At 49.5% G+C, this 48,812-nt stretch carries 44 protein-coding genes; 25 read left to right on the top strand and 19 right to left on the bottom strand.

Annotated elements, in window-relative coordinates; genetic code table 11:
• Positions 1–1,105 (top strand): group II intron reverse transcriptase/maturase (gene ltrA / locus AC6ESP_RS27625; protein ID WP_497099975.1); only part of this gene is annotated, 1,105 nt, incomplete at its 5' end.
• 372 nt (positions 1,106–1,477) lie between these two features.
• On the opposite strand, the gene AC6ESP_RS27620 is transcribed toward ltrA, so the two are convergent.
• Both AC6ESP_RS27620 and AC6ESP_RS27615 read right to left on the bottom strand, forming a co-directional pair.
• Positions 1,478–2,314, bottom strand: a complete 837-nt coding sequence (locus AC6ESP_RS27620) for a carbohydrate ABC transporter permease (protein ID WP_497099974.1) — start codon at positions 2,312–2,314, stop codon at positions 1,478–1,480.
• On the bottom strand, positions 2,314–3,204 hold the full coding sequence (locus tag AC6ESP_RS27615) for a carbohydrate ABC transporter permease (protein ID WP_497099973.1): 891 nt from the start codon (positions 3,202–3,204) through the stop codon (positions 2,314–2,316). Before AC6ESP_RS27615 ends, AC6ESP_RS27620 begins: the two co-directional genes overlap by 1 nt.
• 180 nt (positions 3,205–3,384) lie before the next feature.
• Between AC6ESP_RS27615 and AC6ESP_RS27610 the strand changes: the two genes are divergently transcribed.
• The 8 genes from AC6ESP_RS27610 to AC6ESP_RS27575 all read left to right on the top strand — a co-directional run bounded on the left by AC6ESP_RS27610 (position 3,385) and on the right by AC6ESP_RS27575 (position 13,600).
• Complete coding sequence (locus AC6ESP_RS27610; RefSeq protein ID WP_497099972.1) at positions 3,385–5,208, top strand: sensor histidine kinase; 1,824 nt, start codon at positions 3,385–3,387, stop codon at positions 5,206–5,208.
• Positions 5,201–6,847 (top strand): response regulator, encoded by a 1,647-nt coding sequence (locus AC6ESP_RS27605; protein WP_497099971.1) that lies wholly within the window; start codon positions 5,201–5,203, stop codon positions 6,845–6,847. The genes AC6ESP_RS27610 and AC6ESP_RS27605 overlap by 8 nt, the downstream gene beginning before the upstream one ends.
• 136 nt (positions 6,848–6,983) lie before the next feature.
• Positions 6,984–8,294, top strand: coding sequence for an extracellular solute-binding protein (locus AC6ESP_RS27600; protein ID WP_497099970.1), 1,311 nt, complete (start codon positions 6,984–6,986; stop codon positions 8,292–8,294).
• A 124-nt stretch (positions 8,295–8,418) separates the two neighbouring features.
• On the top strand, positions 8,419–10,518 hold the full coding sequence (locus AC6ESP_RS27595; protein ID WP_497099969.1) for a glycoside hydrolase family 36 protein: 2,100 nt from the start codon (positions 8,419–8,421) through the stop codon (positions 10,516–10,518).
• A gap of 366 nt (positions 10,519–10,884) precedes the next feature.
• The gene (locus tag AC6ESP_RS27590; protein ID WP_497099967.1) at positions 10,885–11,331 is read left to right on the top strand and encodes a MarR family winged helix-turn-helix transcriptional regulator; all 447 of its coding nucleotides are present in this window, start codon (positions 10,885–10,887) and stop codon (positions 11,329–11,331) included.
• Between the two features lie 77 nt (positions 11,332–11,408).
• Positions 11,409–12,368, top strand: coding sequence for a ring-cleaving dioxygenase (locus AC6ESP_RS27585; RefSeq protein WP_497099966.1), 960 nt, complete (start codon positions 11,409–11,411; stop codon positions 12,366–12,368).
• Positions 12,365–12,973, top strand: a complete 609-nt coding sequence (locus AC6ESP_RS27580; protein WP_497099965.1) for an alpha/beta hydrolase — start codon at positions 12,365–12,367, stop codon at positions 12,971–12,973. Before AC6ESP_RS27585 ends, AC6ESP_RS27580 begins: the two co-directional genes overlap by 4 nt.
• Before the next feature lie 12 nt (positions 12,974–12,985).
• Entirely contained in the window at positions 12,986–13,600 is a 615-nt protein-coding gene (locus AC6ESP_RS27575) for a flavin reductase family protein (RefSeq protein WP_497099964.1), read from the top strand.
• Between the two features lie 86 nt (positions 13,601–13,686).
• On the opposite strand, the gene pepT is transcribed toward AC6ESP_RS27575, so the two are convergent.
• Positions 13,687–14,922, bottom strand: coding sequence for a peptidase T (gene pepT / locus AC6ESP_RS27570; RefSeq protein WP_497099963.1), 1,236 nt, complete (start codon positions 14,920–14,922; stop codon positions 13,687–13,689).
• A 103-nt stretch (positions 14,923–15,025) separates the two neighbouring features.
• On the opposite strand from pepT, the gene AC6ESP_RS27565 reads away from it, so the two are divergent.
• From AC6ESP_RS27565 to AC6ESP_RS27535, 7 genes are all read left to right on the top strand, one after another.
• Complete coding sequence (locus AC6ESP_RS27565; RefSeq protein ID WP_497099962.1) at positions 15,026–15,574, top strand: DUF1697 domain-containing protein; 549 nt, start codon at positions 15,026–15,028, stop codon at positions 15,572–15,574.
• 170 nt (positions 15,575–15,744) lie between these two features.
• A complete protein-coding gene (locus tag AC6ESP_RS27560; protein WP_497099961.1) occupies positions 15,745–16,272 on the top strand; it encodes a DUF2179 domain-containing protein in 528 nt (175 codons plus the stop codon).
• A 74-nt stretch (positions 16,273–16,346) separates the two neighbouring features.
• Entirely contained in the window at positions 16,347–17,570 is a 1,224-nt protein-coding gene (locus tag AC6ESP_RS27555) for an ABC transporter ATP-binding protein (protein WP_497099960.1), read from the top strand.
• Positions 17,567–18,241 (top strand): ABC transporter permease, encoded by a 675-nt coding sequence (locus AC6ESP_RS27550; RefSeq protein ID WP_497099959.1) that lies wholly within the window; start codon positions 17,567–17,569, stop codon positions 18,239–18,241. The genes AC6ESP_RS27555 and AC6ESP_RS27550 overlap by 4 nt, the downstream gene beginning before the upstream one ends.
• A 68-nt stretch (positions 18,242–18,309) precedes the next feature.
• Positions 18,310–19,200, top strand: a complete 891-nt coding sequence (locus AC6ESP_RS27545; RefSeq protein WP_497099976.1) for a glycine betaine ABC transporter substrate-binding protein — start codon at positions 18,310–18,312, stop codon at positions 19,198–19,200.
• A 14-nt stretch (positions 19,201–19,214) separates the two neighbouring features.
• On the top strand, positions 19,215–19,847 hold the full coding sequence (locus AC6ESP_RS27540) for an ABC transporter permease (protein ID WP_497099958.1): 633 nt from the start codon (positions 19,215–19,217) through the stop codon (positions 19,845–19,847).
• 224 nt (positions 19,848–20,071) lie between these two features.
• Positions 20,072–22,846 carry an endonuclease gene (locus AC6ESP_RS27535; protein ID WP_497099957.1) on the top strand — a complete coding sequence of 925 codons (2,775 nt, stop codon included), beginning with the start codon at positions 20,072–20,074 and terminating at the stop codon, positions 22,844–22,846.
• Positions 22,847–23,112: 266 nt separating this feature from the next.
• On the opposite strand, the gene AC6ESP_RS27530 is transcribed toward AC6ESP_RS27535, so the two are convergent.
• The 13 genes from AC6ESP_RS27530 to AC6ESP_RS27470 form a co-directional block, all read right to left on the bottom strand.
• Positions 23,113–24,825, bottom strand: a complete 1,713-nt coding sequence (locus tag AC6ESP_RS27530; protein ID WP_497099956.1) for an alpha/beta fold hydrolase — start codon at positions 24,823–24,825, stop codon at positions 23,113–23,115.
• A gap of 136 nt (positions 24,826–24,961) precedes the next feature.
• The gene (locus tag AC6ESP_RS27525; protein ID WP_497099955.1) at positions 24,962–25,348 is read right to left on the bottom strand and encodes a RidA family protein; all 387 of its coding nucleotides are present in this window, start codon (positions 25,346–25,348) and stop codon (positions 24,962–24,964) included.
• Positions 25,349–25,367: 19 nt separating this feature from the next.
• On the bottom strand, positions 25,368–26,744 hold the full coding sequence (locus AC6ESP_RS27520) for an amidase (RefSeq protein ID WP_497099953.1): 1,377 nt from the start codon (positions 26,742–26,744) through the stop codon (positions 25,368–25,370).
• On the bottom strand, positions 26,741–26,935 hold the full coding sequence (locus AC6ESP_RS27515) for a hypothetical protein (protein WP_497099952.1): 195 nt from the start codon (positions 26,933–26,935) through the stop codon (positions 26,741–26,743). The genes AC6ESP_RS27520 and AC6ESP_RS27515 overlap by 4 nt, the downstream gene beginning before the upstream one ends.
• 11 nt (positions 26,936–26,946) lie before the next feature.
• Positions 26,947–27,975 (bottom strand): ABC transporter substrate-binding protein, encoded by a 1,029-nt coding sequence (locus AC6ESP_RS27510; protein ID WP_497099951.1) that lies wholly within the window; start codon positions 27,973–27,975, stop codon positions 26,947–26,949.
• A gap of 35 nt (positions 27,976–28,010) precedes the next feature.
• Entirely contained in the window at positions 28,011–28,883 is an 873-nt protein-coding gene (locus AC6ESP_RS27505) for an ABC transporter permease (RefSeq protein WP_497099949.1), read from the bottom strand.
• Positions 28,883–29,659, bottom strand: a complete 777-nt coding sequence (locus AC6ESP_RS27500; RefSeq protein WP_497099948.1) for an ABC transporter ATP-binding protein — start codon at positions 29,657–29,659, stop codon at positions 28,883–28,885. Before AC6ESP_RS27500 ends, AC6ESP_RS27505 begins: the two co-directional genes overlap by 1 nt.
• A gap of 714 nt (positions 29,660–30,373) precedes the next feature.
• Positions 30,374–32,053 (bottom strand): PucR family transcriptional regulator, encoded by a 1,680-nt coding sequence (locus tag AC6ESP_RS27495; RefSeq protein ID WP_497099947.1) that lies wholly within the window; start codon positions 32,051–32,053, stop codon positions 30,374–30,376.
• 187 nt (positions 32,054–32,240) lie between these two features.
• Positions 32,241–33,284 carry a Glu/Leu/Phe/Val dehydrogenase dimerization domain-containing protein gene (locus AC6ESP_RS27490; RefSeq protein ID WP_497099946.1) on the bottom strand — a complete coding sequence of 348 codons (1,044 nt, stop codon included), beginning with the start codon at positions 33,282–33,284 and terminating at the stop codon, positions 32,241–32,243.
• Positions 33,285–33,397: 113 nt separating this feature from the next.
• Positions 33,398–34,081, bottom strand: a complete 684-nt coding sequence (locus AC6ESP_RS27485) for a hypothetical protein (RefSeq protein ID WP_497099945.1) — start codon at positions 34,079–34,081, stop codon at positions 33,398–33,400.
• A complete protein-coding gene (locus AC6ESP_RS27480) occupies positions 34,081–34,974 on the bottom strand; it encodes an ABC transporter ATP-binding protein (RefSeq protein WP_497099944.1) in 894 nt (297 codons plus the stop codon). The genes AC6ESP_RS27485 and AC6ESP_RS27480 overlap by 1 nt, the downstream gene beginning before the upstream one ends.
• Entirely contained in the window at positions 34,974–35,342 is a 369-nt protein-coding gene (locus AC6ESP_RS27475) for a GntR family transcriptional regulator (RefSeq protein WP_497099943.1), read from the bottom strand. The genes AC6ESP_RS27480 and AC6ESP_RS27475 overlap by 1 nt, the downstream gene beginning before the upstream one ends.
• Before the next feature lie 149 nt (positions 35,343–35,491).
• Positions 35,492–35,953 (bottom strand): MarR family winged helix-turn-helix transcriptional regulator, encoded by a 462-nt coding sequence (locus AC6ESP_RS27470; RefSeq protein ID WP_497099942.1) that lies wholly within the window; start codon positions 35,951–35,953, stop codon positions 35,492–35,494.
• Positions 35,954–36,158: 205 nt separating this feature from the next.
• On the opposite strand from AC6ESP_RS27470, the gene AC6ESP_RS27465 reads away from it, so the two are divergent.
• On the top strand, positions 36,159–36,653 hold the full coding sequence (locus AC6ESP_RS27465; RefSeq protein ID WP_497099941.1) for a glutathione peroxidase: 495 nt from the start codon (positions 36,159–36,161) through the stop codon (positions 36,651–36,653).
• Between the two features lie 93 nt (positions 36,654–36,746).
• Here AC6ESP_RS27465 and AC6ESP_RS27460 read toward each other — a convergent pair whose 3' ends face one another.
• Together AC6ESP_RS27460 and AC6ESP_RS27455 are read right to left on the bottom strand one after the other, a co-directional pair.
• Positions 36,747–37,370, bottom strand: coding sequence for an NAD(P)-dependent oxidoreductase (locus tag AC6ESP_RS27460; protein WP_497099940.1), 624 nt, complete (start codon positions 37,368–37,370; stop codon positions 36,747–36,749).
• Between the two features lie 17 nt (positions 37,371–37,387).
• Positions 37,388–39,016, bottom strand: a complete 1,629-nt coding sequence (locus AC6ESP_RS27455; protein WP_497099939.1) for a histidine kinase N-terminal 7TM domain-containing diguanylate cyclase — start codon at positions 39,014–39,016, stop codon at positions 37,388–37,390.
• A 103-nt stretch (positions 39,017–39,119) separates the two neighbouring features.
• Between AC6ESP_RS27455 and AC6ESP_RS27450 the strand changes: the two genes are divergently transcribed.
• Positions 39,120–40,319: a polysaccharide deacetylase family protein gene (locus AC6ESP_RS27450; RefSeq protein ID WP_497099938.1), complete on the top strand. Its 1,200-nt coding sequence runs from the start codon at positions 39,120–39,122 to the stop codon at positions 40,317–40,319.
• A gap of 432 nt (positions 40,320–40,751) precedes the next feature.
• Positions 40,752–41,957: an acyltransferase gene (locus AC6ESP_RS27445; protein WP_497099937.1), complete on the top strand. Its 1,206-nt coding sequence runs from the start codon at positions 40,752–40,754 to the stop codon at positions 41,955–41,957.
• A gap of 91 nt (positions 41,958–42,048) precedes the next feature.
• Here the strand turns inward: AC6ESP_RS27445 and AC6ESP_RS27440 are convergent, their stop codons facing one another.
• Complete coding sequence (locus AC6ESP_RS27440) at positions 42,049–42,867, bottom strand: DUF6492 family protein (protein WP_497099936.1); 819 nt, start codon at positions 42,865–42,867, stop codon at positions 42,049–42,051.
• Positions 42,868–43,014: 147 nt separating this feature from the next.
• On the opposite strand from AC6ESP_RS27440, the gene AC6ESP_RS27435 reads away from it, so the two are divergent.
• From AC6ESP_RS27435 to AC6ESP_RS27410, 6 genes are all read left to right on the top strand, one after another.
• On the top strand, positions 43,015–44,214 hold the full coding sequence (locus AC6ESP_RS27435) for an ROK family protein (protein ID WP_497099935.1): 1,200 nt from the start codon (positions 43,015–43,017) through the stop codon (positions 44,212–44,214).
• Positions 44,215–44,269: 55 nt separating this feature from the next.
• Positions 44,270–44,722 (top strand): GNAT family N-acetyltransferase, encoded by a 453-nt coding sequence (locus tag AC6ESP_RS27430; protein ID WP_497099934.1) that lies wholly within the window; start codon positions 44,270–44,272, stop codon positions 44,720–44,722.
• A 231-nt stretch (positions 44,723–44,953) separates the two neighbouring features.
• Positions 44,954–46,342 (top strand): MATE family efflux transporter, encoded by a 1,389-nt coding sequence (locus AC6ESP_RS27425; RefSeq protein WP_497099933.1) that lies wholly within the window; start codon positions 44,954–44,956, stop codon positions 46,340–46,342.
• 24 nt (positions 46,343–46,366) lie between these two features.
• Positions 46,367–47,128, top strand: a complete 762-nt coding sequence (locus tag AC6ESP_RS27420; RefSeq protein ID WP_497099932.1) for a threonine/serine exporter family protein — start codon at positions 46,367–46,369, stop codon at positions 47,126–47,128.
• A 15-nt stretch (positions 47,129–47,143) separates the two neighbouring features.
• Positions 47,144–47,581, top strand: a complete 438-nt coding sequence (locus AC6ESP_RS27415) for a threonine/serine exporter family protein (protein WP_497099931.1) — start codon at positions 47,144–47,146, stop codon at positions 47,579–47,581.
• A gap of 101 nt (positions 47,582–47,682) precedes the next feature.
• Positions 47,683–48,129 carry a tellurite resistance TerB family protein gene (locus tag AC6ESP_RS27410; protein ID WP_497099930.1) on the top strand — a complete coding sequence of 149 codons (447 nt, stop codon included), beginning with the start codon at positions 47,683–47,685 and terminating at the stop codon, positions 48,127–48,129.
• Positions 48,130–48,812 lie beyond the last annotated feature (683 nt).

Raw genomic sequence — 48,812 nt, 5'->3', positions numbered from 1 at the left:
AACCTATGAACCAAGTCCAGTCCGTCGGGTCGAAATCCCGAAACCGAATGGCGGAACGAGGTTATTAGGAATACCTACCGTGACAGATCGACTCATTCAGCAAGCGATTACCCAAATACTCACCCCTGTATTTGACCCTACGTTTTCCGAACATAGCTACGGATTTCGTCCGCAAAGACGAGGTCATGATGCGGTAAGGAAAGCAAGAACATTCATGCAAGAGGGCTACCGAATCGTGGTAGACATCGACTTGGAGAAATTCTTCGATCGTGTGCACCACGACCGTCTAATGGTGCGTCTTGCGGAAGAAGTAACGGATAAAACGTTACTGAAACTCATCCGAAAGTACCTCCAATCCGGCGTGATGGTAGAAGGTCTAGTAAAGCCAACCCTTGAAGGGGCGCCGCAAGGGGGTCCATTAAGTCCAGTCCTGTCGAACATCGTCCTAGATGAACTGGATAAGGAGCTGGAGGAACGCAACCTGCGATTTGTCCGTTATGCGGACGACTGTAACATCTATGTGAGAACATGGAAAGCAGGCAAGCGCGTGAAGGATTCCGTCACGCAATTCATTGAGAAGAAGCTAAAACTAAAAGTGAACCAAGCGAAAAGCGCGGTTGACCGACCTTGGAAACGAAAGTTTCTAGGGTTCACGCTTAGCTGGGATAAAGCTAATCCAAAGGTGAAAATCTCAAAAACATCCTTGCAACGCGTAAAAGCAAAGATTAAAGAGATCACATCGAGGAAAAGCCCCATCCCTATGGATTTGCGGATCAAGAAACTGAATCAGTATCTGACAGGATGGTGCGGATATTATGCACTAGTGGATACACCTAGGATTTTTAAGGATCTAGATGAGTGGACGAGAAGAAGGCTGCGCATGTGCGTGTGGAAACAGTGGAAGCTTCCTCGAACGAAAGTGAGGAAGCTAATGGCACTTGGCGTCTCCAAGGTGAAAGCTAATGAGTGGGGAAATACAAGGAAGAAATATTGGAGAGTTGCAGGTAGTCCAGTTCTTCAAACCACGCTAAACAACAAATTTTGGTTAAACAACGGCTTGAAGAGTTTAACGGACAGATACAAATCTCTGCGGAATATGACATGAACCGCCGTATACCGAACGGTACGTACGGTGGTGTGAGAGGTCGGGGGCTAACCGCCCCCTCCTACTCGATTCTGAGGCACAGCTTTAGCAATAACTGCACATTTGCATTCTTTTAGTGCTACGATGCATTCATCTAATCCGAAAGTGGAAGGCGACAAGATATGCGAGCATGCACGGTGTACTTGATATTAAAAAGGCGTTGCAGGAAATCCCTGCAACGCCTTTGTGTGTAGTTGAATGTGTATAAACCTGGTAAACGGAGAAAGTGGATGGATTCTGGAGAAGCGATAGCGTTCGCCTTTGCCCCCGAGGCAACAGCGATCGTAAGAACCATCCACTTTCGAAGTAGCCAGCAGGTGTACTCATTTCCATTTAACCCTTAACAGCACCAGCAACTACACCTTTAACAATATACTTCTGCAGGAAGATGAACACGATGATCGATGGCAGCACAGCCATCACCATAGCCGTCATTGCATATTGCCAATCGGATGTGTATTGGCCGACGAATGTGTATGCCGCAAGCGTCAGCGTCTTCGTGTCCGGCGAGCCGTTCACCATGAGGAGCGGGAGCAGGAAGTCGTTCCAGATCCACATAACATCAATGATGATGATCGTCGTTGTTACCGACTTGAGCAGCGGGAAGATGACGCTGAAGAATAATCGGAAGCCCGATGCTCCATCAATCGTAGCGCTCTCGTCAATTTCCTTCGGAATGCCCTTCACGAAGCCGTGGTAGATGAACATAGCGAGTGGAGCGCCGAAGCCCCAGTACAGAACGCCAAGTCCCCATGTGCTCTCCGATAGATGAAGATCTTTGGCGAGCTGAAGCACGGTCAGCATGATGGATTGGAAAGGCACAAGCATAGGCATAATACAGAGCAAGTAAATGAATCCGCTTAGGCGTGTCTTGGTTCTTGCCAGCTTATAAGCCGCAATCGAAGACACCAGAATAATGCCTGCCAAGCCTACAGATGTAATGATGAAGTTGTTCAGGAACAGCTTCGGATAGTTAATGAAGTTCCATACATAAGAGTAGTTCTCGAATACGAGCTGCTTCGGAAGGGCGATGACATCGGTCATGACCTCGCGGAAGCTTTTGAACGAGTTAATGATGGTCAGAATGATCGGGTAGAGAAAGAGCAGAGAGAGAATAACCATAACGATCTCAAGGACGAAGCGTCCACTCTTGCCAGTTATCGTTCTCATTATGCCTCGACCTCCCTGCGTTTGAAGACTGCTAATTGAATGATAGTAATGATCAGTACAGCGACGAACAGAATGAGCGCTTTGGCTGTGCCGTAGCCGTATAAGTTGTTCTGGAACGTGTCTCTGTAGATATCATAAGCGATACTGTAGGTTGTGCCGCCAGGTCCACCGCCAGTGAGCGATAGAATAACATCGAACACTTTGATGGAGTTGGTCAAGGCCATGAATACAGCAATTGTAATGGATGGTGCAAGCAGCGGCAGTGTAATGCTGAAAAATCTCCGCAATGGTCCAGCGCCATCTACGGTTGCTGCTTCCTTCAAATCCTCCGGCACGGATTGCAGACCGGCAATATAGATCACCATGTAGAAGCCGACTGATTGCCAGATGGATACGGCCAGTATGGATACGAAGGCAAGTCCCGGTGTACCGAGCCAGCTTAGGCCGAACAGACTCCAGCCCGTGCTTTCTCCAAGCGATTCAAACCCCTGCATGAAAATAAACTTCCAGATAAAGCCGACAATAACGAGGCTTAGAATATAAGGGATGAAGAATGCCGTTCTGAGCCAAGTGGAGGTCTTAAGCTTCATATCCAGAATAACGGCCAGCAGAATGGCAAGCACGTTAACCAGTATGATGTAGAGAACCGCATATTTCAGTGTGAACCAGGATGCGCTGGCGAAGTTGGCATCGCCGGTAAGAATTTGCTTGAAATTATCGAGCCCAACGAACGTTGGGTACTTAGAAATGCCGTTCCACTTAGTCATGGAATAGCGAATAGTCATTGCGAATGGAATGTAGAACGCTACAGCGATACAGATGAGGACCGGCAGCGTAAAGATGCCGAACTCCAGCTTCTCGCTCCATTTTCTCCCTAGTGATTTAAACATCATTACACCTCTCTTCATGACATTGGATGCGGGGGCCGCTGATGCAACAGCCCTTCACAACGTTTCCGTATTCGTTATAATGTGTATTATAAAACAGCCGATCCCCCTCAAAAATGGATTTATGATAACAGTTAGGGGTAAAAAGGTGAACGGAATTTAAGGCAAGGGGGAAACAGGGCAATGGTAAGGTGGATAAATAAAGTCATCTCAGATATGCTTGAGCGCATATCCAGAAGGCTGGTGAATAAGCTTGTCCTGTTATTTACGACGATTATTATTCTGGTTGTTACGGCACTTACGATTATCTCTTATCAGATGCTTCAGAAGGAATCCATCAATAACAGCATTACGAGCACGTCTAACAATCTACTGCTGGTCAATCAGAATATGGAGGATTACCTGAGCGATATGGAAAAGCTCTCGCTGCCGCAGAATCGGTATGACGAGATTACCTATGCGATTATGCATGAATCGAGCGATTATGCTTCACGCATGTATTTGGAGAATTACCTTCGCGAGCTGTACTATTCACGCAATGATTTGGAAGCGATTTATATGTACGTGGTTGACCAGAACAAATATTATTCGATCACAAGGGAAGGCTTCGATCTTAAGGTCAGATCGGTATCCGATTGGACGATGCCACAGACATCCTGGTACACCCAAGCGCTGGATAGTCCGCAGAATCGCACGTACCAATCCTTCGCTCTCTCTGATGAAGATGCTGTGTACCCGATCGATACGGAGATGAGCTTCATGGCTTATCACAGAGTGCTGCGTTCGATCGTGACCCGGAAGCCGCAGGCTGTCCTGTCCTTCTATTTCAATTCCTCTATCCGGGACAATATTATCAAGGACATACCGCTAAGCGAGGGACAGCATCTCATGATGCTCGGCCCCGACCATACGCCCTTCTATACAGATGATGCTTCGTTCTATAAGGAGGCAGCGAAGGCCGAGCTGAATAGTCATCTGGCCAATGCGGCTAGCGGGAAGTTCACTTGGGTTGCAGGTGCTCAGAAATACTTGGTGGTCTATGACAAGGGGGATAAGGAGGGCTGGAGCTTGGTGAAGCCCATTCCTTACAAACAGATTTACGAAGCAGCAACGAGAACCCGGAATTTGAGCTTCTTGATCGGGTTCGCGTTCCTTATTCTTTCCCTTGTCCTTGTCACTATTCTCTCTAATGCGATAACGAGACCGCTCAGGAAGCTGTCTCATCAGATGAGCCGGTTCAGCAGCGGTGACTTCGATGCTGAGGCTGAAGTCATCGGAAGGGATGAGATTTCCTATTTATCCCATCATTTCAACCTGATGGTCAGAAGGACGAATGAGCTGATTAATGAGCGGTACAAAATGAAGCTGGTGGAGAAGAACGCGATTCTAAAAGCGCTGGAGGCGGAGATCAATCCGCATTTCTTATACAACGCCCTACAGGCGATCTCTACCAAAGCTTTGCGCCATGAGCGCTATGACATTGCTGATATGGTCGATGCGCTGGCAATGACCTTCCGTTACTGTATTAGCGGGAAGGATATCGTGTTCGCCAGAGAAGAGCTGAAGCACATTGAGCGATACATGGCGCTGCAGAAGGCGCGGTTCGGCAGCAGGCTGCAGGTGACCTACGCGTGGGATGAGTCGCTGATGGAGCTGGAAATTCCAAAGCTGTCGATTCAGACGCTTGCTGAGAATGCGATCAAGCATGCAGTTGAGCATGTATCAAGCACAATCACCATAGCTATAGGGGCTTATGTGACAGAGAGCCACACCGTAATCTCGGTGAAGGATGATGGTCCAGGATTTACTCAAGACAGGCTGGAGCAGGTACGGCAGTCTTTCGCCAAAAGCTGGGAGGACCGCGAGGGAGACAGCATCGGACTCCTGAATCTACATACTCGCCTGAAGCTTCTGTATGGGGATGGTGCGGAGCTAGTGATTCTGACGAATAAAGCAGGTACAGAAATGCAAATGTTACTACCTCGGGGAGGATTAAGCTATGTATAGGGTTCTTATTATCGATGATGAGGAGCCGCTTCGCGAGGCGATTCGCTTGTTAGGCGACTGGAAGGGTCTCGGCATTAGCGAGGTGCTGGAAGCGACGAATGGGCATGAAGGGCTGGCGATGCTGAAGGAGCACAAAATCGATATCGTGATGGTCGACATGAAGATGCCGGAGATGAATGGCATGGAGTTCCTGCAAGTCGTGGAGCGGGACTACTCCGAGCTGCTGACGATTGTCATTAGCGGCTTCAATGATTTCGAATATACCCGTCAGGCGATCCGCTCCAAGGTCGTCGATTATTTGCTCAAGCCTATTAACCGGGGTGATCTCAATCAGGCGCTGCACAAAGCGATTGATATACTGGATGCGAAGCGCAAGCGAGAGAGTGATTTCATTAACAAGAATATTACGCTGAACATGTCATTGCCGAAGCTGAAGGAGAAGATGTATGTCTCGATTATCGAGCGAAGCTTCAAGCAGCAGAGCAACGAGGCGTTCCTGCCGCTTATTGGCGCAGACAATCCAGCGAACCATTTCATAGCCATCGTGCTGCGGGTGCTAAATCTGTATGAAATAACGGACAGCCGGTTTCACAAGGATACGAATCTGCTGTATTTTGCCATGGGGAATGTTATGAATGAGGTTGCGGGCAATCACTTCCAAGCGTTCAGCTTCGCAAGCCCAAGGCAGGAGGGGGAAGTGATCTCGATTCTGACGATGACAGGCGGCTATCGGGAGGAGATTGCTTATCATGCCATCCATCAGATGAACAAGGCGTCTCTAGCGCTGCAAGATTTGTTCGGCATTGTAGTAGCAGCTGGAATTGGGGAGCCCTGCAAGGAGCCTCTGAGGATTGCAGATTCGTATGACATGGCGAAGGCGGCTGTCCAAAGCGTTGATCTGATGAAGGTCAAAGGTGCTGCTGTGGTGGTGACAGCAGCCGATATGCAGGAGAGAGGCTCGGTGAAGGAGAGCTATTCCCTGACGAGCAGGATGCAGGCGATACGCGGAGCTCTGGAAGCTGGCAATGTGAATCATGCGAAAACGATCGTGAGCGAATATATGAAGCAGGTGAGAGCAGGTCAAGCGTTCGGCATTGGCGAAGCGGACCGAATCGTGCATGAATTTATTATTCTGCTCAATGACCTGGCACTGGAGCACGGGGTTGCCGCTGCTCAGCTGCCGCTTGGGGGCTATCATGCGCTGAGGCAGGTCGGGATATCGACGGATTACGCCTCCATTGAGCCGTATGAAGCGCTGCTAAGCAGCATTGTGGACTATTATGGCGATCAGCTGCGGAGAGCTTTGTCAGCTAATAAACCGTTCGAGGCAGCAGACATTAAGAAGTACATCGACAGCCATTATTTTGAGGATATTAAAATCTCGATGTTCACCGATAAGTATTTCTTAAGCAGAGAATATCTGATGAAGCTGTTCAAGCAGCAGTTCGGATTCGGCATCCATGAATATGTGCAGAAGGTTAGAATGGAGAAGGCGAAGGAGCTCCTCGACGATTCGGACTTGAAGATTCAAGATATCTCCGAGATGCTGGGCTATAAGGATAAGAATTATTTCAGCAAAGCTTTCCGCAATTACTATGACGTATCTCCATCGGAATATCGGTCGGTCAGCAAGAAATAGGGATAAAAAGTGGACTAGCTGCAGAACATCACTTTTTTACCCTTAACTATTCACTTAAGTGCATTCTTATCGGATTTCATTCCCTTTAGAATAGGCAACGTAGACGAAAATCAACGAGTGAAACGGGGGCATTAGCATGGTAAAAAGAATGGTATCGCTATCTGTCAGTCTAGTATTGATTATCGGAATATTGGCGGCATGCGGCGGCAATAACGCTAACAACACAACAGGTACGGACACTGGGAACGCCGAGGGTGACGCTTCCAAGCCGGTTACAATTAATATGTTCACTGCTTCACCGGAATACACGGATGCATTCAATGCATACATTGCTGAGTACAAAAAGGTTAAACCGAACGTAACGATCAATCTGGAAATTATGCAGGCCGACTACAACACGATTCTGAAGTCAAGAATCGCTGCAGGCAGCACGCCGGATGTGTTCCAGACGACAGCAGGCGGCGACATCGATACATTCGCTGAGTACAGTGCGGATCTGACGAATGAGCCTCTTGCAGCAGCTATGACGGACGCAGTCAAGATCAACATGAGCTCTTCGGACGGCAAGGTGCTAGGCTTCCCGATCAAAGGAAACCTGATGATGATGATCTACAATAAGAAGCTGCTGGCAGACGCTGGTATTACAGAAGTACCTAAGACGACTTCGCAGATGCAAGATGCGATTACGAAGCTTGAAGCCAAAGGCATCACGCCATTCGCGAATGCTTATAAAGAGTGGTGGGTGTGGAAGCATATCTTCCAGAACTTCGTGAATGCGGCAGCTGACGATGCAGGCACAACACCGAAGGAGCTTGTGAACAAGTTCATCGCTGGCGAGACGACAATCAAAGAATATCCAGCTCTATACGATAACTTCTTCAACTTCATTGATCTGACTGTTAAGCACGGTACGGATAAGCCGCTTGAGCGCGACAGCAACGCAGAGGTAAGTGATTTTGCTTCTGGCAAAGCAGCTTTCATGACGGGTAAAGGCGCATGGGACGAAGAAGCGATTAAGAAGATCAACCCAGATATCGAGATTGGTATCGTAGGTTACCCCGTAAGTGAAAAGCCAGAGCAAAGCTTGCTTGTTACAGGCGCAGACCAAGCGCTTCGTATTAATAAAGACTCTGCAGTAGCGGCAGAGACGATTGAATTCTTCAACTGGCTGTACACTTCGGATTACGGTAAGAACTGGTTCTCCAGCGTAGCGAAGGTTATTCCTCCAATCAAGGATGCTCCGCTTCCTGATCTGGATATGCCGAAGCAAATGGAGGAAATGCTAAAAACAGAGAAATCCGGTGATCTGACGGTTAACTACTCGCTGGATACGTTCCACCAGAAGTTCGGTGAGCTGATGCAGGCTTATATCGGCGGCAGCAAATCGAAGGATCAAACGATTGACGAGGTTCAGAAGGCTTGGATTCAATTCGGTTCAGCTGAATAATTAAGCTTCGTATAGGCTGTGTTACAGTAAGCCGATTAGTAGCGGTAACAGGGCTCAGCACCTCACAGTGCTGAGCCCTGTTGTATAGAGGAGCGTAATAACGGAAGGTGTTGGGGGAGCAGCGATGAGACAACGGATAGACGTAGCGGAGAATGGGCTGTATCTGGTATTTGAAGTAACGGATAGTGGTGATGTACAGTTCCTGCATTATGGGGCACAGCCGCTGGAAGAGAATGCGATCACAGAGAAGCAGAAGCCAGGGTTCCGCTTAATGGAGCTGCAGCTGACGGGCGAGGACCGCGAGGAGTATCACGGAAGGACGCATCGGGCGTCCTATCCGGGGCTTCGGATGGTGTACCAAGGGATGAGTGATGCCCACAATGCAACAGGCCGTAAGCTGGAGCTGACACTTGAGGACCCTGTTACAGGCTTGCAGGCGATTGCTCATTATCAATTCTATGCGGGTGTTCAGATTGTTCGCAGCTGGACTGTGCTGCGCAATAGGGGGCAAGCTCAAGTGGAGGTTGAGTATGTCTCGTCCTTCGCGCTTACGGGTCTTGATAAAGAAGGTGTGCAGGATCGTGATCATAAAATGGAGCTGTCCATCGCTCATAACGGCTGGCAGAGCGAGCTGCAATGGCGAACGTACAAGCTTCCTGAGCTTGGCTTGTCTCACTTGATTGATCGGGGCTCCAAGCGTGTAGCTTGCAGCAATACTGGCTCATGGTCAGCTGCGGAGCATATTCCAATGGCTGTGCTGGAGAATACAGAGGCAGGCTCAAGCTTGTTCTGGCAGATTGAGCATAATGGCTCCTGGCACTGGGAGATTATCGACCAGGTCGATTTGTTGACCGTGCTCATTAGCGGTCCTACCGAGCATGATAATCATTGGTGGCTTAAGCTTGCGCCTGGTGAGGCGTTCAGCTCTGTACCCGTTGCTGTCGGGGCAGTACAAGGCGGCTTCGAGCAGGCGATAGGGGAATTGACGACCTATCGGAGACAAATTCGCAGGCCGAATGAGGATAATCGGCTGCTTCGGGTTATTTTCAACGATTATATGAACTGCTTGTGGGGTGCTCCTACGACGGGCAAGCTTCTGCCCTTGATCGATGCAGCTGCGGAAGTGGGCTGTGAGTACTTCTGTATCGATGCCGGCTGGTATGCACCTGGCGAGTGGTGGGACGGTGTTGGTGAATGGTTGCCTTCGGAGGAGCGGTTCCCTGAGGGGATCAAGTACGTCCTCGATTACATTCGCGGCAAAGGGATGATACCGGGCTTATGGCTGGAGCTGGAGGTGATGGGAATCAACAGTCCGAAGCTTGCAGAGACAGATGACAGCTGGTTCTTCATGCGGCATGGCAAGCGTGTGAAGGATCGGAGCCGTTATCAGCTCGATTATCGCAGCCCTAAGGTTATTGCTCATGCCAATGAGGTTATTCGCCGCCTAGTCGAGGACTACGGGGTTGGTTATATCAAGATGGACTATAACATTAATGCCGGAATTGGAACGGAGACAGCTGCCGACAGCGTCGGAGACGGCTTGCTGCAGCATAATCGGGCCTATCTGGCTTGGCTTGATAGCGTATTTGCCCGATATCCCGAGCTTGTCATCGAGAACTGCTCGAGCGGCGGCATGCGGATGGACTATGCGATGCTAAGCAGGCACAGCATTCAGTCCACTAGCGATCAAGAGAACTATGTGAGCTACGCAGCGATAGCGGCGGGCTCGCCAGCAGCGCTCACGCCAGAGCAATCGGCGATCTGGTCCTACCCGCTGCGTGAAGGCGACGATGAAGAAGTGATATTCAATATGGTGAATGCGCTATTGCTTCGAGTTCATCAGAGCGGTCATCTGGCAGAGCTAAGTCCTCGGCGCAGAGAGCTGGTCAAGGAGGCACTCGATTATTATAAAAGCATTCGCGCGGACATTCCCGAAGCGCTGCCGTTCTGGCCGCTGGGTCTGCCTAGTCAGCAGGAGAACTGGGTCAGCTTCGGGCTTCGTCGTGAAGACCGCCTGTACTTGGCTGTCTGGCGTATTGCGGGAGACGAACCGTCAGTGGAGCTTCCGCTTCCGCAGCTGGCTGGCGCTTCACTTGCTATTCGCTGTGCTTATCCGGCAGAGCATGGCAGCGACTGGAGCTTCAATGAGCTCGCCAGCTCGCTTCGTGTGAGCTTGCCCGCTGGGCAAGTTGCTCGGCTGTTCGAGCTGCAGATCAAACGGTAAGCCCCGTTGTATTGGAGAATAAGGAATGACCTTTCACGAGTGGTGAGGGGAAGTTCCTTATTCTCTTTTTTTATAAGTCTGCTGTGTATAATTGAGGAGGAAGCGGATTTCTTGTGGCTCCAAGAGAGGGGCTACCGTCTATTCCAAGGGTATTTGTTCGGTAAGCCTGCTCCTGTTGCAGCTGTCTGAGCGAAGAAGAGGCAGGGCGTAAGCCCTAGCCAGCTCCTTCTTGCTCGTTCTTGCTTCATCTGAGCAAGGCTTCAAGCATTTTATTGAAAAAGAATAGTTGACAAACGGTCGCAAATCATATATCTTAAATTTAAGATAATACAAATTGAGATAACAAACAGAGAGAAGTGATGAGTCATGAAGGAAACATCAGCGGAAGATTCTCTACATTTATATATTGCCCTCTCAAGGGCGAGTCAGTGGGTGAATGCTCATGCCGATCAGGATATTAGGCAGCATGGCCTCAACCGGACGGAATTCGGCGTTCTGGAGCTGCTCTACCACAAAGGGCCGCAGCCCTTGCAGCAGATTGGCGGGAAGGTGCTCATGAGCAGCGGCAACATTACTTATGTGGTCGATAAGCTGGAGAAGAAGCAATATGTGTGCCGCAGAGGCTCAACCTCAGATAGAAGACTTATCTATGCGGAGATCACGGAGCTGGGTAAACAATTCATGGCAGACATATTCCCTAAGCATACGGATGTCATTACTCAGGCTGTTGCAGGATTAACGGCAGAGGAGAAGAGAGTGGCGAGCCAGCTTCTCAAGAAACTCGGCAAGCATGCGCAGGACAGCTTCAAATAGTTCAATGTAGAAATGCTATATCGTTCCTATCGCATTAATGCAATGAAATACAACCATATTAAGGGAGAGTGGATATAATGACACCATTCAAACAATCAACTGCAGGTATTCATCACATTACAGCTTTCGTACGGAGCGCACAGGCTACGGTTGACTTTTACTCAGGCCTTCTTGGTCTGCGGATGATCAAAAAGACGATTAACTTCGATGCGCCAGAGGTCTATCATCTCTACTTCGGTAATGAAGGCGGCGCTCCGGGCACGATTATTACTTTCTTCCCTTGGGTGAATTCTCGTAAAGGCCGTGTCGGCGGCGGTCAAGTGGGCGTGACGACTTATGTTGTACCTCAAGGTACGCTGCCATTCTGGCAGGAGCGTCTGGCGAAGTTCCAAATACCAGTGACGCAAGGAACAAGATTCGGCGAGGATTATCTGGCGTTCAATGATCCGGATGGCTTGCAGCTTGAGCTTGTAGCCCGTGAGGCAGGAGCGCGGAGCGAGTGGTCCTTCGGCGGTGTTCCAGCGGACCATGCGATTAAAGGCTTCGGAGGAGCAACTCTGTACAGCACGGCACCGAAGGAGACAGCACTGCTGCTGGAGAATGTAATGGGTCTAGTGAAGGTCGGTGAAGAAGCGGGCTATGCTCGTTACCAATCCTTCGGAGATATTGGCAATATCATTGATGTGAATACAGAGAAGATGGAAGCAGGCGCTGGCGGCTCAGGTACTGTCCATCATATCGCATGGCGTGCCAAAGACGATGAAGAGCATGCACAGTGGAGATCCCATGTAGAAGCAAGCGGGTTCCAGCCAACGCCAATCGTTGACCGTCAATACTTCAACGCGATCTACTTCCGTGAGACTGGCGGGATATTGTTCGAGATCGCGACAGATCCTCCGGGCTTTGCCCGTGATGAAGAGCCGGATAAGCTAGGGGAGCAATTGATGCTGCCGGAGTGGTATGAACCAAGCCGTGAGCAGATTGAGAAGCTGCTGCCGCCTATTGAAGTAAGAGTATTGGAGGCTGATCAAGGATGAGACATATTTATAAGCAAGGAACAGATGCATCGGCGCCAGTGCTGGTTCTCTTCCATGGAACGGGAGGGACGGAGAATGATCTGCTGCCGCTAGCGGAGCGAATTTCACCAGCTTCCTCGGTACTAAGTATTAGAGGCAACGTGCTGGAGAATGGGATGCCGCGGTTTTTCCGCAGACTAGCGGAAGGAATATTCGATCTGGAGGATCTGGCATTCCGTACGAAGGAGCTGAATGAGTTCCTGAATGAAGCCGCTGAGCAATACGGGTTCGACCGGGGCAACCTCGTGGCTGTCGGTTATTCTAATGGTGCTAATATTGCCGCCAGCTTATTGTTCCACTACAAGGATGCGCTTCGCGGAGCCATTCTGCATCACCCAATGGTACCCATTCGCGGACTAGAGATTCCTGATCTGGCTGCTGTGCCTTGCTTCATCGGGGCAGGGGCAAATGATCCGATCTGCCCTCCGCAGGAGACGGAGGAATTGAAAGAACTGCTCAGCGGTGCTGGCTCTGCTGTAACGCTGCATTGGGAGCGCTTCGGGCATCAATTGACGGGTACTGAGGTTGCTGCTGCGAGTATTTGGTATAACGAGAACTTTCAATAAGGAGCTGCTGCCGTGATTTCCATTGATCCTATTGCCTTAAGTGAGCGGGATAATTATAAGCTGTTGATTGGCAGCATTATTCCCCGGCCGATTGCTTTTGTCACGACACTGTCGGAGGATGGTACGCTTAATGCGGCACCTTATAGCTACTTCAACATCGTGGCAGCTAATCCCCCGCTCCTATCCATATCGGTTCAGCGGAAGAATGGGGCCCTGAAGGACACCTCGCGTAATGCAATTGCCACAGGAGCCTTCGTCGTTCATATCGCTGATGAATCCTATGTGGAGCAGCTTAATGTTACGGCTGCTGGGCTTCCTCCAGACGAGAGCGAGGTAGCCTTGGCGGGATTGACGGCAGTGCCGAGCGAGAAGATTGCCGTCCCCGGCGTGGCCGAAGCCAAGATCCGCATGGAATGCCTGCTCGAGAGGGTTATCCCGCTTGGCGGCACAGAGGCTGCGCCTGCATGTGACCTAATAATTGGACGAATCGTATGCTACCATATCGACGAGTCGCTGTACGATGAGAGAGGACATATCGATGCGGCGAAGCTTGGGCCTGTCAGCCGATTGGCTGGTATCAGCTATGCGAAGCTGGGTGAGCAATTCGCCATCGAGCGCCCGGAATAATAATCATACAAGTAAAGGCATCCTGCCAAAAGAGGAAGATAATCTCCTCTTGGCAGGATGCCTTTTTGGTAGCTGTACAATTATGCTTATTTCCCTTGCTGCTCGAAGCGCTTGACGATCTCGATAATCACCTGTACCGCTTTCACCATGTTATCGACGGATACGTACTCGTACTTGCCATGGTAATTCTCGCCACCTGTAAATAGATTTGGTGTAGGCAAGCCCATATAAGACAGCTGGGAGCCATCGGTGCCGCCGCGAATCGGCTCAATGATCGGAACGATATCAAGAGCTTCCATCGCCTGCTGGGCAATATCGACGATATGCTTCACAGGCTCGATTTTATCACGCATATTGTAGTATTGATCCTTCAGCTCAAGCGTGATGCTTGCTTCGCCGTATTGGGCCTTCAGCTCATTCACGATGCTCGTGAGGTTGGCTTTTCTTGCTTCAAGCTGATCACGGTCGAAGTCGCGAATTATATAATGAAGCTTGGTCTGCTCGACGTCCCCATTAATGGACAGCAGATGATAGAAGCCCTCGTATTTCTCCGTATATTCTGGCGCTTCCTCCGCAGGCAGGCGAAGCTGAAGCTCCATCGCAATCTTGGAGGAGTGGACCATCTTATCCTTAGCTGTTCCAGGATGAACGTTCGTGCCGTTGACTGTGATTTTGGCTGCAGCTGCATTGAAGCTCTCGTATTGTAGCTCGCCAAGCGGTCCGCCATCGACCGTATAGGCGTAAGCGGCATCGAATGCAGCTACATCGAATCGATGGGGTCCGCGGCCAATCTCTTCATCTGGTGTGAAGGCAATGCGGACTCTGCCGTGCTTAATCTCTGGATGCTGAATCAGGTAAGCCATTGCGGTCATTATCTCAGCAATACCGGCTTTGTTATCCGCTCCGAGCAGTGTGGTGCCGTCCGTCGTAATGAGGGTGTGTCCCACATATTTAGCCAGCTCAGGAGAGTCCTTAGGAGATAGAATGACCCCTAGCGCTTCGTTAAGTACAATATCGCCGCCATCGTAGCTGTTCACAAGCTGAGGCTTAACGTTCGTGCCTGTGAAATCAGTCGCTGTATCTATATGGGCGAGGAAGCCGATCGTCTCGACAGCTTTATCCGTATTGGAAGGAAGCGTGGCCATCACGTAGCCGTTAGCATCAATCGTAACCTCCTCCATCCCTATAGCCTGCAGCTCCTCGACGAGCTGATTCGCAAGAGTCAGCTGACCCGGCGTTGTGGGGCAGGTATCGCTCTCCTCATTGGATTGCGTATCTACGATAACATATGAAGTAAATCTTGTGATAATCTCTTTATTCACGGGTATACCGTCTCCTTTCATAGGTCCTATCTCTATATTATAGACGAGGAACGTCGTGAAAACGAATATGCTATACTGGATAACAATAGGGGGCGGAACTTACATGACGATCTATATCGCACTATTGCGCGGCATTAATGTGGGCGGGCATAAGGTGATTAAGATGAATGAGCTGAAGGCGATGTTCGAGGCTCTTGGGCTTGCGAAGGTGCAGACATACATTCAGAGCGGCAACGTCCTATTCGAGTCGGATGAGACGGCAGCTGACTTACGCGCTCGGATCGAGCAGCAGATAAGGAGCGTGTTCGGCTTCGAGGTGCCGGTCGTGCTGAGAACGACGGATGAGCTGAAGAAGATTATTGCTTCATCTGACTTCAACGGTGATCAGCTCCAAGATGGAGAAACCTTATATGTGGCGCTGCTTGCAGACAAGCCAGCAGATGAGGGCAGAGAGCGGCTGCTTGCCTGCAGCAGCGAGGTGGATGATTATCGGATGGCGGAGGCCGAGGTATACATACTCTGCCGCCAGAGTATTCGGAAATCGATGTTCTCCAACAACTTTCTGGAGAAGCAGCTGAAGGTTTCGGCGACGACTCGGAATTGGAACACGATGAATAAGCTCGTCGCTATGGGAGAGCAGCTGCAAGACTAACGCCGCGACATACAACTTTTCACAGAATATAGATAATAAATGATAACTCGTATGAAGCCATGAAAAGGCTGATACGAGTTTTTTGTTTTGTTTTTGAGAACAATGGTTATTAAGTAAAGTGGCATTGGCGCAAGCATCAAGGTTAGACAGTCAGGAAGGGGCAATCTAGTGTGAACGGAATAGAGACCATTGTGACCATCGTGGTCATGAATCTGATTTATGTTTCTTTGTTTACGATTCGTATCATTCTCGTGATGAAGGCGAGACGGGTACTGGCTTCTTTAATCAGTATGTTCGAGGTATTCGCTTACTTAATGGGGCTTAACATCGTCCTGAACAACATTGACAATCCGGTCAACCTTGCTGCCTATTGCATAGGGTGGGGAGGAGGCGTATGGCTCGGCATTAAGATTGAGGAATGGCTGGCTCTTGGCTACATAACCTTGCAGATCGTAGTAGAATCCAGCTCGAATCAGCTGCCTGTGATGATCAGGGAGAAGGGCTTCGGGGTAACCAACTGGTTAGCAGAGGGGAAAGACGGGCCAAGGCTCATCATGGAGGTTCTGACCAAGCGGAATCAGGAGAAGCATTTGATGCGCATTATTCAAGAGGTGGCACCCAAAGCCTTCGTGATTTCCTATGAGCCGAGGGCTTTTCGCGGAGGCTTCTGGACGAAGCGGCTTCGAGGTGAGCCTTGATCCTCTCGATTGGGCATTATATCAGTAGTAATCGGAAAGTCTAAACATAAGAAAATTCGGAGGTTGAACAATAGATGATCCGATTCGAGAATCTCAAAAAAACATACGACGACGGCTTTGAAGCATTAAAGACAATTAATCTGGAATTCAAAGAAGGGGAACTGACGGTGTTGATAGGCCCCAGCGGCTGCGGCAAGTCTACCCTGATGAAGCACATTAACCGTTTGAACAACCCGACTGGCGGCGCCATCTATATTCGGGACAAGGACATCTCGACTATTGATCCGGTTGAGCTGCGCAGAAGCATTGGCTATGTCATTCAGAATGTCGGCTTATTCCCGCATATGGATATTGCGAAGAATGTAGCGGTCGTGCCGAGACTGCTGAAGTGGGACAAAGAGGTGACCGCCAAGAAGGTCGATGAGCTTCTCAGCATGGTGAATCTGGACCCTGATGTCTACCGGAACCGGTATCCGTCAGAGCTCAGTGGTGGACAGCAGCAGCGGATTGGCGTTATTCGCGCGCTTGCCGCAGATCCTGATGTGATTCTGCTGGATGAGCCGTTCAGTGCGCTTGATCCTATCAGTCGGGAGCAGCTGCAGGATGAGCTGATTCGCCTTCAGCAGGAGCTGAAGAAAACGATTGTATTCGTTACGCATGATATGGATGAAGCAGTCAAGATTGCCGACACGATCGTTCTCATGAAGGACGGGGAAGTCGTGCAGACCGGCTCGCCTGAGCATATACTGCGTCATCCAGCGAATGAATTCGTTACGAGCTTTATCGGCAAGAAGCATCTGACGAACGATACGCTTGACCCTGGATTAACCGTCGATGACGTCATGTCGGTCAATCCAGTTACCGCCTCCCCTGAACGGGGACTTGCGGCTGCTATTCAATTCATGGAGAGGCATCGGGTCGATTCGTTGATCATTGTCGGCAAAAAAAGAGAGCTGCTCGGCCATGCTTCCATCTTCAACGTGCTCAAAGGCTACAGGCATGAGGACAGCCGCCTGGCTGATATTATGAAGCCTTTCGTTCACGTCGTGGAATCTGGTTCATCGGTTGCTTTTGCCTTGACACTGATGAATGAGCACGGCCTGCCATACGTCCCGGTTGTTCGGGATGGACAGCTTATCGGTCTCATCACCAAGGGCAGTGTCGTGCGTCATATGGCAGAGATGTACAATCCCGATGATATGAGTCTGGAGGAGCTTACTGCGGAGGCAGAGAAGCTGAAGGAGGAGGCTCCGCTTGAACTGGAGGAGACCGGTGAAGAAAGGGGAGAGCGCACATGATGGAATGGCTGTCTGAGTATGGGTCCTTCCTGACGAGCAGACAGGGAGATATTCTGATTGCGCTTCGCGATCATATTTATATATCGGCGCTGTCCATCCTGCTTGGTGCCATAGTGGCAATCCCGGTTGGCATATGGCTGGCGGGAAGCCGGATAGGCTGGCTCAACAGTGTCGTATTCACGATTGCCAACGTCCTGCAGACCATTCCGAGCTTGGCGCTGCTCGCCATACTAATACCGCTCCTTGGAATCGGACGAACGCCGGCGGTCTTCGCGCTGTTCCTGTATTCGATCATGCCGATTATGCGCAATACGTATTCAGGCTTCAAGGCGGTTGACCCTAACGTGATGGAAGCAGCCAGGGGGATGGGCTACAGCCGGCTGCAGCGATTGCTGCGCATTCAGCTGCCGTTGTCGTTCCCATTCATTATGTCGGGGCTGCGCGTAACGACGGTCTACATCATTAGCTGGGCAACGCTCGCGACCTTGATTGGAGCAGGTGGTCTAGGACAGCTGATCTTCTCTGGTCTTGGCGTGAATAAGAAGGAATTGATTGTGACCGGTGCATTATTAGCAGTTATTCTGGCGCTTGTGGCAGACTATCTGCTGGGACTCGCAGAGAAATGGGTGACGGCTAAGACAAGAAGCACGCCGGCATCCGGTACGGTATGACAGCAGGGGGAATTGGAATGAGACATCGAACAACACCAACATCGGGAGCAAGGGTGAAGGGAAGAGCAATGCGTGTGCGATTGGCTCTCTTAGTAGTGGGGGCTGTCTCCGTCTGTGCTATGCTATCAGGCTGTGGTAACAGCAACACCATTACAATTGGGACACAGACCTTCTCTGAGCCCAAGATTATTGCCAATATGTACAAGCTGCTCATTGAGGACCGGACGGATATGAAGGTGAAGGTTATGCCTGATCTGGCGACAAGCACAGTTGTGCTGGATGCGCTGACGAATGATGACATTCAGATGGCTTCGCTCTATTCGGGCATTATTCTGGATGATTATTTTCCAATCGAGCGGACGAACGACCGTGCAAGCATATTGAAACAAGCCCAAGAGGGCTTCGACAAGCATTACGGGCTGAAGTGGTTTGATTCCTATGGCTTCGAGAATACGTATGCATTCACCGTTCGCAAGGATTTGGCAGAGAAGGAGAATCTTCAGAAGATAACGGATGTGAAGGATAAAGCGCAGTCGATGAGACTGGGAGTTGACACGTCTTGGCTCGAGCGTGCTGGTGATGGGTATGCGGATTTCCAGAAGGTCTACGGCATCTCGTTCGGCAAGGTCTATCCGATGGAGGTAGCGCTCGTCTATAGTGCTATTGCAACTAATAAGATGGATATCGTCGTCGCCTATTCGACCGATGCGCGCTTGAAGGAATATGATCTGGTTACGCTGGAGGATGACAAGCATTTCTTCCCGCCGTATGATGCCTCTCCGGTTATTCGCAAGGAAGTGCTGGAAGCTCATCCGGAGCTGCAGGAGGTCATTGATCTGCTCATTGGCAAGCTGGATGCGAAGACGATTATTGATCTGAACTATGAGGTTGATGTGAATAAACGCAATGAGAAAAAGGTAGCCGAGGAGTATTTAGTGCAGATCGGATTGCTGAAATAATGGAGTGAATCGAGATGGATATGTTTTTCCGCTATGTTAGAGAAAATTGGGTTGATCTGCTGGTCTTCACTGGGCAGCATATTATGATGGTGCTGATTGGCCTGCTGCTGGCGCTTGCGGTGGGCATCCCTCTCGGTATATTGGCATCACGTAATTGGGCGAGTGCACGGATTATTCTCACGATAGCGAACATCATTCAAGTATTCCCGAGCCTCGCGCTCTTGGTGCTCTTGATGGTTGTCTTCGGCCTTGGGACGACAACAGTTGTTGTGGGCTTGTTCTTGTATTCACTGCTCCCGATTATTCGCAATACGTATGTAGGGCTCACTCAGGTGGACAAGTCCATTATGGAAGCTGGCAAGGGGGTCGGAATGAGTCCGCTGCAGATTATGGTCAATGTACAGCTGCCTCTCGCTCTGCCGTTCATGCTGACGGGAATACGAATTGCTGCAGTGATTGCGATTGGGGTCGCGACGATTGCGCCGCTTGTGGGCGGTGATGGATTGGGGCGAGAAATCTATTCGGGCATCAATATGAATAACTCCGCTCGTCTGTATGCCGGAGCGATTCCTGCCGCGATTCTGGCGCTGCTGGCTGACTTTGCCTTGGAGCGGCTGCAGAATGCGACTAGAGTTGCCGGAAGGTAGCTGCATACCCGAATCAAATAAAGCCTCCTAAGCTGCGAAGGATGCAGCTCGGGAGGCTTTTTATATTTTCAGCTCCGTCGCACCATAGCTGTCCACCCTTTTACCAATTCAATAGATTTCACCCTATTAGGTTACTAGTTTTTACAAAAACATATAACTTCCCCTCCTTTTTACATGGTAGAATATGGTCGTTGTGATAATAGATTATCATTGGAGGGATAGGAATGAGAAGGCTTGCTAGATGGAGAACGAAGTGGCTAATGACAGTGCTGGCGCTGTCTATGGTTCTGTCGTTTCAAATGTACTGGGGAACCGGGATTCAAGAAGCGCACGCTGAAGGACCAGCCGATCCGGCCCCTTATATCAACGCTGCAGTCGTAAATGAAAATGCCGGCAAGAAGGTGTTGTTCGATAATTCGCACGCCCAAACGGCCGGTGCCGCAGACTGGGTTATTGACGGAGGCTTCTCCGACTTCGGCAACGCGCTTGCCAATAACGGCTACTATGTCAAGGAGCTTCGTAAGACAACTCCTTTCACCTATGATGACTTGAAGGATTACGATGTATTTGTTATTGCAGAACCTAACGTTCCTTTTAAAACGAGTGAGCAGGATGCAATGCTTCAATATGTAGAACATGGTGGCAGCATCTTCTTCATCGGCGACCATTATAATGCGGACCGCAACAAAAACCGCTGGGACGGCTCGGAGTCGTTCAACGGCTACCGCCGCGGTGCATGGACTGATCCGACGCAAGGGATGAGTAATGCCGAGAAGGCTTCCGCAGCGATGCAGGATGTATCCAGCTCTGATTGGCTGGGCGAAAACTTTGGCGTCCGCTTCCGTTACAACGCATTAGGCGACGTTAACGCTAATGTCATCGTTGAACCGGAGCAGGCTTTTGGTATTACGGAAGGTGTATCAAGTGTTGCGATGCATGCCGGCTCTACTCTTGCCATTATGGACCCTGAGAAGGCTAAGGGCATTGTATACGTGCCTGAAACGAATGAAGCCTGGGGCCCCGCTGTAGACCAAGGCGTATACAATGGCGGCGGTATCGCAGAAGGTCCCTATGTCGCCGTATCCAAGGTTGGCGCAGGCAAAGCGGCTTTCATCGGCGACTCCTCCCCGGTTGAAGACGTTACGCCAAAATATTTGCGCGAGGATACCGGCGCGAAAAAAACAACTTACGACGGCTTTAAAGAAGTCGACGATGGCGTACTGCTTGTCAATCTGATTGACTGGCTGGCTGTTGAAGAAAGCTTTACCAGCTTCTCTGAGGTAGATGGTCTTGAACTGGACGAGCCAACAGCGCTGCATGCTTTTGAAGATCCGGCAGCATCGACGGAGCCGAAGCCGGAGCCATGGGCTGCTCCGAACGCCGGTTATGTGTGGTACGATATGTCGACCTTCAAGGCAGGGTCCTACGGCGGTTCTTCCATCGTTAATAATCCGGTTTACAGCTTTGTTCATCAGGATACGCTGCCGAATGCGGAATCATTCCCAATCCGCGTCGTTATTGACGGCATGGCGCCAAATACGACGGTATCTGGCTATCAGATTGGCATTTACTTGGCGGGCGGCACTCAGGTTGCCAAGGTGCAGAACACCGACGGCACATGGCCGACGAACTACGGCTACAGCGCTTCCTTCAGTGTAACATCTGATTCGCTTGGATATGCGTACAAGGATTTAACCGTACAGCTTAAACCAGGCACTGCTGGATCGGCCAGCCTGCGTCTGCGCCAGGTGCTTACAAGCTCGACTAATCTCTATACCAAAACAGTCACAATTGATGATGTGCCGGCTGAGGAGCTGCCTGGCGAGAATGGCGGCATTCCCGAGCTGAGCACGATTGCCGAAGCACGCGCTGAGGCTGTGGGCTCGCTTGTAACTGTGGAAGGCGTTATCACGACGGAGCCGGGAGCTTTTGGCGGGCAAGCCTTCTACTTGCAGGATGAAACGGGAGGCATTTATGTCTATCAGCAGGCATCTGGTTACCATCAAGGCGATGTGGTCAAAATAACGGCAGCAACTGTGCTCTACAATACGGAGCTGGAGCTTGCCGAAATCGTCGAAATCGAGAAGACGGGAGGGTCTGAGCTACCTGCTGCTGCCGCTGTGGAAGCGGTAAACGACGCAAATCAAGGCGAGCTGCTGAAGCTGGAGGGTGTGACGATTACAGATATCATTACCGCTTCGCCAAGCGGCTCGTTTGAATTCGTTGCTAGTAGCGAGGACGGGACAAGCAATCATATCCGTGTCGATGTGCGCACGGGACTGTCGCTTGCGGCATTCCCTTACGAGGAAGGCGATAAAGTGGATATTACAGGCGTGTCGGCGATCTTCAGAGGCTTGTATCAGCTGAAGCCTAGAGGTCTCGCTGATTTTGCAGAAGTGGTAGAACTGCCTTTGGCAATGGGGGTGCCCGGCATGCCTGTGCTGTCGGACAACAATGGCCATGATACCGGCCTGCTGGATGGCAGCTATACGGTAACGATGAACATGTGGTGGGGCAATAACGGCACAACCTACAAGCTGTATGAGAACGACACGCTGATCAATACGGTGAAGCTGTCGGATGTCTCCCCTTCGGCGCAACAGGTTCAGACGGCTATTACGGGCAAGTCTAACGGCACATATGTTTATACGGCAGAGCTGACAAACGTATTTGGCACAACGGTCAGTAATACCCTTTCGGTTACGGTGAAGGATGCTTCGCCAGGCAAGTCGGTGCTCTATGCGAACAACTGGGACGGCGACGGGAGCTATGACGTACAGATGAATCTGTGGTGGGGCACTAATGCGGCGGAATACCGTCTGTACGAAGATGATGTACTGATCGACACGCAGCAGCTGGAAGCTGCAACGCCAGCGGCACAAAGCGCTGTAACGACGTTAACGGACCGCGCAATCGGCACTTATGTGTATCGTGCGGAGCTGCTTAACGCTGCCGGCGCAACGGTCAGCGACACGATTACGGTAACAGTTACGAAGTGACAATCGGATTGGTTATTCTATAAAAAAGACCATAAATGATCTAAAGACGGTGCAGATGAAGGCTCCCTGCGCCGTCTTTTTGATGCCATAAAAAACCTCACACTTGTACTGGATTAGATATTCAACGAGAAGCGGTTCATCTTTGGAGCTGTATGGAAGAAAATTGTAAGCTATGCGTCCATAACACATAAATCAAAGTGTAACGGACTGAATAGCTGTTTTTTTGCAAAATAGGCTAATTTCGATATTATGGGACGGAGTAGCAGTTATTCGATAAATTTTTGTAATATCCATTCGCCGATATCGGCAATAACCTCAGTAGAGACGAGGCCGGGGAAGCTGTACTCGCTCAAGGTGCCTGCGCCGGGCCCGTCATAATCGACGAAGAAGTGGTTGAGCCCAGGATACAGCTTGAAGGAGGCATTGGATTTGCCGCTGAGCAGCTTCTGCCACTCGACATAATCCTTATTGGCATAGACTTGGAAGTCATCTTCACCCTGCAGGATCAGAATGGGCTTCGTCAGCTTGGCTGCATAAGCGGCTGCGCTGTGAGCGTCCATTTCTTTGAAATAGTAGGAAGTGATGCCGAATGCCGTTGACTGCTTCGCTTCTTCATCGCTTAGGGAGGCGATGGCCTTCGCTTTGGTATATTCGGCCTCGAGCCATTCTTTATTGATTGCCTTCTCTGGATCGCTATCCTCCATGCCAGCAATGAAGGCGGAGTTCTGGTCATAGATGATTTCCCATAAGGTTCTTGGCGTGCCTGCCAGGGATACAATCCCTGCGAAATCTCCGCCCTCTGCATCGATTCGAGGCGCAAGCATGCCGCCTTGGCTATGGCCGATAATGTAGACGCGGGAAGGGTCGATGCGTGGATCGGCTTTGAGCAGCTTAGCTGCTGCAATCGCATCATCTACCGATTCTTCCTTAACGGTCAGCGAAGTGGCATTCTCAGGTGTGAAGCTGCTCGCATAAGTATAGGTTCGCTTATCGTAACGCAGTACAGCTATACCTTGCTGCGCAAGGCCCCAAGCCAAGTCGCGGAATGGCTTGTAGGCGCCAGCGGCTTCGTCTCGGTCGCTGGCTCCAGAGCCTTGGACAAGAATGACTGCGGGCAGTAGACCGGATGTTGTCTTAGGGAGCGTTAACGTTCCTCCAAGCGGGTACGCGTTTCCTTCTCCAACGATAGTCTCTTCCTCGGTAATCGTAGACGGAGCCGAAAGCTCTTCCGGCGCTAATTCTAGGAGTATGCCGACAAGCTTCTGAGTGCTATTAGCGACTAGAGTAAGCTTAATATCCATCTTCTCGAACGAAATAATTGCGGTTATGTAGACGACATTGGTGCTGCTGTCTACCTCCGACTGAACGGATTCCACGCCAATATAGCTGCCTGCATATGAGGAGATTTCTTCCCATGCAGAGCTAAGCATACTAACGGTTACTTGCTCCTTCAGGCCTTCGTCGAAATAATGATCTGATAGCTGCTGATAGCTGCCTTTCATGAATAAGCTCAGTACATCTTCAACTAACGTGTTCATCTCATAATCGGTAGAATGAATAATGGCTGTTTTCTTAGTGGCATCATAGCTGGCTGTGTAGCCGAGTACGTCATGGAAGAAAGAAATCGGTACGTATACGCGGCCCTTCTTCTCGATGGAGGCTGTTCCGAAGCTAACGACTTGACCATTCTTATTGTTAGAAGCTTCAGCGCTTCCAACTTGGAAGGCTATCTCGGTGCCCGAGCTGTTCAGTCGTACCTCGTTCTCTTGGCGGCTGAAGCTGACGGCTAGCCCCAATTGCTGGGCGGTCATGCGTACCGGTACCATCAGGGCGCTGCCCTTCGTGTAAGGCTGAGAGTCTTGGGATGAAGCGGTCTTGCCATTAATCGATACGGTGATGCTGGTTGCTGCGAATGTGACTGGTACGGAAGAAATGAGCAGTAAGGTGAGTGCAAGTACAGAAGCAACGATTTTTTTCACTTCTAATGAGCCTCCTCTTGTTCTTGAGATACCATATTCTTCAATCATTACGGGCAAGTCTATGAATAGGCTTCCAGTAAAATGAAAAAGAGCACCTATTACCCATGTATGGGTATAGGTGCTCTTGTGCGATGTGCTATTCTCCCCGGACGGAAGGCGCATACGCCAGCACTTCCATCTCGATTAAATAAGGGCCTAACCCGCTGAATACGGTAATGCGAGCGGGATATGGCGGCTTAATCATCCGTTCATATACTTCGTTGTATGCAGGCTGATCCTCGATACGAGCGAGATGAGTCGTTGCCTTCACGATGTGGTCGAGTGTAAGGCCAGCCTCTTGCAAGATGACTTCAATATTGTTAATACATTGCTCAGTCTGCTCCTTGATGCCGCCTAAAGGCTCAAGTGTCTGCGGATCAACGCCAACTTGACCAGCGACGTAGACGAAATCTCCGGCGCGGACGGCATGCGAGAAGGGGAGCGGGAACTTCGGTGCTGCACTTGCATGTATGATGGTAGACATAACAGCTGTCATTCCTTTCCTAGTGAATGTGTATGCTTGGCGTAGCCTGATGCCAATTCGTAGCCTGCTGATAATGATGAGCGATAGATAGCAAGCGGTCCTCTCTCATGAGCGGGCCAGCAAGCTGCATGCCGATAGGCAGCTGCTTCACAGAAGCAGTATCGAACCCGATGGGAACGGTTATGGACGGCAGTCCTGTATTGGTGAATGGTCCATTGAAGATAGGGCTGCCAGTTTTGTAGCCATAAGGGGCCACATACGGCGTTGATGGGGTCAATAGGACATCGACCTCATCGAACAGCAGCATCATCTCGCTGCGGAATATCGTTCGGATGCGCTGTGCCTGCAAATAATCAACGGCACTCGTCTGGTAGCCGAGCTCCAGCTGCTCCCGCATCGTGTGGCCGTAACGATCCGAGGCTTCTGCGAAGCGTTCCTGATGGAAGGCTGCAGCTTCTGCTCGCATAACTGTACGATGAGCTGCGATAGTCTCTTCCATATAAGAGGGCAGGGCAATCGTCTTCCATTGCACGCCCAGCTTCCCAAGTACGGCTATTGCCGCCTCTACGGCCGATAAGATGGCAGGCTCATCTGTCTGGAAGAAGCTGCTTGGCAGACCGATAACCATTCCTGAAATATCTTGCTGTAGCGCGCTTGTTAAGGCTGGCTTGCCGTGAGGAAGCGTGAAGCGGTCCAGCTCATCTTGTCCGGCTATCGCTTCGAGAACGATCGCATTATCTTGTGCGGATCGCGTGAAGGCGCCAATGTGATCAAGGCTCCAGCTGGCTGTTATGACACCGTTACGGCTAACCCTGCCGTAAGTGGGCTTCATACAGGTTAATCCGTTGTAAGCTGCTGGTCTAAGCAGAGATCCGAAGGTCTGTGTTCCGAGTGTGAAGGAAGCCATGCCCGCCGCGACTGCAGCGGCGGAGCCTGAGCTGGAGCCGCCCGGCGTATGCTCTACATTCCACGGATTGCGGGTAGACGGCTCTCCTCCCTGGAAGGCATATTCCGTCGTTGTTGTCTTACCGAGCAGGATAGCGCCTGCAGCCTGAAGCTTATCAATTACAGTAGCATTCGTCTCTGGCACGAAGTCAGGATAGGTGCTTGATCCAGCTGAGGTGCGAATGCCAGCGGTATGGATAATGTCCTTGGCTCCGTATGGAATACCATGCAGAGGACCGAGGTAGTCACCTGCCATCAGCTTGTGCTCAGACTCCCTTGCAGCCTGCAAGGCTTGTTCTGCGGTTACCGTAACGAAGGCTTGCACAGCAGGTTCAACTTCCTCGATTCGATTCAGATAGGACTCAGTAAGCTCGACGGGAGATATCGTCTTGTTCTTAATCAGTTTTGCGGCTTCGGTAATTGTCAGCTCATTAAGTGGTTTCGTTATCATCGCAGAGGCACTCTCCTATGCGGGGTATTGGGCCCTACCTCTTCCGGCAGCTTGAAGCTTCGAATCAGCTTCAAGTCGGCTGTGAATAGAGCAAGCTCCTCGCTGGTAATAACTCCGTCCGCATATTTGGCGCTTTCTGTACGGCGGTGTGTGAGATAGTCGTCCTGATAGCGGATGTTCAGAGTAATCAACCTTTCTCTCTTTATTGAGTGAAGCTTGGATCGATAATGTCCTCGTAAGCGATATCTTCCTTCAGATTGCCGATAAAGCGCTGCATGCCGATTGCGGTCTCGAAGGCTGATTCATTGATGTGTCCCTCGGCAGGGTATACCTTGCTGTCGATCATGCGTTGTACGGCTTGCTCCACGACTTGCTTGTCTAGATTCGGGAATTCCTTCACAGCGACTTCCTTGGCGCCCTCAGGGTTCGATTGAATATAGTCGAGCGCTTGCTCGATAGAGGTAACGAAGCGTTGAACGAGATCAGGATTCTTCTCAATGAAGCTTGCGGTTGTATTCATCGTTGCAAAGGCAAAGTCAGGATAATCCTTCGTGAAATCATGGACAATATGCAGTCCCTCAGCAATCCCTTGATCAAGCTGAGGCTCGTACACGATAGCGATATCGGCTTTGCCGGCTAGAACTGCACCAAGCTCGGAGCCATTCTGAACCTCAGTGATGGACACATCCTTGTCGATATCGATGTTGTTGTCAGCGAACAGCTTGCGTAGTAAGCTGTTCGAGCTTGTAGGCGCCAGGCCTACAACGATCGTCTTGCCCTTGAAGTCCTCCGGTGAGTTCACCGTTACTCCTTCTTGTGCAACCGCCCATACTGGTGCGCTTCCCGATAGAAGGACTAGTGAGCGAGCATCTCCGCCCTTCGCATTGGCGAAAGCGACATGCTCAGGACCATGGAAGGAGAACGCGGACTCGCCTGATATAACGGAGGATAATGCTGTTGGTCCGCTTCCGGCAGCGCGGATGGAGGATAGCTCAATGCGATTCTCCTCTAGGAATCCTTGGTTGCTGGCTACATAGAGCGGAAGGTAGAGCAGGTTGTGATAAACCTCGGACACCATAATCGTATCCACCTTCGTATTCTCTTGTCCCTCGCTGTTAGATCCAGCTGTGCCATTCGCAGGTTTATTAGCATTGCCCCCGCATGCGCTGAGCAGAGTAGTCAATATAACCGTCATCGTTGCTAGAATTGCTATCTTTTTGAATGTACGCATTAGTCATCAGGCCCCTTTAATGGTTGTAGGTCAAGCTATACAGATGTGGACTTGCTGCTGGACTTGTTGTCGTTCCACGGAAGGAGACGGGATTCGATATAACCAACACAGGTGTAGAGGAGCATGGCGACCAGCATAAGCATGAATACGCCAACCCATACTGCCGGAAGGTTGAACAAGTTGCCTTCGACGAATACCATATGTCCGAGTCCTTTGTCTGAAGAGATGAATTCTCCGCCTACGACAGACACCAGCGCCAATCCGATATTGATACGGAACGCGGAGATGATCCATGGCAGGGAGGACGGAACGATGATTTTGCGGAAAATTTGTGATTTCTTAGCACCGAAGGATTTCATTAGACTAATCTGTGATTCCTCGATTTGATGAGTCGCTTGGTAGGCCGACAGCAGCGCTACGATAAACGTTGCTACTGAGGCTAGAGCAATCTTGGAGAAGATGCCTGAACCGAACCAGATGATAATCATAGGAGCGAGAGCAATCTTCGGAATACCGTTGAGCGCTACGATGAACGGATCGAGCACACGGGCGACGGACTTGGAATACCACATGAGCAATCCTGCCAATGAGCCGAACAAGCTTCCGGCAACGAAGCCGATGACGGTGGCATTCACAGTCGCGAACGCGTCAGTAAGCAGCTGTCCTGAACTGGCCATGGTGATGGCAGCATCGAGAATGGCGTTCGGCGATCCCATGAGGAACCCGTTGACCAGCTTCAAGCGAACGGCGGATTCCCATATCGCTAAGATGACTGCAACAATGATGAACCGCCACAGCATCGTGATCAGCCATTCTTTGGAGAAGGTGGACGATCTGCGTTTGAGCTTGTTCTTCGCAACTCCAGCAGGCTGCCCAGAGAGGGTGATATTAGGTGATGTGCTCTTCATTAGCTGATCCTCCCCATTTGGATATCAAGCTCAGACCATATCGATTCAAAATACTGCTTGAATTTCTGGTCGGAGCGGGCTTTCAGTGCTGAGCCGTACTGCGAGGCGAGACCGATGTCGTATACCTGCTTCACAGTCGTTGGTCTTTTGCTCATGACGGCAATGTGGTCAGAGACGGCGATCGCTTCCTCGATGTCATGAGTGATAAGGACGCCTGTCTTGCCCTCGGATTTCAGGATAGACAAGATTTCATCCTCCAGAATGAGTCTGGTCTGATAATCAAGTGCTGAGAAGGGCTCGTCCAGTAATATAATGTCTGGCTGGGTAACGAGGGTGCGTATGAGGGCTACACGTTGGCGCATACCGCCTGACAGCGTGGAGGGATAGGCACCTGCGAATGAAGCTAGGCCGTAACGATCCAGATAATCCATGGCAATATCGCTGCGATCCTTTTTGGACATGCCCTTCACTTCCAAGCCTAGCGTGACATTGTCGAGGATGCTTCTCCAAGGAAGCAGCAGATCCTTCTGCATCATATAGCCGACATGACCAGTCGTCTGATCGATCTCTTCGCCGCAGACGATGACCTTGCCACTCGTTGGCTTGAGCAGCCCGGCGATAATATTGAAGATGGTACTCTTGCCGCAGCCGCTCGGTCCAACGATACTGAAGAACTCCTGCTTCTTGATCTGCATCGAAACCTCAGCTAATACCTGAATATCTTCTCCGGTTGCACTGACGAATGATTTGGATACGCCTTGTATTTGTATAGCCATAGTAGGTAGCCCCTTTCGCCCAGCCTTGTTGGTTGTTCGTTTCTTTGTGTCAGTTAATCTAACATTAAGTAATATATTCCTATCATATAGACTGTTGGTACAGTTGTCATTAGTTATTTTGAACATAAAAATAGAAATAACTTAGTTAAATTAGACAATAGGTGACGGGTGTGAATAGAAAAACAAAAAATGTGTCATTATACATGACACATTCCAGAGTGTTGAGAAAGTCCAAAGGACTTTTCGGCACTTTTTTTAATTTGGTGGTTCTCGTGTCGTCGAGGAGTAATCGATCAAAACTATCTGAGAGCTACATTTTAACGAAAACATTAGGGGGATTTAAGCCCTCATAAAAAACAGGGAGTTCTCTACAGTCTGTGGTTGTATGTGATACAACCTAATCGGAATTTTAGTGCCGTTTCCACTGATTTGATTGCACGAAATACAATGTAGCTCCAGCGCACACAATTAACTAGTCTATCTCGCGTGTTGCAGATTGTATTTAATACAACCTCAGAATGTCGAGAAAGTCCAAGGTGCTTTTCGGCACTTTTTTTATTCTGTGGTTCTACTGTCGTCGAAGAAAATCGATCTAAGACGATCGATCTGAGAGCTACATTTTTAACGAAAAAAATCGGGGGATTTTACCCCTCATAAAAAACAGGGGGTTCTCTACAGTCAAGAATGTGTCATTATATATGACACATTCTTGGTTTAAGACGTATGGACAGCTTCATTATGGACGGGATGAACATTAAGCAACGACTCAAGTGCAAAGGCGAGGCGGAAGCGCAGGCTCTCCATCGGGTCCTTGATGTTCCTGCCGGTCAGCTTTTCGCATTTCTCCAGCCTATAGATGACTGTGTTGCGATGTACGAACAGCTCTTTGGCCGTATCGACGATCTGGCAATGATTCTCGTAGAAGGAGGACAAGGTTTTCATCAGCTCACTACACTCGCTTGAATCCCGGCCGGCGAAGGGCTTGAAGGTTTCTTGATGGAATTGCAGCAGCTCATCGTAGGGAATCATGCGAAGCAGACGGCTTATATCCATGGTTTGATAGGAATGTGCGAATCTCGTCTTCCTCATCTGGTGGCCAGATTGGAGTGCCTTGACTGCTTCCTTATAAGAGAGTCCGATATCCAATACGTTCGTATAGGGATTGCCTATTCCGAAGGATAGGCTGATCTGCGACTCCTTATATAGATTGCTTGCTATCCTCTCGAGCTGCTGGACAACGGCTTGTTCATCCCAAGACGATTCAGTCAAAAAGACGAGTATGCCGAACTGGTCGTTCTTGGTGAACATGACGAATGGGAGGCTCAGCCTAGCGAATTCCTGCTTGATGAGCTCGTAATAAGCATCCCGTTCCGAGATGAACCGCTCCTCCCCAGGGGGAGTGAGGCTCTGATTTGGCATGCCTGCTAAGGGCTCATCCTTCTTGGCGATGATGAGGACAGAGCTGCCTTGCGCTTGCAGCCCATATTTCTTGCCGCGATGGAGCGCTTCTTGTTCGGATCGGATGAAGCCCTGGATGAGATCGGAGAAATATTCATTCTTGTAACGGCGGGAACGCTCCTTGACCGCTTGCTTCTTGGTCAATTCCAGACCGATTACATTGACGGCCTGCTCTAGTGCCAGAGTGGATAGCTTAGAGCTTGCGGGACTGTCATACAGCGCGATCAAGTAGCCCTCGTGCCGGTCGGTGAATATGGGATGCAGCTCGGCATGCCGATATTTATCGGCAGTAAGCAGACAGATAGAGAAGGCGGTGTGGAAGGAAGGGTATTCATCTATAAATGATAAAATGGGCGCAGCGAGAGAATGGTGATCCATCTGCTGTGCATAATGGGAGCTTGCCGTAATCTGCTTCTTCGAGCCTAACAGTAGGACAGGTGAGGACAGCAGCTGCGATAAAGTATCTACAATGGACGGTATGCCTTTTCCCTGCATCACCATCGTGGAGAATTGCTTGTGAATAGACAAGGCGTAGTGGAGCTCATGGGTTTTGTTCTGAAGGATGGAGCTGATCGACTGTTGGAATATTTCACCGAGTGTATTGTCTATCTCAGACAGCTCGATGATTGGGAAGCCCAGTCTGTCGGCTGTCTCCAGCAGTTGCGGAGATAGCTCAAGAGAGAAGCGTTGTGTCTTGACAGCAAGTGCTGCACAGCCAATTGTATGCATAGCCGTAATGAATGCAAGATGCGCATCGGGACGGTCTTTCAGTATATAACCGTTCGTCAGCAGCATATCTCCCGGCTTCAGGAATTGCACAATATCTGGTGCATCCATAATATTAATCGATTGTACCAAGCGATCGAGGCCGCGATGTCCGGCGATAACCTTCGCTTTGGATAGAATGGGGATTGTCAATAAATGTTGCAGATCCATCTTCAACCCACTCGCTTTCATAACAGTGATGATATAAAAGCTAACATAAAGTTTAGTAGGCGTAAAGTTATTTTTAGATAACGAGGCCAAATAGGATCGATTATTTAAGCATATTGTACAAAATCCAGTGGGTTTGAGGTACGGAGTGTATGCTGCGACAATCTTATGTGAAGTAAAATTACATATTCTAAGAAGTGAGCAGCAGCTGCCTAGTTAGGAGATCAGCGGCTGCTGCCGATGGAAGGCCGTCTGCTTCAGCTCGCTTGTATACGTCGGTTAATGTGGTATAGATGCGCTCCACTCTTCCTCTTGCGAAGGAGGGGGAGTTGCCGTTAAGCTCTGCCGAGGTAACGATAATGCCGCCTGCGTTAATGACATAATCCGGTGCGTAGAGGATGCCTCGTCTATGCAGCTTGATCCCATGCTGAGCCTCTGCCAGCTGGTTGTTCGCAGCACCAGCGACAATGCTGCAATTCAACTGCGGGATAGACTCATCATTCAGAATACCGCCAAGAGCGCAAGGGGAGAAAATATCGCAGGGCTTCGTATGGATCGTATCTGCGTGAACAGAGCGGGCTCCGAATTGCTGCTCCGCACGACTCGTCAGCTCTGTGTTCAGATCGGATACGATGAGCTGTGCGCCTGCTCTCGCTAAGTGCCGGCAGAGGGAGAAGCCGACCTTCCCCAGTCCTTGTACAGCTATGGTCTTATTGCTTAGAGTTTCTGATCCATATGCTTGGTTAGCAGAGGCCTTAATGCCCAGATATACACCATATGCAGTCATATCCGCTGTGAAATTGCCAATTGCACCAAGTGATCCTGTAGTATCGGTTACATACCTTGTTTCTTGACGAATCCAGTCCATATCCGAGGGGGTCGTACCAACATCCATCCCAGTAATATATCGGCCTCGCAGCTGTCTAATGAATCGACCAAGCGAGCGGAATAGGGGTTCATTCTTATGCCTGGCGGGATCGCCAATAATGACGGCTTTTCCACCGCCGAAGGGAAGACCGGATATGGCTGATTTATACGTCATTCCTTGTGCAAGGCGAAGGGCATCTTGGATGGCAGCCTCTTCAGAGGCATAGGGCCACATGCGGCAGCCTCCTAGAGCAGGGCCCAGCTTCGTATTATGAATGGCAATAACAGCCCTCAGTCCGCTGTGCAGGTCATGAATAACCTCTAGCTGCTGGAAGTCAGTGGGAACCATTCGATTACTTTTATTCATAGCCAATCCCCCTTATTCGATAACTCGAGCATAGCGGCATCTTGGTATTACCGTTGTATTCAACAACAGCAATGCTTGACACCGCCACTTTTCGATAAGAGGGCTCTGCAGTATTATATCGTTGATCTTCTAAGCAGCAGGTAGGATGTAAGAGCGAATAGGAGGGAGACAGGGAGCGACCATAATGCAAGTTGGAAAGCTGTATGATCACTAAACCATTCAAAAATGGGAACCCACCAATTGTAATTCGTTATTAGGAAAGATAGAACGGAAAAGATAATAATGGAGGAGCCGAACAAGATAAGCATACCTACACCTTTAAATCTCCGAAAGACGCTGCCGATAATAAAACCGCTGAGGAACAAGAATAGGCATACGGAGAAGAACATTAAAAACTGCTGAGCCACATTGCCATCATTTAAATAGGGGAGACTGAAGAAATGGAGATCAACCCACCAGTGATCTGTAAGCTTGCTCTCGAATATAGCAAGAATAGTTAGGGTAAGGGCGACTGTTAGGCTTGCTATCATTCCACTAATAATCGTGCCTACGAAATAATCGACTCGCCTTATACTTAAGCTAATTGCGAAGGGAAAGGTTTGGGCAAGGATCGTGATACCCACGACGAAGACGTAGATCATAATGGATAGAATCCCGCCAGTATAAATCGCCGTATTGCCCAAATATGCGGTGACCAAGTTAACCAAAAAGCTGAACCCTAGAATCGTAAATGGAATGAACAGCAAGGTACTGAGGTCTCTGGAATGGAGCTTCATCACGCTGGATACTCGGTTCATTATGAATCAGCTGCCTTTCTGTCTAATTTGCCATTCGTCAGATGAACGATTAACTGCTGCAATGAGATAGGAGCAATCTCAAGTCCGAGCTCCTCTGCGCGTCTGCGATCCTGTGTGGTAAGACGTTCCATGATGGATGCGGTAAGCAGAGCGCCGAACGGCTCGCGAGCGATAACGGGCTTGCCTTCAATGTAGCTCTGAACGGCAGATGAGGAACCAGCGATAGAGTAGGCGGCGCCGCGTAACTCTTCTGCATCCTCATTGATGAGAATTTTGCCTCGATCAATGAGAATAATATGCTCAAGCAGCCGGCTTACTTCATCAATGAGATGGGTAGAGAGAATGATTGTTCGCGGATGATTGGCATAATCCTCGATGAGATGATCGTAGAACAGCCCTCTCGCAACAGCGTCCAGACCGAGATAAGGCTCGTCGAAGATCGTTAATGGCGCTCTGCTGGCCAAGCCTACAATAATACCGACAGAAGAATGCATCCCCCGGGATAGCTTCTTAATTCTCCGTTTCAACGGCAGCTGGAATTCTGCGAGGAGTGAATAAGCGTAATCGTTGTCCCAGTTGGGGAATAGCGAGGCTGCTACCTCCAGGACATCGATCACCCGATAATTATCCGGGTATTTCTGACTCTCTTTGATAAAACAGATCTGATTCAGCACGCGGCTGTTCTCGTAGGGTGCTTCCCCGAACACCTTCAGCTCACCGCTTGTGGCGAACAGCTGGGCTGTAATCATATGCATGATGGTCGTCTTGCCAGCACCATTACGTCCTAGCAGGCCGTAGATTTTCTCCGGCTCGAGAACGAAGCTGACGTCATCAATAGCCTTCGTTGCACCGTATGCTTTGGTAAGTTGTTTAACCTCGACTACATGGGCCATTATTCGTTCTCCCCTTTGCGAATCATTTCGGTTAGCTGCTCTGTTGTAATGCCAAGCTTCTCCGCTTCACGAATCATCGTAACTATATACTGCTCGAAAAACATTTTTTTGCGTTTCTCCTTCAACAGCGTGCGTGATCCAGTCGCTACGAACATGCCAATCCCTCTCTTCTTATACAAAATGCCTTCGTCTACCAATAGGTTTACGCCTTTGGCCGCGGTTGCCGGATTGATCTGATAGAAGGCGGCGAACTCATTCTTGGAAGGGACCTGCGATTCCTCAGGAAGCCTCTCTTGAATGATGTCATCTTCGATCTGCTCGGCAATCTGCATGAAGATCGGCCGACTGTCATCGATTGTTAGGGCCATAACCGTACATCCCCTCTTGGTCGCTTAAGTGGTTGATTACTCATGTAATCAACTATATAAGCAATAGAATATATTGTCAAGGAATAGCGAGAAAAAAGGGCAGCCTCTCCGCATGATGCAGAGAGGCCGCCCTTTTTCATATACGATGCTTATTCGGTTGCTGGGGGTGTTGCTGCTGTATCGTCGAACTTATGCATGAGAGATCTGATCTGGCTTCTAAGCGCATAAATCTCCTCTGGATCGACCGGAGTGCCGGAGAATAAACGTTCGGGAATGCACTTGGCTTTCTCCCGCAGCGCATGTCCTTCCTCTGTTAACTCAATGACCAGATTGCGTTCATCGGCTTTGTCCCTTGTTCTCGTAATAAGACCCATGGCTTGCAGCTTCTTCAGAAGCGGCGTTAATGTGCCGGAGTCAAGCAGCAGACGGGAGCCCAGCTCCTTCACACTAACATGGTCTTGCTCCCACAGGGCAAGCAGGGTAATGTACTGCGTATAAGTCAAGTCCAGCTCCGCAAGGATCGGACGATATAATTTCGTTATTTCACGTGAGCAAGCATAGAATGCGAAGCAGATCTGGTTATCCAGTTTCAGTATATCATCGTGATTCACTGTGATGTCACCCCTCAATAGTAAGTTCATCTATTTAAATTGCATGCAATTAATTAGGTTATTGTAGCATTATAATCGAGAATGTGTCAAAGCCGCAATATGGAGGATGTCAGGTTGACAATGATATATACATTGAGTACAATTGAATTTAATAAAATACATTCAGCTATTAGTATGCAAAATAAGCTCATGGGAGGTTCAATGTATGTCCATATACGATATTAAAGTGAACACAATCAGCGGGGAAGAGCAGACGCTTGCACCCTATGAAGGTAAGGTTATGCTGATTGTGAACACTGCAACCAAATGCGGCTTCGCTCCGCAGTTCAAGGGACTTCAGAAGCTGCACGAAACCTATGGTGATCAAGGGTTCGCTGTATTAGGCTTCCCAAGTGGACAGTTCATGAGTCAAGAGCTGGAAGGAAATACAGAAATTGCAGAAGCCTGTGAGATTAACTTCGGTGTATCCTTCCCGCTCTATGCCAAGATTGATGTGAACGGCAGTAATGCGCATCCTTTATTCCAGCATTTGACGAATGAAGCACGCGGTATTCTGGGCTCCAAAGCGATCAAATGGAATTTCACGAAGTTCCTTGTCAACCATGAGGGTAAGGTTGTGAAGCGCTTCGGATCGAATGATACGCCAGAGAGTATCGAGAAAGATATTAAGCAGCTGGTTGAGCAAGCGGAGCGAATGTAGCGAATTAATCTGCCACGTAGAAAAGGGTTATTCGTCAGTAGGTATTAACTACTGAGGGATAACCTTTTTTTTGTATAAAACGGGTTGACTGAGTTAGTAGCAAATTCCGACGCGTGAACGAAGGAACTCGCCAGTACACAGCTGCTGATAAGTGAATGCAGCGGTATCCGCTACGGAGATCTGAGTGCCGTTCTCAGGCAAATAATCCTTCTCCACTCGGTAGACACCCAGCCTCGGACCATCTGGCAGATAGGTTGGACAGACGATGGTGTAGGCGAGCTTCGATCGCTCGAGCAGCTCGAGAACAGCATGATGCTCCTGCGCGGCGCGAGTAAGCGTTCGCCTTGATTCGCTTGATTGATAACGCAGCAGACCGGGCTCAGTCCTGCTCTGAAGGATGCCGGCGGTTCCCACCGTGATGATTCGCTGTATGCCTATCTCCTCCATTGCACGGATGAGCAGCGGCATGCTCTCTGACAGTGTAGTCGTTCCATCCGTGCCAAGACTGCTGATGACGGCGTCGCTTCCCTCTAGGGCAAGAGCGATAGCCTCGGCAGCTAACACATTCCCTTGCACGACTGTAAGTTGTGGATCATTGATCTCCTTGAGCTTATCCGGCGTTCTCACCAATGCTCTAACGGTATGCCCGTCCTCTAGGCAATGTTGAACGATCAGACGCCCTACCCGCCCAGTCGCGCCCAATATTGTAATAGTCATGTAATGAAGCCTCGTTTCTAAGCGAACACCTCTGCAGCGAGCTGAACGCGATTGCGTCCGGTGTTCTTGGATTGATATAACGCTTGGTCTGCTGATCGAATGATAGCCTCGAGCTTCCTGCCCGAGATGGCGTAAGCTTCGTCCAAGCCGAAGCTTGCAGTAACGAACAGCTTCTGTCCCTCCATCGTTAAGAAAGAGCTTATCTCCAGCTCGTGGCGCAGCGTCTCTGCGAGCTGCTGTGATTGCTGGAGAGAGCAGCCTGGCAGATAGATAATGAACTCCTCGCCGCCATAACGGCCGAACAAGCCATCAGGCGGAATATGCGGTTGACATACAGTTACGACATGACGCAGTGCTTGGTCCCCTGTATCGTGACCGAAGCGGTCATTGATTTGCTTGAAATGGTCGATGTCGAACAGAATCAGAGAAGCGGGCTGATTGCTATGGGCTGATGCATCGAACAGCTGTCTGCTCTGATGCAGGAAGAAGGATCGATTATAGATCCCGGTCAAGCCGTCCATCGCAGCCATATGCTGAAGCTTGTCCTGCAGCAGTGCTTTCTCGGTGATGTCGATCAGCATAATCGTTCTTCCTGCGAGCTGCTGATTCTTGCGGATGACAGGGGAGGATCGCACCGAATAGCGAAGCTCTTCCAATCGACTGCTCCCATCCTCATTCCCCATCACATTTGTCCAATGGACATCGTGTTCCTGCTGCCCTCGATCATTGTTATGGTCTAGCACTGGCGGAGCATCCTTGCTATGTCTGATCCATATATCTTGAAGAGTCTCGCCGATTGCTGCCTTGTGCAAGGACGATATCATCCGTTTCACTGCGGGATTATAGTCGACGATATGATCTTCGACATCAAGCACGAGTACCCCGTCGCGCATGCTCTCGAAGAGATGCTCTCGAGCAATCGGGGCAACCCTTAGCATATTCGTTGATAGCATACCCCAGAAATAGAGAATACCCGTCACGCTCATCACGATAGGTACCGGGTCCATGCCATGAGGTGATAACCCGATCAAGTATAGAAAGGCAGCAGCCATAGGCAGGTATAGGCTGATAAGCATCACAATAATCTGCCTGCGATACAGATGCTTGGCTTGCTTCCATTGTTTAATTAGAGTAATGCCGCCCACGAGCAGACAACCAAAGGTGAAGCTGCCGTTCACAATATACCACTCGCCCATGACGATATCGACCATGGCAGAGGCTTCATTGGGGCGCAAATAAATAGAGCGGTAGAAGAGATGATGATATTCATTGGTCGTAACGAGGAGTAGGGTGATCAACGGAATAAGAAACAGCAGATAAAGGTTTCGCCTGGTCACAAACCTGTCCTTGCCTGTATAGTACCAGACGATCACAAGGCAGCAAGGGGCAATGAAGGGCATGCCTAAGTATTCAATATTCAACCAGAAGCGGATTTCTTGAAGGGTCTGGCTGGACAGCTCGAATGCATAGGCGAAGGTGTAGATGGCGGAGAGCCCCGTCATCCATATGAATGCCTTTCGTCCAGGGAAGCTAGTCTTCATGCTATAGACATAGCAGCCTAGCAGAACATTGATGACGCCAGCAAGAGCGACGATAACGATATATTGTGACAATGTAGGATACATAGCTGCACGATTCGACTCCATATTAAGAGATTAGGATAAAAGATATAAGAATCGTATCATAATATAGCAACATTTGGGAATGAAATTTCGTTAATAGAAGGAGATAAAAAAGGGGGAGATTGACATGAATGGAAGTCGAATTCGCAGCCTTAATCCTACTAAGCTTTTATTAATCCTTACATGCTTATGGATATTGTCTGCTTGTTCGCAGCCAGCGAGCACGAATGCTCCTGACCAGGTTACGTTTGTCGTTAATGGGGAGAAGCTGAAGACGGTGCCGGCCGTTGCCATGGAGGAAGAGGACATCATGGTTCCGGGAGCTTTTATAGAGAAGACGTTTGATGTGAAGGTCGACTGGGCTTTGCGGGATACTGCTGACAATGGCGTATATTATTCGAATAAAGCAGCTGTCCTGATGTACCATGATATTACGGAAGTACCACGTGAAGGCAAGTCAGAGATGACGGTCGAGCTGTTCAAGGAGCAGATGGAATTATTGAAGGCGAGTGGCTTTCATATTATCGGATTGAATGAGTACGCGGATTTTATATTGAACGATGGGACTGTACCGGATAACGCGGTGCTGATTACGTTCGATGACGGGTATGAGAGCTTCTATGAGGATGCTTTCCCTGTGCTGCAGCAATATGACTACCCAGCCGTTAACTTCATTATTGTGTCTACCGTGGGAGATACTAGCCTCAAGGGCACGCCGAAGATGACCTGGGATCAGATGCGAGAGATGCAGAAATCAGGGATGGACTTCTATAGCCATACGAATAACTTGCATCATTATGGTGTGATGCGGGAGGACGGTCTGACCAAGCCGGTAATGACGCGGAAGCAATATTTCAAGGATGAGAAGCGTACTGAAACGGAAGAAGAGTATACGAAGCGTATAACAGATGATTTGGCTGCTGCGGAGCAGAAAATCAAGGAAGAGCTGAATAACCCTAGAGGGGTAGTCGCTTTCCCTTATGGTGCCTATAACGAGCGAGTGCTGGAGATTATGAAGTCGCTAGGCATCGAGTTGAGCTTCACAGTCAAGCCCGGCATTAATGCCAAAGGGCAGACGAACGGCTACCGGATCAATGGTGCCAAAGAAGGCGAATCGGCTAAGCAGCTCATTGAGAAGCTCAAAGCGCTGGATTTGGTAGATGCGCCGGTCACCCTAAGTGTGAATGGTCAAGCGGTGGAATTCAGTCAGCTTCAACCGTTCAAAGGCAAGGATGACGTTATGATTCCGCTTCACGATTATTGCAAGCAGCATAATATCGAGATGGAGTGGGATCACAAGAAGAAGCGGGTTATTATTAATACGTAAGCTGAAGCTTTCTTAAAAAGCCTGTTTTCCTGTTAGCCGAGCTGGCGAGCGTGGAAGACAGGTTTTTTGTGCCATTGATTAATTTACTATGCTCGCTAGGCTTCCAAGCATAGGTCTTGAATGTTATCCTAGGTAAGGCTATTTAATCGAGACGGCAAGCGGGCTGGGCGATATTCCCTAATTGATGCATACAGGGAACATTAAGGACGATTTAAGGTTGGATTAAGGAAACGGGTTTAAGGTTGGTTAGGAACGGATGGGACGGAACGGGACATGGTCTGCCATTCGCAAGGGTGCTTCATCCTTAGTATGGGTGAATGAGACTGCAATTATGTACGGTATAGAGTCATAAGGATCAACAAGAAGAAGCAGCTGCATGCAGCCTAATTCTCTTGCTCAACATGGAAAGTCAGAAGAAAGGATGTGCTGCGAATGTCTGCAGGCACTATGCTTAAGAGAGAGAACATACCCGAGCTGCAGCTGGTAAGAGCCATATGTATTATTGGCGTGCTGTCTGTACATTCAACGTCGTATGCGACGCTTGATATGGTTAACTCCAACTTTTATTTTTTATATAACTTTTTTAATATTTTCATGAAATTCGGTACGCCAACGTTTATTTTTCTGAGCAGCTTCGTGCTGTTCTACAACTATTATTCGCGTCCGCTGGATCGCAAGCTGATCGGAAGCTTTTACAAGAAGAGAGCGCTCTTCATCATTATTCCGTATCTTGTATTCTCGGTGTTATACTTCACCATTCTGCATTTCACCTATTACAGAAGCCGTACGCTGGAAGCAACACTTGATAGCTTCGTAACCAAAGTATTAACGGGGAATGCCTATACTCATTTGTATTTCGTATTCATAAGCATTCAATTCTACCTGCTGTTCCCGTTGTTCCTCTGGCTGCTGAAGAGGTTCCCGCGTCTTGTGAAGTGGGCGATTCCAGCCGGATTCGCTATTCAGTGGGCATTCGTGCTTATTAACAAGTATGTGCTGGAGACGCCTGTGCCGAACAAGGGCAGCTGGTCGCTCTCTTATTTCTCCTATTATTTGTTAGGTGCCGCCCTAGGAATCTATTATCCTAGAATCAAAGAGTGGATCATTATCGCCAAGGACCATGTAACAGCTGGTCGGGTGAGTGCATGGATAATCCTGTGGGCGCTGTGGCTTACGGCTGGCTTGTCTCATGTATACATCTGGTATCAGACGCGATTGAAGCTCGATTCCTACAATTCGACGCTCTATGAGTTTCTATGGAATGCGCATACGTATCTGTCGGCGCTCGTCCTGCTGCAGCTCGCTTTCGTCTTGTACAGGAAGCTGCCGTTTAAGCTGCCTCAGCTGCTATCGAGACTAGGCGCTCTATCCTTCGGTATCTATTTGATCCATCCCTTGTTCCTGCTCGCGTATCGGAATTATCCGCTTAACACCGGCAACTCGATGCTGCTCCATCTCTGGTATGTAGGAGGCTTCGTGCTGGCGCTGGTCGGATCATGGATTGTCGTCGGGCTGTTCGCTCGCTTCGTTCCTTTCAACTGGATCGTGTTCGGCAATCTGCCGAAATCGAAGACTCAGCTGAATAAGCATAAGCAGAATCGTCCAGTCAGTACTCCCGGCAGACAGCTGGGGGGCTGATCTGTTACGACTGAAGGCTGATAGATTCATCATAATAAACGGTTGAGCCTGCCTGATCTCTTAAGGGACAGGGGCTCAGCCGTTTGTTCGTTTATTTGCGTGAATAGGCTTTGCGGTGGTGGAAGGAGACGGAGCGGTAGGTGGCAGCAAGCCTCTGTCGCTTCTGCTCGGATAGGGAGCCGGCACTCATAGACAAGCTCTTATTCCGTGCTCTCTTCAATACATATCGCCCAGGATAGTGGGCACTCAGGAAATTGCCGTACGTCTCGAATTCGGAGAAGGCGAACTGCTTCTTCTTGTTCATACTTCGCATAATTGCCGTATACCAGCGGGTACCATGCTTGCTCTCAATGATTTGCTTGAGCTTCTTTACCTTGGCTCGTTCGAACAGCATGTAGTGAGTGACGAAGGAGGTCTTGGAGCTTGGATTGCTGCCCATTAGCTTCTTATAGGTCTTGAAATATTCCGGCTGACTCCAGCTGCGGTAGTAAAAAATCGTTTTATTGTCTGTTGTAAGGAAGGCATGCGGTCTAATAAGCACCGTATCTGCGTCAATGACAAGGTAATACTTATTCGACGCCAGTCGGTCTCCACCCAACTTGAGCAGCTGCTGGTAGAGCCAGCCTGAGCGTTCCCATCTGGCGGAGCTGTAGTTGATGTTCTTTTTGGTAATAGGAAGAACGGTATTCTCATTGACGAAGATGCAGCCCTTGCGCGCGCACAAGGCACGCATTCGCTTCGTGTCGGGAGAGATGATCATGAATTTGCCGATGGGATGCTTCACCATTTGTCGTACACTGTCTATCACATAAGGGAGTGTCCCTAGATCCTTCTCAATGGCGGGTATGATCACATCGATTGCAGGAAGCGTCACAGTCTCATCTCCATTAGCACAAAATGGTGTTGGCACATCATATGCCTGCCCCTCAGAGCCCGTTCCGCCATGATTAGCTGACGTCTGCGAGGGCGCAGTGACTAGTCAGTATGGATTCATTCCGGTTATAATAAAGGTCGCAGAATAAACGTACGGAAATCATGGATGAACTTGAGGAGTCCTATGGCAAAGAGATTTAATAAGCACCCCACCCCTAAGAACGAAGTATATACGTACATTGCTCACCGCGGCATTGTATCCAAGGCAGAGCTGCTGAAGCGGTTCTCCTTAACCAGCAGCAGTATGACTCGTCTGCTGGAGGAGATGATCAGTGAGAAGCGGATTGAGGAGCAGGGTCTTGGCAGCTCTACAGGAGGCAGACGTCCCATTCTGTATCAGACGAACCGAACGTTCGGATACCTGCTTGGATTAGAGATTTCAAGGATTTACTCCTCCATTGGGCTATATGACTTGCATATGAACAGACTCTCGGTTGCGCGCTGGAAGATGGATGAGCGAATGACACCCGAGGTGCTGCTCGAGCATGTGAAGGCTACGGTACAGTCCTTCATGGAGGAGCATGGATTAAGTCATGACCGTATTCTCGGCATGGGTGTCGGAGCGGTAGGTCCTCTGGATCGAGAGAGCGGCATCATTCTTGATCCCTTATATTTCCCATCAGCCGGTTGGCGTGATCTGGCGATATGCGATCTTCTGGAGGAAGCGTTAGGCTTCCCTGTTCTTCTGGATAATGGAGCCCATACGGCGCTTATTGGCGAGCATTGGGCGCTGCGCAGCGAGAGCTATCAGCATATGCTCTATGTTCATGTCGGCGCAGGACTGCGGTCTGCTGTGATGTCCAATGGACAGCTGGTATACGGGGCTACCGATACGGAAGGGGCCATCGGTCAGATGATTATTCAGACCGATGGACCAAGATTGCATGAGCAGGGCAACTACGGAGCGCTGGAGGCATTCGTGTCTGTGCAGGCACTGGAGAGTCAGGTGCGAGCCGTGAGTGTGGCGGGGAACGAAGTCAACCGCAAATTCAATGATGATGCTATGGAGCAGCTCACATTCGAGCAGATGCTGCAGGCACTATCAGCTGGAGATGCTTTCGTCCTAGCCAAGTTCAATCAAGCAGCGGCCTATTTGGGAATTGGCTTAGCTAATCTCATTAATGTTCTCCACCCGGAGCAGGTTATTCTAGGGGGAGCGCTGCTGAACGCGCATGAGACCGTCTTCGATACGGCGGTTCGAATCGCTAAGCGCAATACGTATTATTATCCGCAGTACGAGCCGCAGTTCTCCAAAGGCATACTGAAAGAAGAGGCCGTAGCTGCCGGCGCGGCTGTGATGGTGCTGAAGGAGCTTCCGATGTAAGTCGGGTGTATGAAGTATCTTTGCGAGGAGTATTCATTGTTGAAAGGTGTCTAGTATGAACATAATCAAGCTTGTCATAACCGATAGAGCGGTCGCAGAGGAAGTGCTAGAGGTACAGCTTCCTTCTTACCGAGTAGAAGCCGAGCTGATCGGGTTTCATGGCATCCCGCAATTGAGTGATACAGCCGAATCGTTGATGAGCAGTGACGAGGAGTTCTATGGCTGTTACATAGACGGACAATTAGCTGGTGCTATAGCCATAGAGGCAGGGGAGGACGGAGAGCTGTGCATTTCTCGATTAATCGTCCATCCGCAGTACTTCCGCAGAGGGATCGGCTGCGCCTTAGTTCATTTCATTGTGGATGCGGACCGGAAGACGGCCAAATATACCGTAAGCACGGGAGCAGCCAATCATCCAGCGAAGAGCCTATATAAGAAGCTGGGCTTTGTTGAGGTGCAGGATATAGAAGTGGAACCAGGCGTGTTCTTAACGTTGCTGGAAAAGTAGGTAAAGTCATAGAGAGAGGCTCTGTTCGCGAATGCTGCGGATAGAGCCTTTTTACTAGGAATGGCGACTGGAAGCCATTGTAAACGCTTCATTCATATTGCCGTCTGGCAAGCCTCCTTATTGGCGAAAAAGAAGTTATTGTTAACCTCGATTTAGTACGTGCAATTGCCTCTTAACTATGCTACGATACCCTTTGTTTTATAGGTATTCTCAATAGAAGAAGGTGGCATCATGGCAGTCTTACAAGCAGAGAAAAAGTCCAGAGAGTTTAATTTGTTTTTCCTCACTTGGCCGATATTTTTAGAAATATTTTTGTTCATGCTCATGGGTATTGCGGATACGTTCATGCTAAGCGCTATATCCGACAATGCGGTATCCGGTGTTGGAGCGGCCAATCAATATTTGCATATCGCGCTATTAATTCTTGAAGTTATCGGTAACGGTGCATCCATCGTTGTAGCTCAATATATAGGCTCGCGCAAGCTTATAGAGGCAGCCAAAATATCCGCGTTAGCCGTTACGCTTAATCTGCTTGTCGGCCTCGTCATTAGCGGTATGTTCCTCTTGTTCAGCAACCAGCTTCTACAAGCGCTGAATTTGCAGGGTGAAATATTGGCGTATGCGCAGAGCTATCTGCACATTGTTGGCGGCTTTATCTTCTTCCAAGCGATTATTAACTCGCTGGCAGCTATTATTCGGGTGCACGGCTTCACTAAGGAAGCGATGCTCGTATCCCTTGGTATGAACGTCATTCATATTATCGGCAACTACTTGCTCATCTTCGGACATTTCGGCTTTCCAGCAATGGGCGTTGAGGGTGCGGCGATCTCGACGGTTGTCAGCCGTTTCCTTGCGTTGACCGTATTCTTCCTTGTGCTGTACCGGATCATGGAGATCAAAGTGAAGGTAAAGTATTATTTTTCATTAACGAGAGAGTTTGTTGGCAAAATACTAAAGATCGGCATTCCGGCTGCTGCTGAGCAGGTTATGTATCAGGGCTGTCAGATGGTGTTCCTCTATTACGCCACCTACCTGGGTGCAGAGTCTCTTGCGGCAAGGCAGTATGCTTCGAATATTTCAATGTTCATCTATTTGTTCGCCTTCGCTATCGGTGTCGGAACCTCGATTATTGTAGGGCGCATGGTGGGCGGCAATCGCAAGGATGAAGCGTACCATCGCGTATGGAGCAGCGTTCGCTGGGCGAGTGGCGCGACACTGATTATGGTCATTGTCATCACCTTATTCCGCGATGGACTGATGGGTATGTTCACGACTGATGAGGAGATTATCCGTCTTGGTGCGCAGGTGCTCCTGCTGAGTATTGTACTGGAGACTGGACGTACCATTAATATTGTATTGATTAACTCCTTGCGTGCTGCGGGGGATGCCAAATATCCGCTCTGGATTGGGATGTTCACGATGGTCGGCATTAGTCTTCCACTCGGCTATTTCCTTGTGTTCCAGCTCGATCTCGGGCTTGCAGGCATTTGGCTCGCTATTGCTGCCGATGAGTGGCTGCGTGCGTTCATCATGTTCTTCCGTTGGAGGAGCCGGGCTTGGGAGAAGCATGCGCTCGTTAAGCACGATAAGCACGCTGAGCCGATAACAGCAGCTCACTAAGGGGAGAGAATGGGGAGACTTCGGATGAAGGAGCAGCCGCTGGGCATGAATCATGATATATCGCAGATCTGTTTATTGGCTGGCAAAATCATTCTGCAAAACGGCGGTGAAACGTCCCGTGTCGAGGACACGATGGCCCGGATTGCTGCCGCTTATGGCATCAAAAACTCTCATAGCTATGTGACGCCGACAGGCATTCTATTCGCGCTTGATGACTCTACGCCTATGACTAGGCTGATACGCATCTCAGAGCGTTCAACCAATCTGCGGAAGGTTTCTCTCGTGAATGACATATCGAGACGAATAAGCAAGGGAGATCTGGAGATTGAAGCCGCATATAGGCTGCTGCAGGAAATTGATTGCCTTCCCTTTGCTTACCCTGTCTGGCTGCGGATTCTTGTAGCGGCAATAGCCAGCGGCTGCTTCCTTATTATGTTCGGCGGGACATGGGGCGATTTCGTTCCGGCTGTACTGGCTGGGGGGATCGGCTTTCTATTTGTCGTCGCGCTGCATCATTTTGTACCGATTAAATTTTTCGCGGAATTTCTCGCCTCTGTTTCCATTGGCACGGTATCTGTTCTAATGGTCAAGCTTGGACTTGGCGCTGATCTGGATACGATTATTATCGCTTCCGTTATGCCGCTCGTTCCCGGGCTGCACATTACGAATGCGGTTAGAGATCTGATGGCTGGTCATCTCGTATCGGGATTATCGAAGGGTGCAGAAGCATTCCTGACCGCATTCGCCATTGGAGCGGGAATTGCAGTCGTGTTTTCTTTTTATTAATCTGGGGGATATGTCATGATAGGGATTGAGCAGCTTGTAACCAGCTTCATAGCTTCTGCCGCCTTCGGCCTTATCTTCAACGTTCCGAGGCGGATGCTGCCGCAATGCGGTGCTGTCGGCATGGTAGGGTGGATGATCTATATATGCTGCATTCAGCTTGAGCTGGATGCTATTCCGGCGACACTGCTCGCCGTTGTGCTTGTAACGATTATTAGCCAGCTTTTCTCCAGGTTCTACAAGTCACCGATTATTGTCTTCAGTGTATCCGGCATTATCCCGCTTGTCCCAGGTGGCATTGCGTATGATGCGATGAAGGATGTCGTCTTGAACGAATATGATGTTGCTGTTCAGCTCGGTGTGCGGGCATTCATGATATCCGGTACGATCGCCATTGGTCTTGTCCTGTCGGAGGTTGTGAACCAATTGATTCAGAAGTCCGAACGACGGAAGTAGCCTTGCAAATACAGACAACATTCATCAAAATTTGCCAAGCCCTATTAGAAGACCTACAATAGAGGTATAGCGTACGTATAATTAATAGGAGGTTGATAATAATGAGTGGATTTACATCATGGCTGCAGACTACTAAACAGGGATTGAATGATCAAGTTAAGAAACTAAAAAATAAAGACTTTCTAGAAGCTGTAGTGGCTGGCTGTGCGATCGTGGCAGGCGCAGACGGTTCTATCGATGCTAACGAGAAGCAAAAGATGGCAGGCTATATCAGCCGCAGTGAAGAGCTGAAAGTGTTCGATATGTCTGATGTCATCAACCGATTCAATCATTATGTAGGCAATATGGAATTCGACGCGATGATCGGCAAGCAAGAAGCGTTGAAAGTAATTGCCAAATACCGCAGCAAGCCAGAAGTTGGCCGTGTCATTGTTGGGGTGTGCAGCGCGATTGGCGCAGCAGACGGGGATTTCGACGCTAACGAGCAAGCAGCTATTCGCGAAATCTGCAACACGCTTGGATTGAACCCTAGCGAATTCAATCTGTAATCAATAAAACCGAAATGGGGTGCCCCTTAGGTCATTGGACCTTAGGGGCACCCCATTTCTTCATTTTTCAGCCGATGTGCTGCAAACAGGCTTCACCCGGTATGCTCTGCGAAGAAGCACGGCTTAACGGCTTTATCCGAAAAAACCTGCAAAAGTGCATTCAATTTTCGCACTATTATTCCTCGTATAGTATGAACTGCAAAAGTGCATTCTATTATCGCTCTATTATTCCTCGTATAGTGTAAACTGCAAAAGTACATTCTTTCGCATGCCTTATCTCCTATTAGAGCAATTCAAGCTTAAATACCTGCGTATTCGAAGGTAAATCACGCTATTAGGCACTGAGAGCGGAGAATAACTGCATATTTGGACTTCTGTCAAGAAAGTGGACACCCAATCATACATCTAACTTACTCGTTTGTAATACATCGATTCGAATTGAAACGGCGTCAGATACCCTACAGTACCAGCTCATAATGCTGACTTTTGTGCAACATTATCGGTGTTCCAGCGCTCTTCAGTTCATAATGCTGACTTTTGTGCAACATTATCGGTGTTCCAGCGCTCTTTCAGAGTAGAGTCCATATACTTGTGTAAATAGCTATAGGCAAAAAAAGAGAGCCATAGTGAAAATCCTCGGTTAGAATGAGGTTGTCGAGACAACATTCAGAGGAGGATTTTCA

The organism is Paenibacillus xinjiangensis, from assembly GCF_059686975.1.
The sequence above is the reverse complement of the archived record's forward strand: the minus strand, read 5'-3'. Positions and strand labels throughout refer to the sequence as shown.

Excerpts from the sequence above, each read along its gene's own strand:
- AC6ESP_RS27620 (WP_497099974.1), bottom strand. The coding sequence starts at position 2,314 with ATGAGAACGATAACTGGCAAGAGTGGACGCTTCGTCCTTGAGATCGTT.
- AC6ESP_RS27615 (WP_497099973.1), bottom strand. The coding sequence starts at position 3,204 with ATGTTTAAATCACTAGGGAGAAAATGGAGCGAGAAGCTGGAGTTCGGC.
- AC6ESP_RS27610 (WP_497099972.1), top strand. The coding sequence starts at position 3,385 with ATGGTAAGGTGGATAAATAAAGTCATCTCAGATATGCTTGAGCGCATA.
- AC6ESP_RS27605 (WP_497099971.1), top strand. The coding sequence starts at position 5,201 with ATGTATAGGGTTCTTATTATCGATGATGAGGAGCCGCTTCGCGAGGCG.
- AC6ESP_RS27600 (WP_497099970.1), top strand. The coding sequence starts at position 6,984 with ATGGTAAAAAGAATGGTATCGCTATCTGTCAGTCTAGTATTGATTATC.
- AC6ESP_RS27595 (WP_497099969.1), top strand. The coding sequence starts at position 8,419 with ATGAGACAACGGATAGACGTAGCGGAGAATGGGCTGTATCTGGTATTT.
- AC6ESP_RS27590 (WP_497099967.1), top strand. The coding sequence starts at position 10,885 with ATGAAGGAAACATCAGCGGAAGATTCTCTACATTTATATATTGCCCTC.
- AC6ESP_RS27585 (WP_497099966.1), top strand. The coding sequence starts at position 11,409 with ATGACACCATTCAAACAATCAACTGCAGGTATTCATCACATTACAGCT.
- AC6ESP_RS27580 (WP_497099965.1), top strand. The coding sequence starts at position 12,365 with ATGAGACATATTTATAAGCAAGGAACAGATGCATCGGCGCCAGTGCTG.
- AC6ESP_RS27565 (WP_497099962.1), top strand. The coding sequence starts at position 15,026 with ATGACGATCTATATCGCACTATTGCGCGGCATTAATGTGGGCGGGCAT.
- AC6ESP_RS27555 (WP_497099960.1), top strand. The coding sequence starts at position 16,347 with ATGATCCGATTCGAGAATCTCAAAAAAACATACGACGACGGCTTTGAA.
- AC6ESP_RS27550 (WP_497099959.1), top strand. The coding sequence starts at position 17,567 with ATGATGGAATGGCTGTCTGAGTATGGGTCCTTCCTGACGAGCAGACAG.
- AC6ESP_RS27545 (WP_497099976.1), top strand. The coding sequence starts at position 18,310 with ATGCGTGTGCGATTGGCTCTCTTAGTAGTGGGGGCTGTCTCCGTCTGT.
- AC6ESP_RS27540 (WP_497099958.1), top strand. The coding sequence starts at position 19,215 with ATGGATATGTTTTTCCGCTATGTTAGAGAAAATTGGGTTGATCTGCTG.
- AC6ESP_RS27535 (WP_497099957.1), top strand. The coding sequence starts at position 20,072 with ATGAGAAGGCTTGCTAGATGGAGAACGAAGTGGCTAATGACAGTGCTG.
- AC6ESP_RS27525 (WP_497099955.1), bottom strand. The coding sequence starts at position 25,348 with ATGTCTACCATCATACATGCAAGTGCAGCACCGAAGTTCCCGCTCCCC.
- AC6ESP_RS27520 (WP_497099953.1), bottom strand. The coding sequence starts at position 26,744 with ATGATAACGAAACCACTTAATGAGCTGACAATTACCGAAGCCGCAAAA.
- AC6ESP_RS27510 (WP_497099951.1), bottom strand. The coding sequence starts at position 27,975 with ATGCGTACATTCAAAAAGATAGCAATTCTAGCAACGATGACGGTTATA.
- AC6ESP_RS27505 (WP_497099949.1), bottom strand. The coding sequence starts at position 28,883 with ATGAAGAGCACATCACCTAATATCACCCTCTCTGGGCAGCCTGCTGGA.
- AC6ESP_RS27500 (WP_497099948.1), bottom strand. The coding sequence starts at position 29,659 with ATGGCTATACAAATACAAGGCGTATCCAAATCATTCGTCAGTGCAACC.
- AC6ESP_RS27495 (WP_497099947.1), bottom strand. The coding sequence starts at position 32,053 with ATGGATCTGCAACATTTATTGACAATCCCCATTCTATCCAAAGCGAAG.
- AC6ESP_RS27490 (WP_497099946.1), bottom strand. The coding sequence starts at position 33,284 with ATGAATAAAAGTAATCGAATGGTTCCCACTGACTTCCAGCAGCTAGAG.
- AC6ESP_RS27485 (WP_497099945.1), bottom strand. The coding sequence starts at position 34,081 with ATGAACCGAGTATCCAGCGTGATGAAGCTCCATTCCAGAGACCTCAGT.
- AC6ESP_RS27480 (WP_497099944.1), bottom strand. The coding sequence starts at position 34,974 with ATGGCCCATGTAGTCGAGGTTAAACAACTTACCAAAGCATACGGTGCA.
- AC6ESP_RS27475 (WP_497099943.1), bottom strand. The coding sequence starts at position 35,342 with ATGGCCCTAACAATCGATGACAGTCGGCCGATCTTCATGCAGATTGCC.
- AC6ESP_RS27465 (WP_497099941.1), top strand. The coding sequence starts at position 36,159 with ATGTCCATATACGATATTAAAGTGAACACAATCAGCGGGGAAGAGCAG.
- AC6ESP_RS27460 (WP_497099940.1), bottom strand. The coding sequence starts at position 37,370 with ATGACTATTACAATATTGGGCGCGACTGGGCGGGTAGGGCGTCTGATC.
- AC6ESP_RS27455 (WP_497099939.1), bottom strand. The coding sequence starts at position 39,016 with ATGGAGTCGAATCGTGCAGCTATGTATCCTACATTGTCACAATATATC.
- AC6ESP_RS27450 (WP_497099938.1), top strand. The coding sequence starts at position 39,120 with ATGAATGGAAGTCGAATTCGCAGCCTTAATCCTACTAAGCTTTTATTA.
- AC6ESP_RS27445 (WP_497099937.1), top strand. The coding sequence starts at position 40,752 with ATGTCTGCAGGCACTATGCTTAAGAGAGAGAACATACCCGAGCTGCAG.
- AC6ESP_RS27435 (WP_497099935.1), top strand. The coding sequence starts at position 43,015 with ATGGCAAAGAGATTTAATAAGCACCCCACCCCTAAGAACGAAGTATAT.
- AC6ESP_RS27430 (WP_497099934.1), top strand. The coding sequence starts at position 44,270 with ATGAACATAATCAAGCTTGTCATAACCGATAGAGCGGTCGCAGAGGAA.
- AC6ESP_RS27425 (WP_497099933.1), top strand. The coding sequence starts at position 44,954 with ATGGCAGTCTTACAAGCAGAGAAAAAGTCCAGAGAGTTTAATTTGTTT.
- AC6ESP_RS27420 (WP_497099932.1), top strand. The coding sequence starts at position 46,367 with ATGAAGGAGCAGCCGCTGGGCATGAATCATGATATATCGCAGATCTGT.
- AC6ESP_RS27415 (WP_497099931.1), top strand. The coding sequence starts at position 47,144 with ATGATAGGGATTGAGCAGCTTGTAACCAGCTTCATAGCTTCTGCCGCC.
- AC6ESP_RS27410 (WP_497099930.1), top strand. The coding sequence starts at position 47,683 with ATGAGTGGATTTACATCATGGCTGCAGACTACTAAACAGGGATTGAAT.